The organism is Pseudomonas sp. Lz4W (assembly GCF_000346225.2).
In the GTDB taxonomy this organism is placed as follows: Bacteria; Pseudomonadota; Gammaproteobacteria; order Pseudomonadales; family Pseudomonadaceae; genus Aquipseudomonas; species Aquipseudomonas paraversuta.
The window spans coordinates 678,916-735,705 of sequence record NZ_CP017432.1; the positions used below are offsets into that span (position 1 = coordinate 678,916).

Here is a 56,790-nt window from a genome sequence, read left to right on the forward strand (position 1 = left end):
CTCACGAATCGGCGCCGACCAGGCGTAAATCAGGCTGCCTTCAATGCCGCTGGCGGTAATCACGCACTCACCCAGACGCGGGGTGCTGTTTTGCAGGGCAATCGCGATGTTCTTCAGGGGGGCTCCGGCAAACTTGCTGCGCAGCACTTCACTCCAGCCCGCCACATCAAACCCGCAGTTGCTCGGCTGCAGCGGCGCCAGTTCCACCCCGCGCCCGGCCAGAAGCGGCATCCACGCCCCGTCCGAGCCCAGGCGAGCCCAACTGCCGCCGCCCAGCGCCAGTAACACCGCATCAGGCTTGAGTTGCTGCTCTCCTGTCGGGCTGTCGATCCTTAACTGGCCATCGGCATGCCAGCCCAGCCAGCGATGGCGGGTGTGGATAACTACCCCGGACTCGCGCAGACGCTTGAGCCAGGCGCGCAGCAATGGCGCGGCTTTCATATCGGTGGGAAAGACCCGGCCTGAACTGCCGACAAAGGTTTCGATGCCCAGGTCGTGAATCCACTGGCACAAGGCCGTAGCATCGAAGGCCCGCAGCAGCGGAGCCATTTGCGGGGCGCGCTCGGCGTAACGTGACAGGAATGCCGGGTAGGCTTCGGAATGGGTGATGTTCATGCCGCCGACACCGGCCAGCAGGAATTTGCGTCCGACCGAGGGCATGGCGTCATACAGATCGACCCGCACCCCGGCCTGGCTCAGCACTTCAGCGGCCATCAGGCCTGCGGGCCCACCGCCGATAATGGCGACGTGGCGGGAAGGGGAGGTGGTGGGCTCTGTCATGGCGGGGCTGCAAATCGGCGAAATAAGTCGCGCATTCTACCTGACTAATGTCCATATGCCCTGCAAGACCGCTGCCCCTGCAGGGGTTGGGTTGGCCTTGTGGGCGCTGGCTTGCCAGCGATGCCATCGATGCCAGGATAGAGCCAATTGTGTCGCCTGCATGGCTGGCAAGCCGGCGCCCACAGAAGATGGATGTTGTCTGTATGAAAAACATACAGCTCTCTGCAGCCCATAGACTACGTGGCCTGCAAGAGCTTTCACTCAGGTTATCCACAGGCAGTTCCACAGGCATTGTGGGTAATTAGTAGCAGCCGGAAGACAGCCAGACCTTTTGTGCACTGTGGTGCAGGATCCCGTGGCGTCGGGCCAGGGCTTTGCGATCTTTGCTGTAACCGCCGCCTATAACACCGACGACTGGAATATCCCGTCCCAGGCAGTGGCGCATCACGCTCTCATCGCGGGCGGCGACGCCGGCATCGGTCAGCTTCAAATAGCCCAGGGCATCGTCCTTGTGCACATCGACACCGGCGTCGTACAGCACCAGATCGGGCTGATACAGCGCCAGCAGGTAATTGAGCGCGTCATCCACCACTTGCAGATATTCGGCATCCCCCATGCCCATGGGCAGGCCAATGTCCCAGTCGCTTTGTGCCTTGCGTGCCGGAAAATTCTTTTCGCAGTGCAGGGAAACGGTAATTGCATCCGGCGTATGTTCAAGAATCCGGGCCGTGCCATCGCCCTGGTGTACATCGCAATCGAAGATCAATACCCGGTTTACCCGGCCGCTTTCCAGTAGATAGCGGCTGATGACTGCCAGATCATTGAAGATGCAGAAGCCCGCAGGGTGGTCGTAGTGGGCGTGATGAGTGCCACCTGCCAGATGACAGGCCAGCCCGTGCTCAAGGGCCTGTTCGGCCGCCAGCAACGAGCCGCCGACCGCGCGGATGGTGCGGCGTGCCAGCGCTTCACTCCAGGGCAGGCCCAGGCGTCGCTGGTCCTCGCGGGCCAGTTCACCGGCCATGTAACGCTCGATGTAGGCGCGGTCATGGGCGAGGGCGAGGATATCCACAGGGCACAGTTCGGGGCGCAGCAAATCGGCGTCGCGGGTCAGCCCGGACTGGACCAGGTGATCGCGCAGCAGGCGGAACTTGTCCATCGGGAAGCGATGTTCCGCCGGGAACTCAGGGCTGTAGTCATCGTGGTAAATCAGAGGTAAAGGCATGGGATTTCGCACCGAACGAGCGTTTGATATTAACAGCGCTGTACACTGCGAGGTATTCGAAAAGCCCGGTAACAAATCGGAGATAACAGATGGAGCAGATTAAAGAGCTCGAAAGTGCCCGTTTGCGGTTACGCCCGTGGCGCGACACAGATTTGCCCGAGTTCGCTGCGATGTCTGCCGACCCTCAGGTGATGCGCTATTTTCCTGCGCCCTTGAGCCGTCTGGAAAGTGCCGCGCTGATAGGCCGGATTCGTGGTCACTTTGCCGAATACGGCTACGGATTGTGGGCGCTGGAGCGCAAGGATACCGGGGCCTTCATCGGTTTCACCGGGTTGTCCAATGTCAATTTTGCCGCACCTTTCACGCCGGCCGTGGAAATTGGCTGGCGCCTGGCCCCGGAACACTGGGGCCTGGGCTATGCCAGCGAGGCGGCCTGGGCGGCGCTGCGCTGCGCCTTTGACCGATTGGCACTGGATCAGGTGGTGTCATTTACCAGCCAGTTGAACCTGCCGTCGCAAAAGGTCATGCAGGCGATCGGCATGCAGCACGATCCGGACGGTGACTTTGAACATCCCCGGCTGCCTGAAGGGCATCCGCTAAGGTCACATGTGCTGTATCGCATTACGCGGGCACAGTGGCTGGAAACCCTGCACGGCTAGGCAGGCCGAGAGCGGCGAAAGCCAGAATTTTGTTGTCCGGCGTAGCCAAGGCTACCCCGGTATTGCTCTGTGTGAGGAGAATCCGAATGAGCCAAGTGTTGGAAGATCTGGTCAATTTACTGACCCTGGAACCGATCGAAGAGAACCTCTTTCGCGGTAGCAGTCAGGACTTGGGCTTTCGCCAGTTGTTCGGCGGTCAAGTGCTCGGACAATCGTTGTCGGCCATGAGCCAGACAGTCGAAGACGCGCGGCACGTGCACTCGATGCACGGCTACTTTTTGCGCCCGGGGGATGCCGGGTTGCCGGTGGTCTATCAGGTGGACCGGGTGCGCGATGGCGGCAGTTTCAGCACGCGCCGGGTGACCGCGATCCAGAAGGGTCAGCCGATTTTCACCTGTAGCGCTTCATTCCAGTACGACGAAGGCGGCTTTGAGCACCAGACTCCGATGCCCGATGTGGTGGGCCCGGAAAACCTGCCTTCGGAACTCGAAATGATTCGTCAGCGTGCGCATCTGATCCCCGAATCGATGCGTGAAAAGTTGCTGTGCGCCAAACCCATCGAATTTCGTCCGGTGGTGGGCGAAGACCCGTTCAACCCCAAGATCACCGACCCGATCAAGTACGTCTGGTTTCGTGCCGATGGCGCACTGGCTGACTCGCCGGCGCTGCACAAATACCTGCTGGCCTATGCCTCGGACTTCGGTTTGCTGACCACTTCGCTGCTGCCCCATGGCAAAGGCGTGTGGCAAAAGGACATGCAGGTAGCCAGCCTTGATCACGCGCTGTGGTTCCACCAGGACCTGCGTGCCGACGACTGGTTGCTGTACGCCATGGACAGCCCGTGGGCGGGAAATTCACGCGGGTTTTCCCGGGGTAGCGTCTTTAACCGCGCCGGCCAGCTGGTTGCGTCTGTCACACAAGAAGGTTTGATTCGTCATCGTAAGGACTGGGCATGACACTCAAGGAAGTAAAACACTGGGTTTTTGATATGGACGGTACTTTGACCGTCGCGGTGCATGACTTTGACGCGATTCGTCGGGCGCTGGACATCCCTGTGCAAGTGGATATTTTGACCCACCTCAACGGCTTGCCTGCCCACGAGGCGCAAGCCAAGCACGCATGGTTGCTGGAGCACGAGCGTGAACTGGCACTGGCCTCAACCCCGGCACCCGGGGCGGTAGAGTTGGTGCGCGAGCTGGCGGCCCGCGGTTGTCGCCTGGGAGTGCTGACCCGCAATGCCCGGGAGCTGGCGCATATCACCTTGGAGGCCATTGGTCTGGCCCCGCTTTTTGCGCCAGAGGATGTTCTGGGGCGCGACAATGCTGCGCACAAACCCGACCCCGACGGCCTGTTGCAACTGGCCCGGGCATGGGAGGTCGATCCGTCACAGATGGTGATGGTGGGGGATTATCGTTTTGACCTGGATTGTGGTCGTGCGGCGGGCAGTAAAACGGTACTGGTCAACGTGCCCGAAAATCCTTGGCCGGAACTGACCGACTGGCATGCCCGGGACTGTTTCGAACTGCGCAAGCTTATCGCCTGACCCTGTAGAAGCGAGCTCTTCGCGGTTTGGTTGAAAAGCTCGCGAGCAAGCTCGCTCCTACAGGTGCAATTGCAGCCTCCTGAATGGGGTGCTTTCCGGTCTGGACAGTGAGGGCTGCGATCTGCCGCATGTTTGCGCTGCACAACCCTTGTCTCGCGAGCTCTTCGTGGTTTGGTTGAAAAGCTCGCGAGCAAGCTCTTTGCTGCTTGAAAAGCTCGCGAGACAAGCTCGCTCCTACAGATGCAATTGCAGCCACTTGCATGTGGTGCTTTCCGGTCTGGACGGTGAGGGCTGGGATCTGCCGCATGTTTGCACTGCACAACCCCTGTAGGAGCGAGCTTGTCTCGCGAGCTCTTCGCGGCCGCGTTGAAAAGCTCGCGAGCAAGCTCGCTCCTACAGGTGCAATTGCAGCCTCCTGCATGGGGTGCCTTCCGGTCTGGAGGGTGAGGGCTGGGATCTGCCGCATGTTTGCACTGCACACCCCCTGTAGGAGCGAGCTTGTCTCGCGAGCTCTTTGCAGTTACAGGTTCATGGGGGGGAAGGTTGCTCGCCGAACAACACCTTTTGCCCCTCGGGGGAGGTGAACATCCGGTCGCCGTTGTGCCCGACCCCGGGCACTTCTATCAGTCGCTGATTGAGCCCCTGCGGATGGCGCTGGGTCAGATACTCGAAGTAATTCTTGCCCCGCACCAGCCTGAACGCGCCCTGGGCCTCGGCCTCGCAACCCTTGTCGAGGGCCGGGTGGTTGGGGTCGATGTCTTTGGCTCCGAGCAAGTAGGTAATGTCACGTCCGACATAGGCCTGTTCCAGTTGCTCGGGGCTTTCTCCCCGGGCGTAGGCTGGCAGGTGCTGGAGCCCGTATTTCCAGCTATTGAAACCCGGGCAACTGGCCGGATCGAAGGTGGGGATCGGTCGCTGCGCATTGAAATAGGCGTAGGACGAAGGGTTGGCAATCACATAGCGCAGCTTGATCCCCTGCTCCTGCAGCGCTTTGCCAGCCCGGGTTGTCAGTGCGTAGCGCTGCACCACTTGCGCGCCTCCCGAGTGTCCGGCGACCACTATCTCGCGCAGGGCCGGATAGCGTTTACCATCAGCAAGACGCTCCAGGATCTGATCCAGCGCCGCATAAGAACTGAGGGGCGCAGGACTTGTGGCGGGTGCGCCGGCCATCCAGTCATTGGCGTGCCAGCGCAATATATCGGCGGGCAGGCTATGGCGGGCAGTGTCGCTTTCATTCAAAAACTGTGGGGCGATGATCAGGGTTGTGGATAACTGTCCGGCCCGGGTCGCCGCCTGTTCAACGCTGTGCAGGTAGGTCTGGGCATTGCGCAAACGGCCATGGATCACAATCAGGGCCCGCTGCACCTGGGGGAGCGGCTGTTGCCAGTCCTGGCTCAAGCCCAGCGCCAGTTGTGCGGTGCCGATTTGCAGATGCTCGGGGCTCAGTTCCCTGACCCCCTGTTCTGCAGCCCGTGCCGCCGTGCAGACCAGCAGCAGCCCGAGCATCGAAACCATCAGGCGTGTGCCCATTTACAGCCTTGCTGCCGAAAAGGTGTCGCACTGGTTGATATCACCTTGGGCGAAACCGGTCTTGAACCACTTCACCCGTTGCGCCGACGTGCCGTGGGTAAAGGAGTCCGGCACTACACGGCCCTGGCTTTGTTGCTGCAGGCGATCGTCGCCGATGGCATTGGCGGCGTTCAGGGCTTGCTCGACATCCCCCGGCTCAAGCCAGTTCAGGCGCTTTTGCGCATGGTTGGCCCAAACCCCCGCCAGGCAGTCGGCTTGCAGTTCCTGGCGCACCAGCAATCCACCTGCACCCTCCATGCGCTGGCCTTGTTGACGGGCCATTTGCATTTTTGACGAGATACCCAGCAGGGTCTGCACGTGATGGCCTACCTCGTGGGCGATCACATAGGCCTGGGCGAAGTCGCCACCGGCCTTGAAGCGCTGGGACATTTCCTGGAAGAAACTCATGTCCAGGTAAACCTTTTGGTCCGCCGGGCAGTAAAACGGCCCGGTGGCTGCCGAAGCAAAACCGCAGGCTGAATTCACCTGGCCGCGAAACAGCACGAGGGTCGGGTCTTTATAGGTACGGCCGGCCTGTTGAAAAATCTGACGCCAGGTGTCCTCGGTATCGCCCAGCACCGCGCGCACGAAGTCGGCCTGTTGATCATTGGCCGGCGGCGCATGCCCGGCTTGCTGGGTGACCTGGGGCGAGGATTGCTCGCTGAGCTGGCCACTGAGTTGCCCAAGGATTTGCATCGGGTCCTGGCCGGTCAACAAGCCGAACCCGACAATCACCACCACCGCCATCAGGCTCAGGCCTTTGCCACCGCCAATGCGCATCCCGCCGCCCCCGGTGCTTTGATCGCGCACGTCTTCCACGTTGTCGCTGCGTCGGCCTTTTTTCCAAAGCATGGGGCAATCCTCTGATAAATCCTGTTGATAGTGTTGTTGCTGAGCCGGGGCTTCGCCAGACCGGTTGTCAGACGCCTTTCAAGAGCGCAAGGAGTATGGCAGTTACCGCGCCAGGCAAGGTAAAAGCAGGTGTCGGCACGGGTGACAGATTAGCCCGGCCCGGCAAAAAGACCGCCAGTGCCTGAATAGAGTTCCGGGCCCCGCGCTGAAGTGGTTGAATACCGCCTGTCCTCGCCCCGGAGTTGTCAGCCCTGTGAACATTGATACCCGCATCAAATACCGGCACCTGGTGTGCTTTCTGGAGATGGCACGTCAGGGCAGTCTGGCGCGGGCGGCGGATGTGCTGGCGGTGAGTCAGCCGGCCATGTCAAAAACCCTCAAGGAGCTGGAACAGCTACTGACGGTCAGCCTGTTTGTGCGCAGCAAAACCGGGGTCAGCCTGACCGAAGCCGGTGTGGCCTTCCTGCGCTATGCGACGCCCTCGGTGCAGGCCCTGCGCGAAGGGGTGAATGCCTTGCGCGGGGGCGAATATGCGGGCGGGACGGTACGCCTTGGCGTGTTGTCGACCGTTGAAAGCCTGCTGATACCCGAACTGGTGAGCCGCCTGCATGCGCGGCACTCGTCACTGGTGGTGAGTGTGGTGACGGGGCCGAGTGCCTACCTGTTATCGCAATTGCGGGTGGGAGATGTCGATCTGGTGGTGGGGCGGATGACAGATAGTCCGGAAATTCAGGGGATGAATTTTGAACATCTTTACAGCGAATCCATGACCCTGGTGGTGCGCGCCGGCCATCCGCTGACGCAATTGCCGCTGGATCGCAGTCGGCTGGAACACTATCCGCTGGTACTGCCGCTGGCCAATACCACCATCCGCGCCTTTGCCGACAGCCTGTTCGTACAGTGCGGTATCAGCCAGTCCCGTCAGCGTCTGGAAACCCTGTCGATTACCTTGAGCCGGCGTTATGTGCTGCATAACGATGCGGTCTGGATAGCGCCGCTGGACGCTGTGCGCCTGGATCTGGCGAGTGGTGAACTGCAAGAAGTCGACCTCGGCCAGCGCGAACCCGGGGGCTCGATCGGTATTTGCAGCAACGCCCATGTACCAATGTCGGTGGCGGCACAGGGCTGTGTCGAGGTGCTGCGGGAGCTGGGGCAGGCCTACTGCGAGGGTATTTATCCATAACCGTATGGTTATGGGTTGAGTCTGGCTTTTCAGTAGTCCTTGCCTGCCTGTTGTTTGAAAATGACCACTATCTGCCTGCCCCCCGCCCTGGCTTTTGTCGGAGCGAGGGAGGGGCCTGGCCTTTATAAAAACAACAGGAGATCGACATGTCTGATGCAGACAGCCGGCGTTTTGTCATCCGTGACCGCAACTGGCACCCCAAAGCCCTGACCCCCGATTACAAAACCTCCATTGCCCGTTCGCCGCGGCAGGCGCTGGTGAGCATCCCGCAATCGGTCAGTGAAACCAGTGGCCCTGACTTTTCCCACCTGCAACTGGGCAAGTTCGACAATGACCTGCTGTTGAACTTCAACAACGGCGGTTTGCCGGTGGGCGAGCGGATTCTGCTGGCGGGTCGGGTATGCGACCAGTATGGCAAGCCGATTCCCCACACGCTGGTCGAGCTCTGGCAAGCCAACGCCGGTGGCCGTTATCGCCACAAGAATGACCGTTATCTGGCACCCCTTGACCCCAATTTTGGTGGCGTGGGTCGTACCCTCACCGACAGTCAGGGCTACTACAGTTTCCGCACCGTAAAACCGGGGCCCTATCCTTGGCGTAACGGCCCCAATGACTGGCGCCCGGCGCATATCCACGTTTCCATCAGTGGCCCTTCCATAGCGACGCGCCTGATTACCCAGCTGTATTTCGAGGGTGATCCGTTGATCCCGATGTGCCCGATCGTCAAGTCGATTGCCAATCCTGACGCCGTGCAAAGCCTGATTGCGCGGCTGGACATGGGCGCGGCCAATCCAATGGATTGCCTGGCGTATCGCTTTGATATCGTGCTGCGCGGTCAGCGCAAGACTCACTTCGAAAACTGCTGAGGAGCCCGTCATGCCTATCGAACTGCTGCAGGAAACCCCATCGCAAACGGCTGGCCCTTATGTGCATATCGGTCTGGCACTGGCCGCGGCCGGCAACCCGGCACGGCCCGTGGAAATCTGGAGCGAAATGGCCAAGCCCGGCGCCCCGGGCGAGCACATCTTGCTGCTGGGCAACGTGCACGATGGTAATGGCCATCTGGTGCGCGACTCCTTTCTGGAGCTGTGGCAAGCCAACCATGAAGGGGTCTACGACGAAGACTTTGACTCGGAAAAGGCCTTCAACAGTTTCGGTCGTACCGCCACCACCTTTGATGCCGGTGAGTGGACGCTGAACACCATCAAACCGGGGGTGGTGAACAACGCAGCCGGCGTGCCCATGGCGCCGCACATCAACGTGTCGTTGTTTGCCCGGGGCATCAACATCCACCTGCAAACCCGCCTGTACTTCAGCGACGAGCCTGAAGCCAATGGCAAATGCCCGGTGCTCAACCTGATTGAGCAACCGCAACGTCGCGAAACCCTGATCGCCCGGCGCTGCGAAGTGGACGGCAAACCGGCCTACCGGTTTGATATCTACTTGCAGGGGCCAAACGAAACGGTGTTTTTCGACTTCTAAGGCCCGGTAAACAACACATTCCCTGCAGGAGCGAGCTCTTTAAAGCCCGCTCCTGCACAAGAGTGTTCAGGCCCGTGTGCGACGTTGCTGCAAGGCAGCTGCCAGACCGCTGATGCAGATAATAGCGATGCCGATACGGGTGGTGAAGTCTGGCGTGTGATCAAAAAGCAACCAGCCCAATATTCCGGAAAACACGATCTGGCAATAGCTGAATGGCGCCAGCAGTGCCGGGGCGGCGACTCGAAAAGACTGGGTCAACAGCAAGTGCGCGGTCATGCCGAACGCGCCCAGGGCAAGCATTTGCAGGCCGTGGGCCAGAGTCGGGGTATGCCAGAAGAACGGCACCAGCGCACTCATCACCAGCACATTGAATAACCCGGCAAAGAAATTACTGGTGGTGGGGCTGTCGTACAGGCTGAGTTTGCGGGTGAGAATCTGATAGCAGCTGAAGCACAGCGCTGCCGCCATCGGTAATAACACCGCGGGGGTGAACAGCTCACCGCCCGGATGAATAATGATCACCACCCCGATAAATCCGCAAACCACGGCCAGCCATTGGCCGAGTGAAACTTTCTCCCCCAGCAGGGGCCCGGACAATGCTGCCACCAGCAGCGGCGCCAGAAAGTTGACCGCGGTGTTTTCGGCCAGTGGGATATACAGCAGGCCGTAGGTGAAAAACAGCCCTGAACCCAGCAGGCATATCGCCCTTAGAACCTGAAGCAAAGGGCGCTTGCTGCGTAAGACCCGCAGCCCCGACTGCGGCAGGAAAATCCCCGCCATCAGCAGGGTGTGCACCAGATAACGGGCCCACACCACCATCACTACCGGGTAAAAGCCACTGAGGTATTTGGACAGTGCATCGTGACTGGAGAACAGGGCCGTGGCCGCCACGATCAGCAAGATGCCTTTCAAAGGCTGGTTAACCCCTGAAAGGGGGGTGGGCATTGTCATCGAATACCTCAAGGTGGTGCTGGGTGTGGAGGTCTGGCCCGCTCTTTATACTTGTGGGATTTTTCGCGGAGCCATGAAGTACATCCACACTAACGCAATGAAGTACATCGCCGGAATCATAGTGAACAACAATGTGTAATTGTTGTTGGTGACGGTCAGTACATAGCCGACGAACTGGGTCATGAACATGCCGCCGATGGCGGCACACATCCCGCCAAAGCCGAACACTGTGCCCATCATGTGTTTCGGCGTGTAGTCCATCACCATGCTCCACACGTTGGCCGTCCAGGCCTGGTGTGCGCCGAGTGCCAGGGCAATCGCGCCGACAGCCACCCACAGCTGGCTGGAGCCTGCGGCCATCACCACGCCAATGATGGCGATCGCACATAACAGCATCGACACCAGGCGCGCCTTGACCGCCGCCATGCCGCGCTTGATCAGCACCGAAGACAGAATCCCGCCACCGACGCTGCCGAAGTCAGCAGTGATGTAAATGATGATCAGCGGGATACCCATCTGCGTGACACTGATCCCCAGGTTGTATTGCTGGTTCAGGAAGGGCGGCAGCCAGTACAGGTAGAACCAGAACACCGGGGCCGTCATGGCGTAGGACAGGGCGAATGCCCAGGTGCCACGCATCTTGAGGATGGTTGCAAAAGAAACGGTGGTCTGTTCAGGCTCTTTTTCTTGCTGGATGTAGTTCAGTTCCTCTTTGGACACAGTCGGATGATCTTCAGGGTTGTAGTACTTCAACCCCCAGAAAATCAGCCAGATGCCACCCAGTGCGGCCATGCACAAAAAGGCGGCTTGCCAGCCCCATACATGCAATACCAGTGGCAGCATCATCGGGGTGAACATGGCGCCGACGTTGGTCCCGGCATTGAAAATGCCGCTGGCCACCGCCCGCTCGCTGGCCGGAAACCACAGGCGCGTGGTCTTGACGCAGGCCGGATAGTTGGCCGCTTCGGTCAAGCCGAGAATAAAGCGGCAGATCATGAAGCCGGCAGCCGAGGTGGCAAGGCCATGGGCGCCAGTGGCCAGGCTCCAGAGCAGCACTGCGCAGAAGAACACCCGCTTTACGCCCACCCGGTCAATCAGCCGGCCTTGCAGGACGAAGCCGATGGCGTAGCCCACCTGAAACCAGAAGTTGATGTTGGCGTAGTCCATCGCCGTCCAGCTCATTTCTTTGGCCAGAATCGGTTGCATCACACCCAGGGCGGCGCGGTCGATGAAGTTCAGGGTGGTGGCGAAAAACACCAGCGCGAGCATGCCCCAGCGGGTCTTGCCGATCGCCATGGTGCCGCGGATCTTGTCGCCGATACCCGCGTGTGGACCTTGGGCAGGCTTGGTACGTGCAGTCTGAGAAGGGACCATGGTTGTTTATCCGTTTCTTGGAATTGTTATGTGGTGAAGCTGGAGCAGCAGATTGATGGTGGCGACTGGACAAAAAGTCGTCAATTCGAGATAGGCCATAGTGTTCGATAATCGCCCGCAAAACTAACCGTTTAGTACACAGTGATTGCTCAATAATAGGGCGCCCTTAATAATCAGGCTATTAAGAAGTGCTGTCGTTTGCAGGCTGTGCCAATTCAGGGAGTAAAAAATGAAGCGTTCGATTGCCACCGTTTCTTTGAGCGGCACCTTGCCGGAGAAACTGGACGCTATTGCGGCGGCAGGTTTTGACGGGGTCGAGATCTTTGAAAACGACCTGCTTTATTATGACGGCAGTCCGCGCGAGGTGCGCCAAATATGTGCCGACCTGGGCCTGGCCATCAGCCTGTTTCAACCCTTTCGTGACTTTGAAGGCTGCCGCCGCGATCGTCTGGCCCGCAACCTTGACCGCGCCGAACGCAAATTCGATTTGATGCAGGAACTGGGCACGGACCTGGTGCTGGTGTGCAGCAATGCCGCTGCTGACGCCCTGGGTGAGCGGCAGATTCTGCTGGATGACCTGAGCCTGCTCGCCGAGCGTGCCGGCGCGCGCAATTTACGCATCGGCTACGAGGCCCTGGCCTGGGGCCGTCACGTCAATACCTGGCAACAGGTCTGGGACCTGGTACGGCAGATTGATCATCCGAACCTGGGGGTGCTGCTCGACAGCTTCCACACCCTGTCGCTCAAGGGCGATCCGAGTGCCATCGCGCAGATCCCGGGAGACAAGATCTTCTTCGTGCAGATGGCCGATGCGCCGGTGCTGGCGATGGACGTGCTGGAGTGGAGCCGGCATTTCCGCTGCTTCCCGGGGCAGGGCGAATTCGACCTGCCAGGCTTTTTGGCGCCGATCATTGAGAGTGGCTACACAGGTCCCTTGTCGCTGGAAATCTTCAACGACGGTTTTCGTGCCGCGCCTACCCGGGCCAATGCCGCCGACGGCTTTCGCTCGCTGCTGTATCTCGAAGAAAAAACCCGTGAGCGTCTGGCTCGCCAGGCCGAACCGGCAACTCTGCTGGAGCCGTTATTCGCGCCGCCAAAGGCGAGCGACTACGACGGCATCGAGTTTCTCGAATTTGCCGTGGATGACAGTCAGGGCGCCCAGTTGACGCAATGGCTTGAGCGTCTGGGGTTCTCCAGGGCCGGTCAGCACCGTTCGAAAAATGTGAGCTTGTTGCGCCAGGGCGATATCAATCTGATTCTCAACGCTGAGCCTTACTCCTTTGCCCACAACTTCTTCGAGGCCCACGGGCCGTCGTTGTGCGCCACGGCAATACGGGTACAGGACAGCACCAGCGCGCTGGCCCGGGCCGTGGCCTACAAAGGTCAGCCCTATCGCGGCCTGGTCGGCCCCAATGAGCTGGAGCTGGCGGCCGTACGGGCGCCGGATGGAAGCCTGATTTATCTGGTGGACCAGGACGCCGCCGGCAACCCCTTGTACCAGTCGGACTTCAACCTCACGCCTGCCCGGGCCGCGTCGGGCGGACTTAAACGCATTGACCACATGGCAATGGCGTTGCCTGCAGACAGCCTCGACAGCTGGGTGCTGTTCTATAAAAGCCTGCTGGACTTCGAAGCCGATGACGAAGTGGTACTGCCTGACCCCTATGGCCTGGTAAAAAGCCGGGCCTTGCGCAGCCGCTGCAGCTCCATTCGCTTGCCGCTGAATATTTCCGAGAACAGAAACACCGCTATCTCACATGCCTTGTCGAGCTATCGCGGTTCCGGCGTACATCACATTGCATTCGAGTGTGACGATCTGTTTGCCGAAGTCAGTCGTGCGAAAGACGCAGGGGTACCGCTGCTGGATATCCCGCTCAACTACTATGACGACCTGGCGGCGCGCTTTGATTTTGATGATGAGTTCTTGAGCGAACTGGCCTACTTCAACGTGCTGTACGACCGTGACGCCCAGGGCGGTGAGTTGTTCCACGTGTACACCGAGCCTTTTGCCGGGCGCTTTTTCTTTGAGCTGTTGCAGCGTAAAAACGGCTATGCCGGTTATGGCGCAGCCAACGTTGCAGTTCGCCTGGCAGCAATGGCCAAATCCCGCAGTGGCGCGGCACGTCAGGCCAAGTTATAGGCCGGGCGACTTCCTTCGACGAACGGGGCAGCCCATAATCGCGGGCATTCCCTGATGGCCGTGAGCCTTTAATGACCCAGATTCCAGAAGTCGACAGCGGTGCCACGGCCCCGGCTGTCGAGCCGCGTAAAAGCCGTAAAAACAACCCGGAGAAGACCCGCGAGAATATTCTGCACGAAGCCCTTGCCGAGTTCGTGGAGCAGGGGTTGGCGGGGGCCCGGGTGGACGCGATCGCGGAGCGTACCAACACCTCCAAGCGCATGATCTATTACTACTTCAGCAGCAAGGAGCAGCTCTACGTCGAAGTGCTGGAGAAGCTCTACGGTGAGATCCGGCACATTGAGGGCCAGTTGCATCTCGAAGAGCTGGCGCCGGTGCCGGCGATTCGCAAACTGGTGGAATTTACCTTCGATCACCATGACCTTAACGCGGACTTTGTACGCATGGTCAGCGTCGAAAATATTCACAAGGGCGAGTACATCAAGCGCTCGTCAGGTATCAAGGCCTTGAACGACACAATCGTGCATGCGCTGGAGGATATCTTGCAGCGCGGGGTTGAGCAGAAAGTGTTCCGTGCGGGGCTCAATGCGCTCGACGTGCATTTGCTGGTGAGTTCTTTCTGTTTTTATCGGGTGTCGAATCGCTACACGCTGGGTGAGATTTTTCAGATCGATTTGTCTGACAGCCAGATAAAACAGCGCCAACGCGAAATGATTACTGACTCGATTTTGCGCTATCTGCAGGCGTGATCGCCGGGCATGCCCGGCAGACTATTGGTAGCCGCTGCCGGGGGGCAGGGGCTACCAATGAGTGATGCAGGCGGTTACCGGCGAACCAGCAATACGCCCGATTCCATGTGGTGGGTCCAGGGGAACTGGTCGAACACGGCGCAACGTTCGATACGGTGGGTATCATGCAGCTGGGCGATGTTTTCCGCCAGGGTGGCCGGGTTGCAGGAGATGTACAGGATGTTGTCGAAGCGTCGGGTCAGCTCGCAGGTGTCCGGGTCCATGCCCGCACGTGGCGGGTCGACGAAGACGCTGCCGAACTCGTAGCTTTTCAGGTCGATGCCCTGCAAGCGGCGGAACGGACGTACTTCGTTCAGGGCCTCGGTCAGCTCTTCGGCCGACAGTCGCACCAGCGTCACGTTATCCACAGCGTTGTCGCGCAGATTGTTCAGCGCGGCATAGACCGAGGTCTTGCTGATTTCGGTAGCCAGCACCTTGCGCACGCGGGTGGCCAGCGGCAGGGTGAAGTTGCCGTTGCCGCAATACAGCTCCAGCAGATCATCCTGACGTTCACCCAACGCGTCGTATGCCCAGTTGAGCATCTTCTGGTTGACCGTGCCGTTTGGCTGGGTGAACGCACCTTCGGGCTGTTGATAAGTGAAGGTACGGCCTGCCACTTCCAGCTGCTCGACCACGTGATCACGGCCGATCACCGCGCGTTTACCTTTGGAGCGGCCAATCACGCTGATATCCAGGTCTTTGGCCAACTGCTCGGCAGCGGTTTGCCAGTGCTCGTCCAGCGGGCGGTGATAGCACAATGTGACCATCGCATCGCCGGACAGAGTGGTCTGGAACTCTACCTGGAACAGCTTGTGGCTCAAGGCCGAGCTGGCTTTCCAGGCGGCCTTGAGCTGCGGCATCAGTTGATTGATGCGCAGGCTGGCAATCGGGAAGTCTTCGATCAGGATCGGCGTGCGCTTGTCATCCGGCGCAAACATGGCGTAGTGACGTTCGCCCCCTTCGCGCCACAGGCGGAATTCGGCCCTCAGGCGAAAGTGCTTGAGGGGCGAGTCGAACACCTGGGGTTCAGGTGCATCGAAGGGCGCCAGCAGCTCGCGCAGGCGATTGGCCTTGGCTTCGAGCTCAATGGCGTAGGTAGCAGAATCGAACGGCAAAGCACTCATGCGTTAAACCAACCCAGCTTGATCACAAACAGAATCGACAGAATGATCAGCGGTGCATTGAGCTCGCGCGCGCGGCCCGACAGCAGCTTGATCACGGTCCAGGAAATAAAGCCGAAGGCGATGCCGTTGGCGATGGAATAGGTGAACGGCATCGCCAGCGCGGTGATCACCACCGGAGCGGCAACGGTGATGTCGTCCCAATCGATTTCGGCCAGGCCGCTCATCATCAATACGGCGACGAACATCAGCGCAGGGGCGGTAGCGAATGCCGGAACGCTGGCGGCCAGTGGCGAGAAGAACAGCGCCAGCAGGAACATGATGCCGACCACGATGGCGGTCAGACCGGTACGGCCGCCGGCGCTCACGCCTGCTGCCGATTCGATGTAGCTGGTGGTGGTCGAGGTACCCAGCAACGAACCGGCCATGGCCGCGGTGCTGTCGGCGATCAGGGCGCGGCCCATTTTCGGCATGTGCCCGTCTTTGCCCATCAGGCCGGCGCGCTTGGCAACGCCGATCAGGGTGCCGGAGTTGTCGAACAGATCAACGAACAGGAAGGCGAAGATCACGCTGATCAGACCGATGTCCAGTGCGCCTTTGATGTCCAGTTGCAGGAAGGTCGGGGCCAGGGATGGCGGCATCGACACCACGCCACCAAATTCGGTGACACCCAGTGCAATCGAAGCAATGGTCACGGCCAGAATGCCGATCAGTACCGCACCGCGCATTTTCAGGGCTTCAAGGCCTACGATCAGGGCAAAGCCCAGAGAGGCGAGAATCACTTTGGGCTGGCTCAGGTCGCCCATGCCCACCAGGGTGGCTTTGTTGGCGACGACGATACCGGCGTTACCCAGCGCAATCAGCGCCAGGAACAGGCCGATGCCGGCGGCAATGGCCGAGCGCAGCGGCAGCGGGATGCTGTTGATGATCCATTCGCGGATACGGAAGATCGACAACAGGAAGAACAGCACCGCCGAAATGAATACCGCCCCCAGCGCCACTTGCCAGGTGTGGCCCATGTGCAGGACCACGGTATAGGTGAAGAAGGCGTTCAGGCCCATGCCCGGTGCCAGGGCAATCGGGTAGTTGGCGATGATGCCCATGGTTGCCGAGCCGATGGCGGCTGCCAGACAGGTGGCGACAAATAACGCGCCTTTGTCCATTCCCGTTTCGCCGAGGATGCTCGGGTTCACGAAGAGAATGTAGGCCATCGCCAGGAAGGTGGTGATACCCGCAAGAATCTCGGTACGCACATTGGTGTCGTGTGCTTTGAGTTGAAACAGCCTTTCCAGCATGCCAGTCCCCGTGGCGCCAAATGCGCCGTGATTAAATCGTTTTCAACAGCAAAGCACAGATTAGGGATCTGTTGATCCTTGGCTGTCGTCCCCTCGGGGCGCGTGTCATGACCAAGCGTCAATAGACCCTGATAGCCTGAGAATTTCTGTCTGTCGGAAAAAGCCGCGCATCATACCAGCAGCTCGGACGTCTGGCTGCTTTGGATGCCCTGCGGCGTCATGTTTTGTTACCTCAAGGGCACAGGCATACTGCGTGCCAGTTATCGGGGGCAAGCCATGAAGTGCACGATCAAACCTGTTTTTGTCTGTTTTAGCCTGTTGCTCAGTGCTGCGTTGAACGCCGCACCGGCGATGCCCTTGAGCCGCGTCGAAATACTCAAGGTGGTATCCGCTTCCTGCGCGGTAGAGGATGTGTCCGATGGTCGCGAACAGACCAAATGCGACCATCAGGCTCCCGGCATCAAGGTGTACGTGCTTGAACGCGGCTATGGCGGCCAGCCCAATGTGAGCCTGGACGGCCAGGAAGTGGATGGCGTTCGCACCCCGGTGTGCAATCAGGGTGAAGGGCTGGTGACCTGTAATGGTGCCGGTACTACGGTGGGCTACCTGTACAGCTTCGATCTGGGTAACCGGCAGGGCGGCTGGTTCCAGTTCAGCAACACCTCCCTGACGCCCCCGCACAATCGGCTTGGCGCCAGGCTGTATATAAAGTAGCCAGACCCATGGCGGCGAAGCTGACCTAAGCTGATAGCTCCTCTGTGCGAGAAAGCCTATGACCTATAGAGCCCTGATTCCTGTCGCTGAAGGTGTCGACGACCTGCAAACCGTGACTTTGATCGATGTTCTGCGCCGTGCCGAGGTCGAGGTGGTGGTGGCCAGTGTCGAGGGCCGGCGCATGTTGACCTGTGCCCGAGGCACGCGCCTGACAGCCGACGGCATGCTGGTTGACCTGCTGGCCCAGGCTTTCGACCTGATTGTGTTGCCCGGTGGTGCGGTGGGCTGCGAGCACCTGGCGGCTCACCAGCCTTTAATGCAAATGCTGGCCGATCAGGCCCGGGCCGGCGGTTTTTACGCCGCCATTGCCGAGGCGCCTGCCCTGGTGCTGCAGCCTGCCGGGGTACTCAAGCAGCGGCGCATGACATGTCTGCCATCGGTCAGTGACCGGCTTTCGGGGTGCAACTTTATTGACCAGCCGGTGGTGGTGGATGGCAACTGCATAACCGCCCAGGGTTGCGGGGCGGCTTTGGCATTTGCTCTCGCGCTGGTCGAGCAGCTCTGCGGCAAGGCGCGATGCAATGCGCTGGCGGCCCGGATATAGGGGTGGCGCCCCAGGTATCAGGGCTGAGCAGGTGGTTTGTCTTCCACCATCCGGTCGCGGTTGGCCAGGCCGGGGAACAGTTTTATCCACAGCCCCGTGACGACCAGGGTGCCGACTCCGCCCAGCACCACCGCCGGCACGGTGCCCAGCCAGTGCGCTGTAGCCCCTGATTCAAATTCGCCCAACTGGTTGGACGCGCCAATAAACAAGCCATTGACGGCACTGACGCGCCCGCGCATTTCATCCGGGGTTTCCAGCTGCACGAACGAGGCACGGATCACCATGCTGATCATGTCGGCCGCGCCCAGCACCACCAGCACCAGCATCGAAAACCAGAACGAGGTCGACAGCCCGAACGCGATGGTGGCGACACCGAATACCCCCACGGCAGTAAACATGATGCGCCCCACCTTGCGCTCGACCGGGAACCTGGCCAGCCACAGTGACATCAGCAAGGCCCCAACCGCAGGCGCCGAACGCAACATGCCCAGGCCCCATGGGCCGGTGAGCAGGATGTCTTTGGCAAACACCGGCAGCAAGGCGGTGGCGCCGCCCAGCAACACCGCGAACAGGTCGAGGGAGATGGCGCCGAGGATGTCCGGGCGGCTGCGAATAAAACGAATGCCGGCCAACAGTGAGTCCAGGGTGGCCTTGCCTTTGTTCAGTGCAGTCTGGCGCGCGGGCAGGTTGCTCATCAACAGCGCGGCTATGAGGTACAGCACCACCGTGGGACCGTAGACCCAGACGCTGCCAAACGCATAGAGCAATCCGCCCAGCGCCGGTGCGACGATGGTGGCCGACTGCTGGGCTGCTTGAGCGGCCGCCACGGCCCTGGGGAACAGGGCGATAGGCACGATTGAGGGCAGCAATGCCTGGGTGGTGGGCATTTCAAATGAGCGGGCCCCCCCCAGTAGAAAGGCCAGGACAAAGATCAGCTCGCGGCTGATATGGTCGGTTGCACTGCTGATGGCCAGGGTCAGGGCAATCATGGCTTGCAGCGTCTGGCACAGGGCTGCCACCCGGCGCCGATCATAGCGATCGGCCACATGCCCGGTGTGCAGCATGAACATCACCCGCGGTGCGAACTCGATCAGCCCGACCCAGCCCAGATCCATCACATTGCCGGTGAGTTGGTAGACATTCCAGCCAATGGCCACGGTCAGCATTTGAAAGGCGCTGGCGGTGAAGATGCGGGCGAACCAGAAGGCCACGAATGGCCGGTGATGACGTAGCAGGAGCGTTTGACTGGTCATTGAAAGGGTCGGGGCAGAGGGCTGGGGAGATTGAGATTATCATCATTGTGTAACAAATAATGACTCGAATTGGCCAGGCGAAGGGGGCTTGAAACTCTGTTGTCCGCGGCTTTTTCGAGAAAACATTCAATTCCTGCAAGGGTGTATTACTGGCCCTGGGACATCATGTCACGCGGCAACAAACCACATTAGCGCCCTGATGGGAATGGACTACTCTTTCAGCAATGTTTGATCCAGGTCAAAACCCGTTGCGGTTTATCTGGATGGCCAGCCGGCCAGACCCCTTGCGTGGTGGATGAAAAAGCGGACACCGATTCGCTGAGGCCATTATCGGCAGGGAAGTTGGATACAGGCGCCGCTTCTGTGTCCTGAACCACCTGATACCTGATAGAGGAAGACTTATGTTCGGTTTGGAGGCTCTGGATCTCGCCCGAATTCAGTTCGCGTTTACCGTGTCGTTTCACATCATCTTTCCCGCCATTACCATCGGTCTTGCCAGTTATCTCATGGTGCTCGAAGGCATGTGGCTGAAAACCCGTGAGGACACCTACCGCGACCTGTACCATTTTTGGTCGAAGATATTTGCCGTCAACTTCGGGATGGGCGTGGTGTCCGGGCTGGTCATGGCCTATCAGTTCGGCACGAACTGGTCGAGGTTCTCTGACTTCGCCGGAGCCGTTACCGGCCCCTTGCTGACTTATGAAGTACTCACCGCATTCTTCCTTGAGGCCGGTTTTCTGGGGGTCATGCTTTTCGGCTGGAACCGGGTCGGTCGCGGCATGCATATGTTCTCCACGGTGATGGTGGCCCTGGGTACATTGGTTTCGACCTTCTGGATTCTGGCGTCCAACAGCTGGATGCAGACGCCGCAAGGCTTCGAAATCATTGATGGCCGGGTTATTCCGGTGGACTGGCTGGCAGTTATTTTCAACCCTTCCTTTCCTTACCGTCTGGCGCACATGGCCACGGCTGCCTTTTTGGCCACGGCGTTCTTTGTCGGCGCTTCGGCAGCCTGGCACCTGCTGCGCGGCCGAAACACCCCCGCCATTCGCCGCATGCTCTCGATGGCGATGTGGATGGCACTGGTGGTGGCACCGGTGCAAGCCTTTATCGGCGACGCCCACGGCCTGAATACTCTTGAGTATCAACCGGTAAAAATCGCTGCGATCGAAGGTCACTGGGAGAACAAACCCGGTGAAGCGTCGCCGCTGATCCTGTTTGGCATCCCGAACATGAAAACCGAGACTACGGACTACAAGATCGAAGTGCCGTACCTGGGCAGCCTGATCCTGACCCACAGTCTGGACAAACAGATCCCGGCAATGAAGGACTTCCCGGCCGCGGACCGTCCGAACTCGACCATTGTGTTCTTCACATTCCGGATCATGGTTGCGCTGGGCATGCTGATGATCTTTATCGGCTTGTGGAGCCTGTGGCTGCGCAAGACCGGGACACTGTACGAGAACCGCTGGTTCCTGCGTCTGGTGTTGTGGATGGGGCCGTCGGGTCTGGTGGCGATTCTGATGGGCTGGTTTACCACTGAGATCGGTCGCCAACCGTGGGTGGTGTACGGGCTCATGCGCACCGCCGACGCGTCGTCCAATCACAGCGTTACGCAAATGAGCATCACGCTGGTCCTGTTTGTGCTGGTGTACTTCGCGCTGTTCGGTGTGGGTCTGGGCTACATGATGCGTCTGGTACGCAAAGGCCCGATTACCCATGAAGGCGATACACACAACGAAGGTGGTCCAGGCCAGCCACGCACGCCTGCCCGTCCTCTGTCTGCTGCCCACGAGGGTACGGATGAAGGCCACAGCGACAGCCTGACTAAGGGGAATTGAGTCATGGGTATTGATCTGCCACTTATCTGGGCAATCATCATCATCTTCGGGATCATGATGTACGTGATCATGGATGGCTTCGATCTCGGGATCGGCATCCTCTTCCCCTTTATCAAGGGCGAAAGTGACCGCGATGTGATGATGAACACTGTTGCTCCCGTCTGGGACGGCAACGAAACCTGGCTGGTGCTGGGCGGCGCGGCATTGTTTGGCGCCTTCCCGCTGGCCTATGCGGTCGTATTGTCAGCCTTGTACCTGCCTTTGATCCTGATGCTGCTGGGCCTGATCTTTCGCGGTGTGGCCTTTGAGTTTCGTTTCAAGGCCAGGCCCGAGAAACGTCATATCTGGGACAAGTCGTTCATTGGCGGTTCTCTGGTGGCTACGTTTTTCCAGGGGGTGGCACTGGGGGCCTTCATTGACGGCATACCGGTAGTCAACCGGGAGTACGCCGGGGGCGGCATGGACTGGCTCTCTCCTTTTACCGTGTTCTGCGGCCTTGCACTGATCGTGGCCTATGCCCTGCTGGGGTGTACCTGGCTAATCATGAAAACCCAGGGCGATCTGCAACAGCAGATGCACAAACTGGGGCGCCCGCTGGCCCTGGCAGTACTGGTGTTGATGGGCATCGTCAGCCTGTGGACACCCTTGGCACATTCTGAAATTGCTGCGCGCTGGTTCACCCTGCCAAATCTGTTCTGGTTCCTGCCGGTACCGATTCTGGTGTTGCTCACGATGTTCGGTTTGTTCAAAGCGATTGCCCGCAACGCCAACTACACGCCGTTTCTGTTGACCCTGGTGTTGATTTTCCTGGGCTACAGCGGTTTGGGCATCAGCCTGTGGCCGTACATCATCCCGCCATCAATCACGATCTGGGAAGCTGCCGCACCGCCGCAGAGCCAGGGCTTTATGCTGGTGGGCACCTTGTTCATCATCCCGTTCATTCTGGGTTACACCTTCTGGAGCTACTACGTGTTCCGCGGCAAGGTCACCCACGAAGACGGTTATCACTAGTTAGAAGTGCCGCTGCGGCCTGATGGTCGCAGCCTTTTTCCGAGAGGAGGCCGCAACATGGCTGGCAAGGACTATCTACATGAGGTGCAAGAGGCCGAGAAAAAGCCGTTATGGCAACGGGTCGGCTGGCTGCTGGTGATCTGGACCGCCAGTGTGGCGTCATTAGGCGTATTCGCCTGGCTGATCCGACTGTTCATGACCGCTGCGGGCATGAAAAGCCACTGATGGTCGCCACTCATAAAAAAACCCTCTACGGAGGGTTTTTTTGTTTGTGGGTAATTCTCTGGCTCGGCCCGGAGTAGGGGCGAGCTCTTTACCAGGCCCATATTGATCAAAGAGTGAGCACTGCCTTCTTGAAAAGCGCGCGAGCAATGGAGCGTGGCCCGGCTGCTCCCGCTGGGGGCTGTGCTTACTTGCGCGCCTTGAGAATGACGAACTTGGGCGTAGCCGCCACTTGTTCAACACCGCGAAACAGTTTGGCCAGCTTGCTGTGATAACCCAGATGGCGATTGCCGACGATATACAGCGCGCCGCCGACGACCAGGGCTTCCCGGGCTTGTTGAAACATGCGCCAGGCCAGAAAGTCGCCCACCACTTGCTGCTGGTGAAAAGGCGGGTTGCACAGCACGACGTCCAGCGAATCAGGTTCTTGCCCTGCAAGGCCGTCTGCGGCACGTACTATTACCTCACGCTCCCCCAGCGCTGCCTGCCAGTTTTCGCGAGCGGACTGCACGGCCATAAACGACTCATCGACCAGCGTGTACTGCGCATCCGGGTTATTCAGGGCACTGGCGATGGCCAGCACGCCATTGCCGCAACCCAGATCTGCTACCCGGGCCGAGCCCAGGTTTTTGGGAAGGTGGGGCAGGAATGCACGGGTGCCGATGTCCAGCCCTTCACGGCAGAAGACGTTGGCATGGTTGAGCAGCTCGATGGCCGGTTCGTCCAGTAAGTAGCGCGAAGGGTAGGGCGAGGTAAACGGCTCTTTGGCTTCAGGGGTGGCCATCAGCAAGCGGGCTTTTTTCACGGCCAGCGAAGCCTGGACCGGGCCGATATAACGCTCCAGCAAATCACCTGCCGCGCGGGGCAAATGCTTGATCATCGCGCCGGCAATCACCTGTGCGCCCGGGGCCAGCTGGCCTTGCAACCGAATGAGTTGCTCTTCGAGCAGGGCCAGGGTTTTGGGTACGCGCACCAGCACACAATCGAAAGGGCCAACCAGAGGCTGGCTGGCGGGGATGACCGTGACGGCATCGAACGCCTGGCCATTGCGCACCAGATTTTTTTCCAGGGCCTGGATGGCGAGGAACGAGTCGCTGCTGCTGGTGACCTGCATATTGGCCACCAGACTGATCGCCAGGGCCCCGAAACTGTCATTGAGCACCAGAACCCGGCTGTTGGCGGGCAGACCCTGTTCGGCCAGATGGTTAAGCAAATACTCGTCCGCAGCGTCGAAAGCCTGTAGCGGCTCGTTTTGCTGTTCTGGTTGGCGGATCAAGCGGAGTTGGGCGAAAGGGCTTTCGAGCACAGGCATTTTTACAAACTCTGGGGAATCAACAGTGGCAACCGGGCCGCAGGGCCACTTCGCAGCACTGGCGTCCGTGGGTTTTACAGATGCAGGCGATTTTACTTTTTTTTGCCGGGGATTACCTGATGCGTTTACCCGGCGGGCAACATCCGCCTGGCAGTGGGTGCAAAGCCAGCACAAACCGTCGGTGTTCCTGTGTCTGTCTTTGCGCGACACTACTGCACTAGCCAATGGAGTGCGACATGACTGCCAGTGCAGAAAAATTTACCCGCCAGACGCTGCTTGAGGTTACCCCGCTGACCCCCGGTCTTTTCACGTTGCGTACCACCCGCGACCCGGGTTTTCGTTTCACTGCGGGTCAATTCGCCCGTCTGGGCGTGACCAAGGCCGATGGCAGCACGGTGTGGCGGGCCTATTCAATGGCGTCCTCACCCCATGATGAGTTCCTGGAGTTCTTCTCCATTGTCGTGCCGGGAGGCGAGTTCACCAGTGAGCTCAGTCGTCTGGAAGTTGGCGATACCCTGCTGGTCGAGCGCCAGGCCTATGGTTTTTTGACCCTGGACCGCTTCGTTGACGGGCAGAATCTGTGGATGCTGGCGACCGGGACCGGCATCGCGCCATTTCTGTCGATCCTGCAAGACTTTGAAGTATGGGAAAAGTTTGAGCATATCGTGCTGGTTTACAGTGCGCGGGAAACCAGAGAACTGGCCTATCAGGGCTTGATTGCCGGTCTGGTTGAGCGTGATTACTTGTCTGAATATGCACATAAATTTACCTATGTGCCGATTGTCACGCGCGAGCAGCATGAGGGGGCTTTAAGCGGGCGAGTTACCACATTGATTGAAAGTGGAGTACTTGAAGAGCGGGTAAAGATCAGCCTGACGCCCGAACATTCAAGGGTGATGTTGTGTGGCAATCCGCAAATGATCGATGACACCAGAAAGTTGCTCAAAGCGCGGGGGTTGCAACTAAGCCTGAGTCGCCGTCCCGGGCAAGTAGCGGTTGAAAACTACTGGTAACCGGCCGGCCATAAAAAACGGCGCCCGCAGGCGCCGTTTTTTTATCGGATCGTTAAGGTCGATCGTGTTGCGCCTTGAGCAGATCGCGAATTTCGCTCAGCAGCACTTCTTCGGCAGTCGGTACGGGCGGTGCGCTTGGAGCCACAGCCTCTTCACGCTTCAGGCGGTTGATCGCCTTGACGCCCATAAAGATGGCGAACGCGACGATGATGAAGTCGATCACGCTCTGGATGAACTTGCCATACGCCACAACCACGGCAGGTGCATCACCAACGGCGGCTTTGAGGGTAATGGCCAGGTCACTGAAGTCCACACCTCCGATCAACAGACCCAGAGGTGGCATGACTACATCGCCAACGAAGGATGAAACGATTTTGCCGAATGCCGCGCCGATAATGATACCGACGGCCATGTCGACCACATTCCCTTTGACCGCGAAGGCCTTGAACTCACTTATCACGCCCATAGGTTATTCCTTGTTACATATGAAGTTGGTGAGTGCAGTGTAAGTCAGCCTTGCCGATCTTGCCTGCTGTGATGCTTATTGGCTGTTTAATCGACCGGCTCAAGTGCCGATAGTTTTATAAAAAGCGCGGAAACTTGCGGTCGATACCCCCTCAGATGCCTTAATGCCAGACTTTTATTTCAATCAGGTAGTTGCGACCTTTCTATTTAGAATTTGCTCCCCGGCCCTCTAGCCTTTGGTCAGCGCCCCGATGCGCACCTAATAATCAGAGGACTTACCCATGACCATCCCCCTAGGCTCTGGAGCGTTTTCACAGCGTCGCCTGCTGTGTGTTTTGAGCGCCAGCCTGCTGTCGGTTTCAGTACAGGCCGCCACCTTGACTCGCGACAACGGTGCCGCAGTCGGCGATAACCAGAACTCGCAAACGGCAGGGGCAAACGGCCCGGTATTGCTGCAAGACGTGCAGTTGCTGCAAAAACTTCAGCGCTTTGACCGCGAACGCATCCCGGAGCGTGTGGTGCATGCCCGCGGCACCGGGGCTCACGGCACCTTTACCGTGACCAGTGACATGAGTGATCTGAGCAAAGCCAAAGTATTTGCCGCGGGTGAAACCACGCCGGTGTTTGTCCGTTTTTCGGCTGTGGTGCACGGCAACCATTCGCCGGAAACCCTGCGTGATCCACGGGGTTTCGCCACCAAGTTTTACACCGCCGACGGTAACTGGGACCTGGTAGGCAACAACTTCCCGACCTTCTTTATCCGCGATGCGATCAAGTTTCCGGACATGGTGCATGCCTTCAAGCCCGACCCGCGCACCAACCTTGACGACGACTCACGGCGCTTCGACTTCTTCTCCCATGTACCCGAAGCCACCCGCACCCTGACCGAGCTGTACTCCAACGCAGGTACGCCGGCCAGCTATCGCCAGATGGACGGTAATGGGGTACACGCCTACAAACTGGTGAACGCCAAAGGTGACGTGCGCTATGTGAAATTCCACTGGAAAAGCCTCCAGGGCCTCAACAATCTGGATCCCGCACAGGTCACCCGGGTTCAGGGCCGTGATTACAGCCACCTGACCAATGATCTGGTGGCCCATATCAACAAGGGCGATTTCCCCAAGTGGGATTTGTACGTGCAGGTACTCAAGCCGCAAGATCTGAAAACCTTCGATTTTGACCCGCTGGATGCAACCAAAATCTGGCCGGGGGTACCTGAGCGCAAAGTCGGGCAGATGGTGTTGAACCGCAACCCGGCCAATGTGTTTCAAGAAACCGAACAGGTCGCTATGGCCCCGGCCAATCTGGTGCCGGGTATCGAGCCTTCCGAAGACCGCCTGCTGCAAGGCCGGGTGTTCTCCTATGCCGATACGCAGATGTACCGCCTTGGTGCCAACGCCATGCAGTTGCCGATAAATGCCCCGCGCAATGGTGTCAACAATGGCAACCAGGACGGTGCGATGAATATCGGTCATACCGTCACCGGGGTGAATTATCAGCCGAGCCGCCTGATGCCGCGCGAAGAGCCGCAAGCTGCGCGTTACAGCGAAATGCCAGTGTCGGGCACCACCCAGCAAGCGAAGATTCAGCGTGAGCAAAACTTCAAACAGGCGGGGGATCTTTACCGTTCCTTCAGCAAAAAAGAGCGTCAGGATCTGATTGAAAGTTTCGGTGAGTCTTTGGCGACAACAGACGATGAGAGCAAACACATCATGCTGTCGTTTCTGTACAAGGCCGACCCTGAATACGGCACCGGCGTGACCAAAGTGGCCAAGGGTGACCTGGGCCGGGTCAAGGCACTGGCCGCCAGACTGGTCGACTGACTTAGTTACCAATCCTGCAGGAGCGAGCACGCTCGCTCCCACAGGGCGGTTAAGGTATGAACCTATGAGAACGCTTTTATCCCTGACTCTGCTTATTGTCAGCGGGCTTGCCCTGGCCGCCGAACCTGATGTACAGGCCGAACTCCGGAACTATTACTTCGATGCGGCGCGCCGTGGTGACGTGGCCATGCTCGACACCTTTATCGAGTCCGGCTACAGCCTCAATGTGCAAGACAGCAAGGGTTATACCGCGCTCATCCTTGCGGCCTACAACGGTCAGGGCGAGGCGGTTGAGCACTTGCTGAAGGCTGGCGCAAACCCCTGTGCCCAAGACTTGCGCGGTAATACAGCCCTGATGGGCGCGATTTTCAAGGGCGAAGTCCGGATTGCCCGCCGTTTACTGGGCACTGATTGCAACCCTGATCAGCGCAACGGCGCGGGGCAGACCGCTGCCATGTATGCAGGCCTGTTTCAGCGGGCCGAATTGCTCAGGGATTTGTCGCGCAAGGGGGCCGACCTGAATGCCGAAGATGCACAGGGCAATAGTGCCGCCCGGCTGGCCGATGGCGAAATCCGTATGCCGCGATCGCACTAATACGGGTGTGCTGGGCTATCATCGCGGTTTTTCCGTGGAGTTCAGATGGCCAAGCCCAAGCGCATATACGGCTGCACCGAGTGCGGCGCAACTTTCCCCAAGTGGGCCGGGCAGTGCGGTGAGTGCGGCGTCTGGAACACCCTGGTCGAAACCATTGTTGAAAGTGGTGCTGCCGCGCCACCCAGCGGACGCACCGGCTGGACCGGGCAACAAGCCCAGATCAAAACCCTGGCCGAGGTCAGCATTGCTGAAATCCCGCGCTTCTCCACCGCCTCGGGCGAGCTGGACCGGGTGCTCGGTGGCGGTCTGGTGGACGGCTCGGTGGTGCTGATCGGCGGCGATCCCGGAATCGGTAAATCGACCATTCTCCTGCAAACTTTGTGTCATATGGCCTCGCGCATGCCTGCGCTGTATGTCACCGGCGAGGAATCGCAGCAGCAAGTAGCCATGCGCGCCCGCCGTCTGGGCTTGCCCCAGGATCAGCTCAAGGTCATGACCGAGACCTGCATCGAAAGCATCATCGCCACCGCCAAGCTGGAAAAACCCAAGGTCATGGTGATCGACTCGATCCAGACCATCTTCACCGAGCAACTGCAATCGGCCCCGGGTGGCGTGTCGCAAGTGCGTGAAAGTGCGGCATTGCTGGTGCGCTATGCCAAGTCCAGCGGCACCGCGATCTTCCTTGTGGGCCACGTCACCAAAGAGGGCGCGCTGGCCGGGCCCCGGGTGCTGGAGCACATGGTCGACACCGTGCTGTATTTCGAGGGCGAGTCCGACGGTCGTTTGCGTTTGTTGCGGGCGGTAAAAAACCGTTTCGGCGCAGTTAACGAACTGGGCGTGTTCGGCATGACCGACAAGGGCCTGAAAGAGGTCTCCAACCCGTCTGCGATTTTCCTCACCCGGGCCCAGGAAGAAGTGCCCGGCAGTGTGGTCATGGCCACTTGGGAAGGCACACGCCCGATGCTGGTAGAGGTGCAGGCACTGGTGGATGACAGCCACATGTCCAATCCGCGCCGGGTCACCCTGGGCCTGGATCAAAACCGCCTGGCCATGTTGCTGGCCGTCCTGCATCGCCACGGTGGAATTCCGACCCACGATCAGGATGTATTCCTCAACGTGGTGGGCGGGGTCAAGGTGCTGGAGACCGCGTCCGACCTCGCACTGATGGCCGCCGTGATGTCCAGTCTGCGCAATAAACCGCTGCCCCACGATCTGCTGGTATTTGGCGAGGTGGGGTTGTCGGGTGAAGTACGACCGGTGCCCAGCGGTCAGGAACGCTTGAAAGAGGCGGCCAAGCACGGTTTCAAACGGGCCATCGTGCCTATGGGCAACGCCCCCAAAGAGTCGCCGCCGGGTCTGAAGGTAATTGGCGTGACCCGTCTGGAACAGGCGCTGGATGCATTGTTTGAGTAGCGCTTCAAACAGCGGCAAGCACCGCGCAGGCCTGACTGCGCAAACGGATCAATAGCCAAGCATAAAACCGTAAAAGAAGGCTCTAGACCAAGGTAAGGGGGTGGTCTTTAGAGCTGGGGGCGCTAAACTCCGGTGGCAGTCTTTCTTGTCCAACTGGCCGGAATATAAAAATGAATAATAAAAATAGCCTGCTACGCCACATCCCGTGGCTGGTGCTGGCAATTGTAGGAGCCTGCGCCCTTGGCGTAGTGGCCTTGCGCCGAGGCGAGGCGGTCAACGCCTTGTGGATCGTAGTGGCAGCCGTTGCCATCTACCTGGTCGCTTACCGTTATTACAGTTTGTTTATCGCCACCAAGGTGATGCAACTGGACCCACTGCGGGCGACACCGGCGGTGGTCAATAACGACGGTCTGGACTATGTCCCGACCAACAAACACATTCTTTTCGGTCACCACTTTGCAGCCATCGCCGGCGCCGGGCCTCTGGTCGGGCCGGTACTGGCCGCGCAAATGGGCTATCTGCCGGGCACGCTCTGGCTGATTGCCGGGGTAGTGCTGGCCGGTGCAGTACAGGACTTCATGGTCCTGTTCATGTCCGTTCGTCGCAACGGTCGCTCCCTGGGCGACATGGTGCGCGAAGAGATGGGCAAGGTGCCTGGCACCATCGCGCTGTTTGGCTGCTTCCTGATCATGATCATCATCCTCGCGGTGCTGGCGCTGATCGTGGTCAAAGCCCTGGCCGAGAGCCCGTGGGGCATGTTCACAGTGATGGCCACCATCCCGATCGCGATGTTCATGGGCATTTACATGCGCTACATCCGCCCGGGCCGTATCGGTGAAATCTCGATTGTCGGCGTGTTGCTGTTGCTGGGTTCCATCTGGCTGGGGGGCCAGATTGCGGCCAGCCCGGAGTGGGCGCCGATATTTACCTTCACCGGCACGCAAATCACCTGGATGCTGATCGGCTACGGCTTTGTGGCGGCGGTGCTGCCGGTGTGGCTGGTACTTGCGCCCCGTGACTACCTGTCCACCTTCCTTAAAATCGGCACCATCGTGGCCCTGGCGATCGGCATTCTGGTCACCATGCCCGAGCTGAAAATGCCGGCCCTGACCCAATTCGTCGACGGCACCGGTCCGGTGTGGAAAGGCGGTCTGTTCCCGTTCCTGTTCATCACCATTGCCTGCGGGGCGGTGTCGGGTTTCCACGCACTGATTGCCTCGGGTACCACGCCCAAACTGCTGGATAACGAATGCAACTCCCGTTATATCGGCTACGGCGCGATGCTGATGGAGTCATTCGTGGCCATCATGGCAATGGTTGCCGCGTCGGTCATCGAGCCTGGTGTGTACTTCGCCATGAACAGCCCGGCAGCCATTGTCGGCGGTGACGTGGTGACTGTGGCGCAAACGGTGAGCAGCTGGGGCTTTGCAATTACCCCGGACGCACTGACGGCACTGGCCCATGACATCGGTGAAACCACGGTTCTGGCCCGTGCCGGCGGCGCACCGACCCTGGCAGTGGGTATCGCGCAGATCCTGCACAACGTGCTGCCGGGCGAAAACACCATGGCGTTCTGGTATCACTTCGCCATTTTGTTTGAGGCGCTGTTCATTCTGACCGCGGTCGACGCGGGCACCCGTGCCGGTCGCTTCATGTTGCAGGACTTGCTTGGCAGCTTCGTGCCAGCCCTCAAGCGCACCGAGTCGTGGCCAGCCAACGTGCTGGCAACCGGTCTGTGTGTGGCGATGTGGGGTTACCTGCTGTACCAGGGCGTAATCGACCCGCTGGGCGGCATCAACACCCTGTGGCCGTTGTTCGGTATTTCCAACCAGATGCTGGCGGGGATTGCGCTGATGCTGGCCACCGTCGTGCTGATCAAAATGAAGCGCCAGCGCTACATTTGGGTAACCATGCTGCCAGCGGTCTGGCTGCTGATTTGCACCACCTACGCCGGTTTCATCAAGCTGTTCGACGCTAACCCGGCGGTCGGTTTCCTGGCCCTGGCGAAAAAATACAGCACCGCACTGGATGCCGGCCAAGTGATTGCCCCGGCGAAAAACATCGATCAGATGCAGCACGTGATCATCAATGCCTACACCAACGCCGGTCTGACCGTGCTGTTCCTGTTCGTGGTGTTCAGCATTCTGTTCTATGCCGTTAAAGTCGGTGCCGCGGCCTGGGGGCGTAAAGAACGTACGGATAAAGAAGCGCCGTACCACTCCCTACCGGATGCATGACAGAGGATTGCAAACATGTTCAATGACCTGAGTCGCCTCGGTAAATACCTCGGTCAGGCCGCGCGCCTGATGGTCGGCATGCCCGACTACGACAATTACGTCGAGCATATGCAAACCAAACACCCGGACAAGCCGGTAATGACCTACGAAGCGTTCTTTCGGGAGCGCCAGGAGGCGCGTTACGGCGGCAAGGGCGGGCCCAAGTGCTGTTAATCCGCTAAGGGCGGGTTGTATCTGACTGTGGGAGCGGGTTTGTCCGCGATGGCATCGACTGTCGATACCTTCGCGGGCAAGCCCGCTCCCACATTTTTTTGTGTTCAACAGGAGACCCGACATGACCTCTCCAATCCCCGTCACCATCCTCAGCGGATTTCTCGGTGCCGGTAAAACCACCTTGTTGCGTCATCTGCTCAAGGCCGAGCACGGGCTGAAAATCGCCGTGATTGAAAACGAATTCAGCGATGCCGGAATCGACACCCAGTTGTTGGGCGATGAGCCGGTGCAAGTCATGACCCTGTCCAATGGCTGTGTGTGCTGCACCATTTACACTGATCTGACCAAGGCGCTGTACCTGTTGCTTGAGCGTCTGGACAGCGGTGAAATCACCTTCGACCGGCTGGTCATCGAATGCACCGGCCTGGCTGATCCGGCGCCGGTGGCACAAACCTTCTTTATTGACGAAGAACTGCGTGAGCGTTATCTGCTGGACGGCATCATCACGCTGGTGGATGCCGCCCACGCCGAGGTTCACCTGAGCCAGACCATCGCCCAGGCGCAAATCGGCTTTGCCGACCGGCTGTTGGTGAGCAAGCGTGATCTGGTGGATGACGCCACGTTTGATGCGCTGTGCCAGCGCCTGACCCGGATCAATCGCCGGGCGCCGATCCGGGTGGTGGAGCACGGCAAGATTGATCTGGCCGAGCTGCTGGATGTGCGCGGGTTCAACCTGAATGCAGATCCAGGTGGCGGTCTGAATTTGCGTCCGGTACAGCCTGCGGCTTCTGCGGACCGTATTTCCAGCATGGTGCTGCGCACCGAAAAACCGCTGGATATCGACAGCCTCAGCACCTTTATGAACGAGCTGCTGGAAGAGCACGGCAAACAGCTGCTGCGTTACAAGGGTGTATTGAATATTGCCGGTGAAGACCGGCGCCTGGTGTTTCAGGGTGTGCTCAAGCTCTACGGTTTTGATTGGGACACCGAATGGGCCGAGGGCGAGCTGCGCGAAAGCGTGATGGTGTTTATTGCCGATGAATTGCCGGAGGCCACCATTCGCGAAGGGTTTGCACGGCTCTGATCCATCACCGCCTTATATCTGTAGGCGCGGGCTGTTTATGGTTTGAAGAAGCTCGCGAGCAAGCTCGCTCCTACAGGGCGTATCCGCAGAGCGCCCAGAAAAAAGCCCGGCTAGAAAGCCGGGCTTTTTTTCAGCTGTTTGCTATCAGTTGCCGTAAACAGGCAGCTTGGCGCAAATGGCTTTGACCTTCTCGCGAACGGCATCAATAACGGCTTCGTTGTTGATGTCGTCAAGGATGTCGCAGATCCAGCCTGCCAGTTCACGGCATTCTTCAACCTTGAAGCCGCGGGTGGTGACAGCCGGAGTACCGAAACGCAGACCCGAGGTAACGAACGGGGAGCGTGGATCGTTCGGTACGGAGTTTTTGTTCACGGTGATGAAGGCTTTGCCCAGAGCGGCGTCAGCATCTTTACCGGAGATGTCCTGCTTGATCAGCGACAGCAGGAACAGGTGGTTTTCAGTACCGCCCGAGACCACGTCAAAACCGCGCTCGATGAACACCGAAGCCATGGCCTGAGCGTTCTTGACCACTTGTTGCTGGTAAGCCTTGAACTCAGGCTGCAGCGCTTCCTTGAAGCACACGGCCTTGGCCGCGATAACGTGCTCCAGCGGACCGCCCTGGGAACCCGGGAAAACAGCCGAATTCAGCTTCTTCTCGATGTCGGCGTTGGCTTTGGCCAGGATCAGGCCGCCACGTGGACCGCGCAGGGTTTTGTGGGTAGTGGTGGTCACTACGTCAGCATAAGGAACCGGGTTCGGGTAAACGCCCGCTGCAACCAGACCGGCCACGTGTGCCATGTCGACGAACAGGTAGGCGCCGACTTTGTCTGCGATAGCGCGGAAACGCGGGAAGTCGAGGATCTGCGAGTAGGCAGAGAAACCGGCCACGATCATTTTTGGCTTGTTCTCAACGGCCAGACGTTCAACTTCGTCGTAGTCGATCAGGCCATTGGCGTCGATACCGTACTGGATGGCGTTGTACAGCTTGCCCGAGGACGAAACGCTGGCGCCGTGGGTCAAGTGACCGCCGTGGGCCAGGCTCATGCCCAGAATGGTGTCGCCGGCCGACAGCAGGGCCAGGTATACAGCGCTGTTGGCCTGGGAGCCGGCGTGCGGCTGAACGTTGGCGTAATCGGCGCCGAACAGTTCTTTTGCACGGTCGATGGCCAGTTGCTCGACGACGTCGACGTATTCGCAGCCACCGTAGTAACGCTTGCCCGGATAACCTTCGGCGTACTTGTTGGTCAGAACCGAGCCTTGAGCTTCCATGACCGCTGGGCTGGTGTAGTTTTCCGAAGCGATCAGCTCAATATGTTCTTCCTGGCGCTGAGCTTCTTGCTCCATGGCGGCAAAAAGGTCGGCGTCGAACTTGGCAAGTGTCAAATCACGGCTGAACATGGCGGTCCTCAAGGATCGGGGGCAGAAAAGGAGGGCATTCTAACCCAATGGGTTTTATCTGGCATATGAAAGCGATTCACGGCGTTCCTGATCAAACTGCAAGCAGGTAACGGCCACTTCAAATGGGTAATTCATCACTGGCAGTGTGCCGCTGCTTGGCCAGTAACTGTTTCTCTAACTGGTGTGCCGGCAGCGGTCGTCCCAGCAGGTAGCCCTGGACTTCGTCGCAGCCGTGCTCGCGCAGGAAAACCAGCTGTTCGTGGGTCTCGACGCCTTCGGCGATGACCGCCAGATTCAGGCTGTGGGCCATTGCAATAATGGCCCGGGCAATCTGGGCGTCCTGCTCGCCACAGGGCAAACCGTCGACAAAGGTACGGTCGATTTTCAGTACGTCGATCGGGAATTGCTTGAGGTAGTTGAGCGATGAATAGCCGGTGCCGAAGTCGTCGACGGCAATGCTCAGGCCGAGATTTTTTAGGCTGGCCAGAATTTGCAGCGCCTCGCTGACTTCGCGCATCAGGATGCTTTCGGTCAGCTCGAGCTCAAGACACGCCGGGGGCAGGCCCGTTTCCTTGAGGATGTTGGCAATCCGGTTGCCCAACTGGCCGTCCGAAAACTGGCGCGCCGAGATATTGACCGAGACTTTGGGCACCCGCACCTTGGCCTGATGCCAGTGTTTGAGTTGGCGACAGGCTGCGGCCAGCACCCAGTCACCGACGTCGACCACCAGGCCCAGCTCTTCGAGCACCGGGATAAAATCCCCGGGCGGCACCAGTCCGCGGCGCGGGTGATTCCAGCGCAACAGTGCTTCAACCCCGGTCAGGCGTTTGCCGTCGCCACTGAATTGCGGCTGGTAATAGAGTACGAATTCTTCCTGCTCCAGGGCATGGCGCAAATCGCTTTCCAGTTCCAGGCGTTCCAGGGCGCTGGCGTTCATGTCGGCCTGATAGAACTGGAAGTTGTTCTTGCCGCGCTCTTTGGCGTGGTACATCGCCGTATCGGCGTTTTTCATCAACTGGCTGAGTTCGTTTCCGTCTTGCGGGCTCAGGGCTATGCCGATACTGGCCGTGACGAAGAATTCACGGCTTTCGAGGACAAAGGGTTGTACCAGGCTGGCGAGGATCTGTTCGGCCACGCTGATGGCCCGGTTCAGGGCCATTTGACGGGTTGCCCGTGGTTGCAGGAGCAGGGTGAACTCGTCCCCGCCCATGCGCGCCACGGTATCGTCGTCGTCAACACAGGCCAGCAGGCGGGTCGCCATGTCTTTGAGCATGCGGTCGCCGGCGGCGTGCCCCAGGGAGTCATTGATCGGTTTGAAACGGTCGAGGTCGAGGAACATCAGGACCACCCACGACTTGTTCCGGTCGCCCTGTTGCAGTGCTGTGTGCAGGCGATCCTGAAACAGTGTCCGGTTGGGCAGGTGGGTCAGGGCATCGTAATAGGCCAGGCGGTGGATTCGCTGCTCACTGGCCTTGCGTTCGCTGATGTCACTGAAAAAACACACGTAGCTGGCCAGGTCACCTTCATCGTCCAGCACCGCGGTGATCCCGACCCATGCCGGGTAGTGTTCGCCGCTGCGGCGTTTGAGCCACACCTCGCCCTCCCATGAGCGGTGCTGATTGAGTTGCTTGATCACGTAACGCAGATGCGCCTGTTGCTGTTCATCCACGGTCAGCATGCTTGGCAACTGGTCGAGCACTTGCGCTACGGCGTAACCGCTGACCCGGCTAAAGGCCTCATTGGCCTGGACGATATAGCCGGCCGGGTCGGTTATCAGGATCGCCGAGGTCGAGTGTTCGAATACCGTAGCCGCCATTCGCAGGTCTTTTTCTGCGTTGCGCTGCTGACTGATATCGCGGCCAACGCCGAGGATGCCCTCGAACGTATTGCTCTCATCCCACACCAGTACCAGACGCAGCTCGATGGGGATTTTGCGTCCGTCAGCCCGCAAGCAGTCGAGCAGGAACACCTGGGTTTGCACTTGAGTGCGCAGGGGCGCCAGTTGCTCGGGGGTGTCCAGCGCAGCGCTGACCCGCGCCAGCAGGCTGTAGATACCCGCCAGTTGTTGCGGATTGGCGATGGTCGATTGCCAACCATTGTTGAACACCCATTGCGCGTCGTAGCCCAGCACAGTCTGTACCGACGGACTGACGTAATTCAGGCATAACCTGCTGTCGGTGGAGAAAATCACATCACTGATGCTTTCCGCCAGCATCCGGTAGCGCTGCTCACTGTCGCGCAGCGATTCGCTGGCCTCGATCTGGTCGGTGATGTCTTTGGCAACCCCGACAATCCGCGTTACCTGCTCCCCGGTACCCAGGGCCAGAGCCTGTTCGCGAATCTCAAAACTGCGCCAGACGCCACTGCGATGACGAAAGCGCAACTGGCATTGCAACCGGCGCACATAGTTGCCGTGACGTTGCTGGTGGCGCAGTTCGTGATAGTGCCCGGCGTCGTCGGGGTGCAGCAGCAGCTCCCAGAAATAAGCGCCCATTTGCTTGAGCTCGGCGGCGTTGTAGCCCAGGGTGTGGCCCAGATGGTGATTGCTGAAAATCATCATCTGGCTGGTGACATCCTGCACATACAGGTGGTCCGGCACGGTGCGTACCACGTCGGACCAAAAGCTTTCGCGCTCCTGCAAGGACAGCTCGATCAGCTTGCGGTTGGTAATGTCGGTAATGCTCAGAATGACCGCGTGATAGTCCAGGCGGGTATCGGGCAGACGCAGCACCAGCCATAAATGCTGGTCACGCCCCCCGGCGTCGGCCAGTTTGATTTCCAGCTCCAGTTGTTGCAGCCGGTTGAGCACGGCCTCGACCAGTTGATAACCAATGGCCGAGCCGGCTTGAGGGGCGCCGCTGATCAGTTTTGACCAGGCGCCGTCCTCGGATTCGACCTCCAGCAACTGCATGGCGACCTGGTTCACTTCGGTGATGCGCAATTGTTCAAACAGCTGGCGCCGATGCTGCGGCTGGTTGTTCAGCCATTGTTTGAGGGCATGGCTGTCCTGGATTTTTTCGCGCTCAAGAAAGCCAGGCAGGCTGGACAGGTCGAGCACGCAGAGCGCGACGCCGGTGCCTTCAAAAATATCGTGATAACGACGCCGGCCTTCGTGCAGCTGGCGCTGGCGGCGGCGCATATTCAAAAGTGCGATCACCGGCAGCATCGAGAACAGCAGGCCGAGCAAGCATTTGCCAATCAGCCCGGGTAGCAGCTGTTGCGCCGCCATCTGGTCATTGAACAGCCCGCGCAACTGCCAGTCGCTGTTGCGCAAGGGGGTCAGCAGTACTGTGTCATCCATGTCCCGGGGATCGGAGCTTGATACCCGGGTGACAGGAGCGGTACTGGTGCTGAGCACCTGATCCGTCAGGGTGTTTTCGACCTGCCATTGGGGGCGGTTGCTGTTCAGGGTCTGGCGCGTGAGGTTTTGCAGCAGATCCGGGGTCATGCGCAGCAGCCAGTAACCGTTGGTCGTGTCACCGGTCTGGCGCAACAACAGATAAGCAACGCTGGCATCCCTGTTGTTGCCGTAAAAATACCCGGCTGTACGGCTGTACAACCGGATGTTTTTTATCCAGTCGGCCAGGTAGGCCGCATCGGGGCTGATGCCCGTGCTGTCGAGCAGCACTTCTCCGGCTGGACTCAATAAGGCCAGGCTTTGCAGGGGCGGCAAGGTTTGGCGCAGCCGTTCGAGCAGCTCCTGTAGCTGGAGCGAATCTTTGGGGGGGGCATAGGCAGGCAGCAGGTTGAGGGCGGTTTCGGCCCTGAGTTCCATACTCAGGTTGATGTGGTCGGCCAGGTCTGCGCTGTAATTGATGCTCGACAGGCGCTCCTGCTGGATCGCGTTCCGGAACTGTTCAATCAATAGCCAGAACAGCATTGCCAGCAGCAACAGGACCAGGGTTGCCAGTGCGCCTTTTAACGTGCCGCGCACAGGTGTGCCAAGGAGTTGGCCTGGTTTGCGGGGCAGTGTTGGCGGGGTGACATTGGGCAAGCTGTGATCCTGCGGTTTGGCAAACAAGGCGCGCGCGCACTATAAGCCGGACGCCCAGAGGGCGCCTAGCATGCCTTGGGTTGTGGCAAAGTGCCAGCCCTGTGCTTTGCTCTGGTTTGCCCTGATCAACGCATTCAGGTAGCTTTGCCGGTTATTCGAGCGCCTACACTCAGGCATATACGGTCAGCAGGTATTGATGCATATCAGTCCCTGACTTTTTCCTATTGCCTGATCCGGCAATGCTCGCGCCTTATTCATCAGTCACTGACGCTAGGTTCTCCATGGCTCAATACGTATTCACCATGCATCGGCTGAGCAAAGTTGTTCCGCCGAAGCGGGAAATCCTGAAAAACATCTCCCTGTCGTTTTACCCGGGCGCCAAGATTGGCGTGCTCGGTTTGAACGGTTCGGGTAAATCCACCCTGTTGAAAATCATGGCTGGCGTGGACACCGAGTTCGACGGCGAAGCACGCCCGATGCCGGAATTGAACATCGGCTACCTGCCCCAAGAGCCGCAGCTGGACCCGAACAAAACCGTACGTGAAGTGGTTGAAGAAGCCGTTAGCGTAATCAAGGATGCGCAAGCGCGTCTGGATCAGGTTTACGCTGAATACGCTGACCCGGATGCCGACTTCGACAAGCTGGCTGCAGAACAGGCCAAGCTCGAATCCATTCTGCAGGCAAGCGACGGTCACAACCTGGAGCGCCAGCTGGAAGTCGCTGCCGATGCACTGCGTCTGCCGGCCTGGGATGCCAAGGTTGAACACCTGTCCGGTGGTGAGAAGCGTCGTGTGGCCTTGTGCCGCCTGCTGCTGTCGGCCCCGGACATGCTGCTGCTCGACGAACCGACCAACCACCTGGACGCTGACTCCGTGGCCTGGCTGGAACACTTCCTGCACGATTTCCCGGGTACCGTGGTTGCGATTACGCACGACCGTTACTTCCTGGATAACGTGGCTGGCTGGATTCTGGAGCTTGACCGCGGTGCGGGCATTCCTTACGAGGGCAACTATTCGGGCTGGCTTGAAGCCAAGTCCGATCGTCTGGCTGCCGAATCCAAGCAGCAGTCGGCCCATGAAAAGGCCATGAAAGACGAGCTGGAATGGGTCCGTAAAGGCGCCAAGGCTCGTCAGTCGAAATCCAAGGCCCGTCTGCAACGTTTCGAAGAACTGCAATCGCAGGAATTCCAGAAGCGCAGCGAAACCAACGAAATCTACATCCCGGCCGGTCCGCGCCTGGGTGACAAGGTTATCGAATTCAAGAACGTGTCCAAGGGCTACGGCGATCGCGTGCTGATCGACAACCTGTCGTTCTCCATGCCTAAAGGCGCCATCGTTGGCGTGATCGGCGGTAACGGTGCCGGTAAGTCGACCCTGTTCCGCATGCTGATGGGCAAAGAGCAGCCGGACTCCGGCAGCATCGAAATCGGCGAAACCGTGCAGCTTGCCTGTGTGGATCAGAGCCGCGACGACCTGGATGGCAGCAAGACTGTGTTCCAGGCCATTTCTGATGGTTCTGATGTGATCCGCATTGGTAACTACGAAATCCCGTCGCGTACCTATGTAGGCCGTTTCAACTTCAAAGGTGGCGATCAGCAGAAGTTCGTCAAGGACCTGTCCGGCGGTGAGCGTGGTCGCTTGCACCTGGCCCTGACCTTGAAAGAGGGCGCCAACGTGCTGCTGCTCGACGAACCGTCCAACGACCTTGACGTTGAGACCCTGCGTTCGCTCGAAGAAGCGCTGCTGGACTTCCCGGGCGCTGCCATTGTGATCTCTCACGATCGGTGGTTCCTTGACCGCGTCGCGACTCACATCCTGGCGTACGAAGACGACTCGCAAGCGGTCTTCTTTGAAGGCAACTACACCGAGTACGAAGCTGATCGTAAAAAGCGTCTCGGCGAAGCGGCCAACCAGCCGCACCGTGTACGTCACAAGAAGCTGGCCCAGTAAGGCCGGTTTGCAAGAAACAACGGAGCCCCTCGGGGCTCCGTTTTTTTTTGTGCAGACAGGCATGATTTCCGTAGTTGCCTACGAGGAACGAAGGTTGCGCCTGGGGGCGGGTTTCAGTTGGTGCAAAACTGGGTACAAGAATCACTTTTATGGTGCGCAATGACTGCTTTAACTGGACTAATTTATATAAAAGCACCATTTAAATTCATAACTGCGACATTTTGCGCTGTCGCGGTGCTTCATGAGTTGATAAGGTTCTGGGCAATCAGCTTCTAACGACAACAAATTTGCCGAGACTTTTCCATGATCGAATCCGTCGACCACTTCCTTGCCCGCCTGAAAAAACGCGACCCTGACCAGCCTGAGTTCCATCAGGCCGTAGAAGAAGTTCTGCGCAGTCTGTGGCCGTTTCTTGAAGCCAATCCGCACTATCTGACTTCAGGCATTCTCGAGCGCATTTGTGAACCCGAGCGGGCGATTGTGTTCCGCGTGTCGTGGGTCGATGACGAAGGCAAAGTGCGGGTCAACCGCGGCTTCCGGATCCAGATGAACAGCGCCATTGGCCCTTACAAGGGCGGGTTGCGTTTCCACCCGTCGGTGAACCTGGGGGTTCTGAAATTCCTGGCCTTTGAGCAAACCTTCAAGAATTCCCTGACCTCGTTGCCAATGGGCGGCGGTAAAGGGGGCTCGGATTTCAATCCGAAAGGTAAAAGCGATGCTGAAGTGATGCGCTTCTGTCAGGCCTTCATGAGTGAGCTGTACCGCCACATCGGTTCCGATGTTGACGTTCCGGCAGGCGACATCGGTGTGGGGGCACGTGAAATCGGCTTTATGTTTGGTCAGTACAAACGCCTGAGCAACCAGTTTACTTCGGTGTTGACCGGCAAGGGCATGAGCTACGGCGGCAGCCTGATCCGTCCGGAAGCCACCGGCTTCGGTTGCGTGTACTTCGCCCAGGAAATGCTCAAGCGCAGTGGCCAGCGCATTGATGGTAAGCGTGTAGCGATTTCCGGATCCGGCAACGTGGCCCAGTATGCGGCCCGTAAAGTCATGGACCTGGGTGGCAAGGTGATCTCGCTGTCGGACTCCGAAGGCACGCTATTTTGCGAAGCCGGCTTGAGCGAGGAGCAATGGGAGGCGTTGATGGAGTTGAAAAACGTCAAGCGCGGGCGTATCAGCGAACTTGCCGGCCAGTTTGGTCTTGAGTTTCTGAGCGGCCAGCATCCGTGGAACCTGGCCTGTGACATCGCGCTGCCATGCGCCACCCAGAACGAACTGGACGCCGATGCGGCCCGCACTTTGCTCGGCAATGGCTGCGTCTGCGTGGCTGAAGGCGCGAACATGCCCACCACCCTCGAAGCGGTCGACATGTTTATCGAAGCGGGTATTTTGTTTGCCCCGGGCAAGGCTTCCAACGCCGGCGGCGTGGCAGTGAGCGGTCTGGAAATGTCACAGAACGCCATGCGCCTGCTATGGACGGCGGGTGAGGTGGACAGCAAGCTGCACAACATCATGCAGTCGATTCACCACGCCTGTGTGCACTACGGTGAAGAGAACGGCCGGATCAACTACGTGAAAGGCGCCAACATTGCGGGCTTCGTCAAAGTTGCCGACGCGATGCTGGCCCAGGGCGTGGTTTAAGCCGGATCAATCCTGATGATTTCGACCTGCAGATCCCCTGCGGGCCGAAACCACAGCACTTCATCTCCGAGTTGCGCGCCCAGCAGCGCGCGACCCAGGGGCGAGCCCCAATTGATCAGCCCCTGGCCTGCATCGGCCTGATCCTCGCCCACCAATTGCACCCGTTGTTCATTGCCCGATTCTTCGGCAAAGGTTACCCAACTGCCAATCTGCACCTTTTGCGTTGATGTCGCGGGGGCGACTACGTGGGCGCTTTGCAGCCGCTGGCTGTAGTAGCGCAGGTCGCGCTCAATCTCGGCTAACCGCTGTTTGTCGGCGTCATCGCGGCGGGCGGACTCGGCACTGTGCTGGCGCTGCAATTCGCTGACTTTGGCTTGCAACTGGTCAAGGCCGGCAGCGGTGACATAGTTGGGCTGGTCGCTGATCTGGCGCTCAATCGGCGTATTGGCCTGCTCGGCGGCGGTGTCTTCGTTGACAAATGCGCGGCTCATGGCGGTGTCCCTCCGGGGCTGTAGGCTTTAGAGCCTGCGCCGGAATCAGGGTTCAGACTGGTTTGGCAGATAACCCGTAGGAGCGAGCTTGCTCGCGAGCTTTTTCAATCCAGCAGCGAACAGCTCGCGCCTACAGTTTTATTTAGTCAGCCAGCTGCAACGCTGCATGCTCTGCCAGCTCCTGCTGGATAAAAGCAGCAATCATGGCGCGGTAGACGCTTTCGGTGACATCGGGGTTGGCTCCCAGCTCCTCTGCCAGGGCGCGGGCCTTGGCGATAACCTGTTCAACCCGCTGTGGCGCTTTCACCGCTGCACTGTCTTTCTTGAAGCCTGCGGCCTGGGAGACATAGGCTCCGCGTTCGGCGATCAGGCTGACGATCTGGCGATCGAGGCGGTCGATCTGCCCGCGCACTTGTTCAAGGGAATCACAGGTGACTGCCATGTTTTTAAACTCCATTCAGTAGTGATACCACTTCAGTTCCAGCATGACTTCGTTCACCGGGGAGCTGAGGTGGCTGAACTCACGTTGTGCAGTCAATCGCAGCCCGAGGTTGCGTGACACTTCCCATTGCTGGTTCAGGCTCAGGCTGCGGCGGATTTCGCCGTTGGTGAAGTAGTCGCCTTTGGCTTCCAGGCTCAGGTTGCCCAGCGGATTGCGCCACAACACGCCGGTGTTGAAGCCCGCCGCTGGCGACACAAAGGCCGCGAAGTCGTTGTTGTGCTCTACGCGCAGGGTGCCCAGGGCGAATCCCAGCATATTTTCGCCCAATTGCCAGGTGCCGCCTGCGCCGCCATTGACGTGGCTGACCAGGTTTTCGTCGCCGTGCTTGCCGAGGACGCGCTCGAGCCCGCCACCTACTTGCCAGGACCAGGGCTGCAGCAAGTCGTTGCGTGGGGTCAATGAACGGATATTGGCCAGGTCCAGCTGCTGGACCTGCCAGTGATTACCCTCGTACTGACGCAGCTTGAGTTGCAGAATTTCAATCTGGGCACCCAGAGGAAATCCCGGAGCGTTGTCGTTCAGGTCGTGATAGGCCATGCGCAGGCCGTATTCGGCAAACGCCTTGTCGTCCCGGCTACCGGCGCCCAGCTGCCAGGTGCGCGACTCGTGGCCGTTTTCGGGCAGTTCGGGTTTTTCGACCTCAAGCCCGGGCGCGGGATTCTGGTTAATGGCCCGCAGCAGTTCGAAGCTGCGCTGTGAGCGCTCGGTGTCCCGCTCAAGGCCATTGGCCCGGTAGCGTTCAAGGCGATAAGCCGCGTCGATAATCAGCGCCTGACGCTCTTTGGGCAGCGCCTTGAATTGCGGGTTTTGCAGCTGGGCCTGATCGGCGCTGACCTGCAGTACCCATTGCTGTTCTTCAGGATCCAGCACCTTGGCGCGATCCAGCAGTTCACGCTCGCGGGACGGGCGATATTCGATGCTTTCCACCAGCCCGGCTTCCTTTACCGCTTTCACGGTGTCGGTGGGGATCGCGGTCAGCGGGAACTGGCTGGTCAGTTGCAAGCCGGGGCGCGCTACTTGCAGCAGTTCAAGCAAGCGGTATGAACAGTTTTCGTCGAAGAAGAAATAGTCGAACTGGATTTGTTTGAGTTCCCACACATGTTCGACCATGCGCTGGGTTTCTTCGGGTGTCAGATTCAGGCGGTATTCCCACAGGTCGCGGTTCTCGAGACTGCGGTATTCCGAGAGCTTTTCCTGGTAGGGCACCAGGGCAAACAGGCCGGGATAGCCGCCGGCCAAACCTTTCCAGGCATACAGAATACTGTTGTCGGAACCTTCAATGTAGGCGCCGAAGTTGATCGCATAGCTGAGCAGCGCGGTCTTGTTGCTCTGCACGTCGGCCTGGTCGATACGCAACAGGGTGTGGCCGAACATCGACGACGGGCTGTTGAGGTAGGCCGCCGGGAAAATCATCACCGTGCTGTCAGGAGCCACATCTTTAAACCACTGGCTGAACTCTGCGCACTCGGCCTTGGGCAGGTCGGTCAGGTTCAGCTGGGCCTTGAGCCAGCGGGTGCGTGCCGGGTATACGCATTGCGGGTGCTTGTCTCCCAGGTTCAGGGGGGCATACAACGCCGTGAGGGTCGCGCGCAGTTCGGAATCCGGATGCTCGGCGCCGTCTTTGGCGAGAAAGAATTTGTCATCGCTGACATAGCTGCGCCAGCCGCCCAGTTTGCGGGCTTCATAATGGCCCAGGGAGATCCAGAACGGATCGTTGGCCAGTTGCTGCACTCGTTGATCGTCAATATGTGGTGCGGCATACAGCGGGGCGCAGGCACAGAGCGCCAGGTAGGCAAGGCGTTTGAGCATGGTGGGCAACTGTTGTCAGACAAATAGAAGTGAAGCTGGAGAATACCCGCTCCGGGAGGAGCGGGCGGTGCTCATTTGTTACGCAGCAGTTGCGTATTTCGCCAGGCGTGCGTCGCCTTTGAGGATGGCCAGAGTGTTGGTGTGTACATCGTCAGCGGTTACGTCGGCTTTGCTGAAGATTTGCTGGAAGTGCTCGTGGGTGACAGCTGCGAAATGATCGCGGTCTTCAGGGGCCACACCCAGTACCACCGCATAGGTGGTCAGTGCTTCGCCATTGCCTTTGGCCATGTCTTCGGACAGTTCGTTCATCATGCCGTTCATGGCAATCCACGATTTGCCGCCGTAAGTCAGGGCATCCTTGGTCGTACAGCCGTTGGTCCCGGAAGTCATACCGAAGGTAGCGTTACCGGAGGTGCCGTTGGTGGTTGATGCGAGGAAGTGAGCCGGTGTGCCGCGCTGACCTTCAAACAACATGTTGCCCCAACCGCAGTTCGGGCCACCCGGTGCTTGCGCCATGGCATTGAGGGAAACAACAGTAAAGAGAGTACCAAGAAGAATCCGTTTCATAAGCTTTGTTCTCTATGAGTGTGCAACCAATGGACAAGGGTGTCTGGCCCAGAAGCGCCAGAACGGGCCGGTTATTAATCCAGCCGCGTAACAAGTAGGAGTCTAGGCACGATCGGACGGTTCCGTGAAATTTTGTAAAACAATCTTCGATCGGGCACATTTTCAGCCTGTAAATACCGGGCCCTGATTTTTCAAGTGCTATGCGCCTTGCCAGTGGGATACAGCCAGCGCCAGAATGCGTTCATCTGCCCCGCCCGATGTAAGGAAGCCCGATGCCTGATCCTGTAGCTGCCAGCTTGCGTCTAGCGCCTGACGCGCTAACCCGTCCGTTCTCCGCTGAACAGTTCAGCTTCTCCAACACCAATGATCTGGAGCCTTTTCGCGGCATTCTCGGCCAGGAGCGAGCGGTCGAAGCCCTGCAATTTGGCGTGGCCATGCCACGTCCGGGTTACAACGTATTTGTCATGGGCGAGCCGGGTACCGGACGCTTTTCGTTCGTCAAACGCTACCTCAAGGCCGAGGGCAAACGCCTGAAGTCACCCAGCGACTGGGTCTATGTCAATAATTTCGACGAGCCGCGCGAGCCGCGCGCACTGGAGCTGCCTGCGAGCACCGCCGGTGCGTTCATCAGCGACATCAATGGTTTGATCGACAACCTGCTGGCGACCTTTCCGGCGGTGTTTGAACACCCGACTTACCAGCAACGCAAGAGCGCCATCGATCGCGGTTTCAATCAACGTTACGACCGTGCCCTGGATGTGATCGAGCGTCTGGCGCTGGAAAAAGGCGTGGCGCTGTATCGCGACAGCAGCAACGTGGCCTTTACCCCGATGAGCGAGGGCAAGGCGCTGGACGAGGCCGAGTTTTCGCAATTGCCCGACGAAGAGCGTGAGCGGTTCCACGAGGATATTTCCGGGCTTGAGGAGCGGCTGAACGAAGAGCTTGCGAGTCTGCCGCAGTGGAAGCGTGAATCGAACAATCAGCTACGCCACCTGAACGAAGAAACCATCACCCTGGCGCTGCAACCTTTGCTGGCGCCGTTGTCGCAAAAGTACGCCGAAAATGGTGCGGTCTGCGGTTATATGCAGGCCATGCAGGTGTACCTGCTGAAGACTGTGGTCGAGCAACTGGTCGACGACAGCAAAACCGATGCCCAGGCCCGCAAGTTGCTCGAAGAGCAGTACCTGCCGAGCCTGGTGGTGGGCCAGCCCATGAGCGGCGGCGCACCGGTGGTGTTTGAGCCGCACCCGACCTACGACAACCTGTTTGGCCGCATCGAATACAGCACTGACCAGGGGGCGCTGTACACCACGTATCGGCAGCTGCGTCCCGGGGCACTGCACCGGGCCAATGGCGGCTTTCTGATTCTTGAAGCCGAGAAAATGCTCAGCGAACCCTTTGTCTGGGATGCTCTCAAGCGTGCCCTGCAGTCGCGCAAGCTGAAGATGGAGTCGCCGCTGGGCGAGATGGGCCGCCTGGCCACCATCACCCTCAACCCGCAAGTGATTCCGTTGCAGGTCAAGGTCATCATCATCGGTGCCCGCCAGTTGTACTACACGCTGCAGGATCTGGATCCGGACTTCCAGGAGATGTTCCGGGTGCTGGTGGACTTCGATGAAGACATCCCGATGGTCGACGAGAGCCTGGAGCAGTTCGCCCAGTTGCTCACCACTCGCACCTCGGAAGAGGGCATGGCGCCGTTGACCGCTGATGCCGTTGCGCGTCTGGCGACCTACAGCGCACGTCTTGCCGAGCATCAGGGGCGTTTGTCGGCGCGTATCGGTGATCTGTTCCAGCTGGTCAGCGAGGCAGACTTCATTCGCCATCTGGCCAACGACGAGATGACGGATGCCGGACACATCGAGCGGGCGCTCAAAGCCAAGGCCACCCGTACCGGCCGGGTTTCGGCGCGGATTCTTGACGACATGCTGGCCGGGATCATTCTGATCGACACCGATGGTGCGGCGGTCGGCAAGTGCAACGGCCTGACGGTACTTGAAGTGGGGGACTCGGCCTTCGGTGTGCCTGCGCGGATTTCCGCCACGGTGTACCCGGGGGGCAGCGGCATTGTCGACATCGAGCGCGAGGTTAACCTCGGGCAGCCGATTCACTCCAAGGGTGTGATGATTCTGACCGGTTATCTGGGCAGCCGTTATGCCCAGGAGTTCCCGCTGGCGATCTCGGCCAGTATCGCGCTGGAGCAGTCCTACGGTTACGTCGATGGTGACAGTGCCTCGCTGGGTGAGGCCTGTACGTTGATTTCGGCGCTGTCCAAAACAGCCCTCAAGCAGTGCTTTGCGATCACCGGTTCGATCAACCAGTTTGGCGAAGTGCAGGCGGTGGGCGGGGTCAACGAGAAGATCGAAGGCTTCTTCCGTCTGTGCGAGGCGCGTGGTCTGACGGGCGAGCAGGGCGCTATCATCCCGCAAGCCAACGTGGCGACCTTGATGCTGGATGAAAAGGTGTTGCAGGCGGTACGTGATGGCAAGTTCCACGTTTACGCGGTACGCCAGGCGGATGAGGCGTTGAGCCTGTTGGTCGGCGAGCCGGCCGGTGAACCGGATGCCGAAGGTCAGTTTCCGGAAGGCAGCGTAAATGCCCGGGTGGTTGAAAGATTGCGGGCGATTGCCGAGATGATCAACGACGAGGACCTCAAGGAAGCCGAAAAGGAACTACTTGCCGAGGCGCTGGCGGCTAAAAAGCCGGCCTGACGCTGGGTCAACTGTAGACGCGAGCTTGCTCGCGAGCCTTTCACGGCTTGCACAAGCTCGTTCCTGCAGCGGCCAGGGCATCCGTTTGTCATGGCAGCCTCTGCTGTCAGATTCTTCCTCTATTCTCAATGCAGGACTTCCACTGTCGTCAATGGAATGATGCAGCCCGTAGTGCGTGGCTGATGACAGAATTTACCGAGGGTCGCCGCCATGTCGCGCAACCTTTGTCTTACCCGCCAATGCCTGGGTCTGGTCACCCGTATTGAATGCAGCATTCGTCCGCTGGCAGGCAATACCGGGATGTGGACGCTGTTGTTTGCTGCCGGTCTGGCAGGCGAGCAGCCGACTACGATCAAAGCCCAGGGTCCGTTCCCCGGTCCTTTCGTGGCCGAAACCATTCTGGAATCAATCGTTGAAAGCCTGACGCTGCATGGCTATCGGCTTGCCGATGACCCGCAGATCTGGTGCCTGCACGTGCAGGCCCAGTTGCGCCAGATCAACGGTGGACGCTGTCACGCCTCCCGCTAGGCCGCTGAATCAGCGGGGCGGGGTGACTTCGGGGACTTTGTCGAGCTTGACTTCAAATCCGTACTCGACAGGCAGCAGGTCTTTGCGGGCATAGCTTTCGAGCTGGGTGGGCTGTCCATAGAAATAATGCACGTCAAACAGTGCCGGGCCATTGGGTTCGGCGCTATGGCTTACGGCGAGCACTTCCTTGAGGTAGTTGCCGGTGTCGTCTTTGGCGTAAAAGCGCCAGGCCTCGGACGGGAACAGTTTCTGATCAACAACCAGTGCGTTGCCTTTGAGTTCGAGGCCTTTGGGCAGTTGAGCCGTGTTCAGGGGCTGTTTGTCGATGGCGGCGATAAACATGGGCATCGAGCCAATCGCGTAAGCCGGAGTTTCGGGGAACAGATTGAGGTCATAGGTGATGACCCCGGTATGCGGGTCAACATCGAAGGCTTCGATGGGCAGCTCCAGAGGCTCGCTGCGCTTGCCGTTGTCGTCTTCGGCGAAGAAGGTGACAGGTGCGTCAGCCGTGTCGGGCAACGCGCCCAGCAGCTCGTCATTGAAGGTTTGCGGGTGACTGAACTCAAGGGTGGCGGCGCTGGCGTCATCTACGGTCTGGCTGATGACGACGCTTTTTATCAGTTGCTCAGGCTCAAGGCTCGCGTCCTTGAGGTAGTTGACGGCCTGATCGTCATACACCACCACCGACAGCGGCAGGGGTTGAATGTCTTTGCCCACTACCGTCTTGTCGAGCCGGCGCACAGGCAGGTCGAGGTTTTTGCGGGTGATATTGGCCGTGGAGAAGTCGAGCACGCTGATGTCGAGGTTTTCGATATTTCCGTTGAAATACACCTTGCTGTAGTGATGGGTGTGTTTCTGGTCAAAGTCCTGCTGTTCGTTATCCAGCTGTTGTCCGAATGCTTCGCTCCACGCGGTTTGCTTGAGCATCTGCGCCAGTTGCTGCTGATAGAACGCCAGTTGCTCGGCGTTCTCATTGATCGAGCCTGAGCGCGACAGGAACTGCCCGCTGTGGTCGCGGGCCTGGATGATCAGCGGATTGAGCGGTGTATCGCGTACCTCTTCGGCCAGCTCGGCGCTGTTGTTGATATCGACTTCGGCGAAGTTTTTGCCCAATGCCAGCAGGGTCACACTGATCGTGCCCTCGGTGCTGGTTTTGCCCACATCATTGCTGCTCAGGTTGAAGTGGACCACTTTGCCGGGCGCGATCACCTCGACCTTGCCGTGCAGCATCAGGGGCTGAGGTTGCTGAATGTTTTCAGTTTCAATCCCGTCGATATAGGGGTAGGTGACCGTGAGATCGTCCGGGTTGCTCAGATTGGCGCTGGAAGGGCTGAGCTGGATGCCGGGATCGATTTCAGACCACTCGGTCTGGAAGGGCACCTCTTGCTTGTTGCTCAGGGTTACGGATTGCCATTCAAGTGCATGGGGGAACGGAAACTCGGAATCGCTGTTTGCCGGGAACGGGAACACGGGCTCAAGGTCGGTCAGATAATCGGAGCTGGAGTTTTTACGCACCACAAACAGACCATTGATGTAGGTGTCGCTCAGGGCCTGGCTGCTGGGGTAGTGCTTGAGCAGCGCCAGGTCGTCATCGCCATATTCGGTTTCAATCGGTTTCTCCTCGAGCTTGACCCGGGCCCGTTCGAGCAACAGCAACGAGCCACCCAGATCGGCTACCGCATCCTTGAGTTGTTGGTCCTGAATGGTATCGAGGCTCTTTTCGAATGCGGCGCTGCGCTCTTCCAGGCTGGCCTGCTGGTGTTTGTCGTCAGGCGAGCAGCCACCCGTGATGAGCAAAGCAATTGAAAGCCCGAGACAACCCAAGGGAAATCGCAGATCCATTGTTCAGTTTTCCTGTCCGAAAGCGGTGCTGAGGAGGTCGACACTAGCAGATAATTTATTTAACAGGCTGTTTCAAGGGCTTTATCTCTGACGATTTGTCACTGATATACTCGCGCCCATTTTTTTACTTCCTGTGAGTTTCAATGGAACGCTTTATCGAAAACGCAATGTACGCCTCGCGCTGGATTCTGGCGCCGATTTACTTCGGGCTCTCGCTGGGCTTGCTGGCCCTGGCGTTGAAATTCTTCCAGGAAGTGTTTCATGTAATTCCCAACGTGTTCGCGCTATCTGAGTCGGACTTGATCCTGGTCATCCTGTCGTTGATCGACATGGCCCTGGTGGGAGGGTTGCTGGTAATGGTGATGATTTCGGGCTACGAGAACTTCGTCTCCCAGCTGGACATCGATGACCACAAGGAGAAGCTTAGCTGGCTGGGTACCATGGACTCGACTTCGCTGAAGATGAAAGTCGCAGCGTCGATCGTGGCCATCTCCTCGATCCACCTGCTGCGGGTGTTTATGGATGCACGCAACATCGAGCCGCAGTATCTGATGTGGTACGTGATCATTCATATGACTTTCGTGGTGTCGGCGTTTGCCATGGGCTATCTCGACAAGCTGACCAAGCATTGATTGGTGTCGTGGCGCGCGTTACATGAAGGCGGGCTGCGAAGGCTTTGGGGGCTGTGGTAGTCTGCTCGCCCTTTTTTGGTTCTGGGCGGTTGAGGAACGGCTGTTTTTGCAGCTGGTTTTTTCTGAATCGCCCTACAGCGGAGCAGTGTTATGTCCGAAGTAAATCTGTCGACCGACGAAACCCGCGTTAGCTACGGCATTGGCCGTCAGCTGGGTGACCAACTGCGCGACAACCCGCCACCGGGCGTTAGCCTGGACGCAATCCTGGCTGGCCTGACCGATGCTTTCGCCGGTAAAGAAAGCCGTGTAGGTCAGGAAGAACTGAGCGCCAGCTTTAAAGTTATCCGCGAGCTGATGCAAGCTGAAGCGGCTGCCAAGGCAGAAGCTGCAGCGGGCGAAGGCAAGGCTTTCCTGGCTGAAAACGCCAAGAAGGACGGGATCACCACCCTGGCTTCGGGTCTGCAATTTGAAGTTGTGACTGCAGGTGAAGGCGCCAAGCCATCCCGTGAAGACACTGTACGTGTTCACTACCACGGCACCCTGATTGACGGCACTGTGTTCGACAGCTCCTACGATCGTGGTCAGCCAGCCGAATTCCCGGTCGGCGGCGTAATTGCTGGCTGGACCGAAGCCCTGCAACTGATGAACGCCGGCAGCAAATGGCGCATCTACGTGCCGAGCGAATTGGCCTACGGCGCCCAGGGCGTTGGCAGCATCGCTCCGCACAGCGTGCTGGTATTCGACGTTGAGCTGCTGGAAGTTCTGTAAGACTTCGGTGCTTTAACGGTGACCGCGGGTTTGCACGCAAGCCTGCGGTCACACAAGGCGCTTCATATTTCCAGTTTGGCGTGATGCTCGTGAGCATCGGTCGTGCCGATCGGGCGCAATGCCCGGGCATAGCAAAACAGAAACAGATTTCGCACCAGTTCTTTGAGCACCACCGGTTCACTTGAGTTGAGTCCGTTGAAATCCAGGTCGCCCTGATCCTGTAGCTCGTTGAGCGCTTCTTCTTCCAGCACCGCACAGACTTCCCCGGTTTCCCGATGCAGGATTCGCAGATAGGGATGTGGACGGTCCAGCCAGGCATCAATTAAATAAGTCATGGTCGTCATCTCCTTGATGAATACCAATGAGAATAATTCTTATTCAATTAATAGCAAGTGCCTATTGGCGGATTTGTTTTCTTTGTGGGTAAAAGCTGCTGCGGGTCAAAGTTGATGGCTTTTTGATGTTGCGCGGAAGTTTTGCGAGGGGAGTGGCACCTTCCTGCGCGGAACGCAGGAAGGAATACAGCAGGATCAGACCTTGCGCACGAACTCTGACTTGAGTTTCATTGGGCCGATACCGTCGATTTTGCAGTCGATATCATGGTCGCCATCGCACAGGCGGATGTTTTTGACCTTGGTGCCGACCTTGACCACCAGGGAAGTACCCTTGATTTTCAGGTCCTTGATCACGGTGATGGTGTCGCCGTCGGTCAGGACAGTGCCTGCGGAGTCTTTGTAGACTTTTACATCGCTGGCTTCTTCGGCGTCGCCGCTGGCGGACCACTCATGGGCGCATTCCGGGCAGATCAGCTGGACGCCGTCTTCGTAGGTGTATTCGGAATTGCATTTTGGGCAGGGTGGCAACGTGCTCACTAAAGCTCCTTAAGAGTCCGGATGGCTAAAAGGCACGCATTATATAGGGTTTTGTTGGTGCGCGGTGGTTAGGGATGTGACGAACCTGTGGGAGCGGGCTTGCCAGCGATTGCATCACCTTGCCATCACTGATGGATCGAGGTGTATGCATCGCTGGCAAACCAGCTCCCACAAGGTTTAGTGCGTGCGGGCGACCGCGAACTCGCTCAGCTCAACCAGTGCGTCGCGGTATTCGCTGGGCGGCAGGCTTTCAAGGCAGGCAATTGCACGGGCTACATAATCACGCGCCAGTTGTGCGGTGTATTCCAGTGAACCGGACTCCTCCACGGCAACGCGAATGCTCTCCAGGTCTTCAATGCCACCTTTTTGAATCGCTTTACGAACCAGAGCGGCCTGTTCGGCCGTGCCTTCGCGCATGGTGTAGATCAGCGGCAAGGTCGGTTTGCCCTCTGCCAGATCGTCGCCCACGTTTTTGCCCAGGGTTTCGGCATCGCCACGGTAGTCGAGCAAGTCGTCTACCAGCTGGAACGCCACACCCAGGTGATCGCCAAAGGTACGCAATGCTTCGCTCTGTTCAGGTGTGGCACCGGCCAGGGCCGCAGCGCTGTGGGTCGAGGCCTCGAACAGCATCGCGGTTTTGCCGCGAATCACTTCCATGTAGGTTTCTTCGGTGGTGCTGGCGTCGCGCACTTTGGACAGTTGCAGTACTTCGCCTTCGGCAATGATGCGGGTGGCTTGCGACAGGATTTTCATCACTGGCATCGAGCCCAGCTCGACCATCATTTCGAAGGAGCGCGAGTACAGGAAGTCGCCGACCAGTACGCTTGGGGCATTGCCCCAGGTTGCATTGGCGGTCTTGCGGCCGCGGCGCATGCCGGACATGTCCACAACATCGTCGTGGAGCAGGGTCGCGGTGTGCAGGAACTCAATGGTCGCGGCCAGCAAGCGCAAGTCGTCGCCTTCGCGGCCCAGGGCCTTGCCGCACAACAACACTAATAAAGGACGAAGGCGTTTGCCGCCGGCCGAAGTGATGTAGTCGCCGATTTTTGAGACCAGCGGGACGCGTGAAGTCAGCTGCTTCTTGATGATGTCGTCGACGGCGCTAAAATCGTCCGCCACCGCGCGGTAGAAAGCTTGGGGTTGCATCAGCGACAGTTGCTCCAGAAGGGTTGCGCGGCATGCTAGGTCGGGGGGCTGGGCCTGTCAAGGCGTGATGGGCGGCCCCTTGCAACCCTGACGTGGCTTGCGTACAATCGCGCACCCTGAACTTCCTGGGCAGCACCTGCCTTACGCAATTGCACTTGGGCCGTTCCAGCCCCATGCAGCCATGCCAGCCAATACCTTTACCTATAAAGAGCTGGGTGAGCAGGATTATCGGAGAAATACCATGTCGTACGCAGTAATCGTTACTGGTGGCAAGCAATACAAAGTAGCACCAGGTGAATACCTGAAGATCGAGAAACTGGAAATCGCCACTGGCGAATCCGTAACTTTTGATCGCGTTCTGTTGGTCGCCAATGGCGACGACGTTAACATCGGCGCTCCAGTTGTTCCTGGCGCCACTGTTGTTGCTGAAGTGATTTCCCAAGGTCGTCACGACAAGATCCGCATCATCAAGTTCCGTCGTCGTAAGCACCACATGAAGCGTATGGGCCACCGCCAGTGGTACACCGAGATCAAAATCACCGGTATTCAGGCTTAATTTCAGCCTAATTCCTCACTAGGAGAATTGACTCATGGCACACAAAAAAGCTGGTGGTAGTACCCGTAACGGTCGCGACTCAGAAGCCAAACGCCTTGGCGTGAAGATGTATGGCGGCCAGGCTATCATCCCGGGCAACATCATCGTGCGTCAGCGCGGCACTCAATTCCACGCTGGCTACGGCGTTGGTATGGGTAAAGATCACACCCTGTTCGCGAAAGTGGAAGGCGTGATCAAGTTCCAGGTTAAGGGCGCCTTCGGTCGTCGCTATGTAAGCATCGTTCCGAAGACTGCAGTCGTCGCGGCGTAAAAGCTTGGTAGCTGGAAGAGCCCTGTCTTGCGACGGGGCTTTTTCGTTTGTGGGGTGAGTCTCTTGCAAAACTGTTTGTATGGGCTGCCGGCGCTGGATTTAACGGTCGTTGATTGAGGTCGCTGCGCTCATTTTTGCAAGAGTCTTATGTCTTGGTTTTTATCGGCTCGTCCTGATGACGAGAGGCGCGTTTTGTTATGAAGTTTGTTGATGAAGTATCGATCAAAGTAAAAGCTGGCGACGGTGGTAACGGTTGCATGAGTTTCCGTCGCGAAAAATTCATCGAGAACGGTGGTCCGAACGGTGGTGATGGTGGTGACGGCGGCTCGATCTATATGGTCGCTGACGAAAACCTCAACACTCTGGTTGACTACCGTTACACGCGTCACTTTGACGCTCAGCGCGGTTCGAATGGCGGCAGCGCCGATTGCACCGGCCGTAAAGGCGAAGACATGATTCTGCGGGTTCCGGTCGGTACGACCGTGATTGACGCAGGCACCCAGGAAATCATCGGCGACCTGACCAAGGCCGGCCAGCGTTTGCTGGTTGTGCATGGCGGCTGGCACGGTCTGGGTAACACCCGTTTCAAATCCAGTACCAACCGGGCTCCGCGCCAGACCACTCCGGGCAAGCCGGGTGAGCAGCGCGACCTGAAACTGGAATTGAAAGTACTGGCTGATGTCGGTTTGCTGGGCTTGCCGAATGCGGGCAAAAGTACCTTTATCCGTTCGGTATCTGCAGCCAAGCCTAAAGTGGCGGATTATCCGTTCACCACCCTGGTGCCAAACCTGGGCGTAGTCAGTGTCGATCGCTGGAAGAGCTTCGTGATCGCGGATATTCCCGGTCTGATCGAAGGTGCTTCCGACGGTGCCGGCCTGGGGATTCGCTTCCTCAAGCACTTGGCCCGTACGCGTTTGTTGCTGCACCTTGTGGACATGGCGCCAGTTGAAGGCACCGACAGCGCTGCAGATACTGCTGAAGTCATCGTCAACGAGCTGACCAAATTCAGCCCGTCGCTGGCTGAGCGTGATCGCTGGCTGGTGCTGAACAAGTGCGATTCGTTGCCTGAAGAAGAGCACGATGCGCGGGTCAAGGAAGTTGTGGATCGCCTTGAGTGGACCGGTCCGGTGTATGTGATCTCGGCCATTGCCAAGATTGGCACCGAGAAGCTTTGCCACGACATCATGCGTTATCTCGAAGATCGTGCCGATCGTCTGGCCAATGACCCTGCCTACAAGGCTGAGTTGAGTGAGCTTGATCAGCGCATCGAAGATGAAGCGCGTGCCCAGTTGCAGGCGCTGGATGATCAGCGTGCCCTGCGCCGCAGCGGCGTGAAGAGCGTCCACGACATCGGTGAAGATGACTGGGACGAAGAAGATGTTGATGATGAAGATGGTCCGGAAATCATTTACGTCCGCGACTGATTCCTTGCAGTAAACTGAAGCGCCGCTCAATCGAGCGGCGTTTTGGCATCTACGAAACGGTAATCAAAATAATTCCATGGGCAGCGCTCGGTCGTGCTGCTCTCAGGCATAGGTTGGATGATGATGCGGAGCAAGGTGACGGGTGCGCGGCGTTGGGTCGTAAAGATCGGCAGCGCATTGCTGACAGCGGATGGCAAGGGTCTGGATCGCGCGGCGATGGGCGTCTGGGTCGAGCAAATGGTGGCCCTGCACGAGGCAGGCGTGGAGCTGGTGCTGGTATCTTCCGGTGCGGTAGCGGCCGGGATGAGTCGTCTCGGCTGGACAGTCCGACCCAGTGCGATGCATGAGCTGCAGGCGGCTGCGGCCATTGGTCAGATGGGGTTGGTGCAGGCCTGGGAGTCGAGCTTCGCCGAGCATTCCCGGCACACCGCGCAAATTCTCCTGACCCATGATGACCTGTCTGACCGCAAGCGTTACCTGAATGCCCGCAGTACGTTGCGCGCGTTGGTCGAGCTGGGTGTGATCCCGGTCATCAATGAAAACGACACCGTGGTTACCGATGAAATCCGCTTTGGTGATAACGATACGCTGGCGGCGCTGGTGGCCAATCTGGTCGAGGCTGATCTGCTGGTCATTCTGACGGATCGTGATGGCATGTTTGATGCGGATCCACGCAACAACCCGGATGCCAAAATGATCTACGAGGCGCGTGCCGATGATCCGGCGCTGGATGCCGTGGCGGGCGGTACGGGCGGTGCGCTGGGGCGTGGCGGCATGCAGACCAAGTTGCGGGCGGCGCGTCTGGCGGCCCGTTCCGGGGCGCACACCATTATCGTCGGCGGTCGTCTGGAGCGGGTGCTGGATCGCCTGAAGGCTGGGGAGCGCCTGGGT

Annotated in this window: 50 protein-coding genes and 1 pseudogene (2 of these 51 cut by a window edge); 30 read left to right on the plus strand and 21 right to left on the minus strand. The window is 58.8% G+C overall.

The window, feature by feature from the left end:
• On the minus strand, positions 1–780 hold the 5' portion of the coding sequence (locus tag B195_RS03285; protein WP_003444027.1) for a TIGR03862 family flavoprotein. The gene continues 456 nt to the left of window position 1, outside the view; the window shows 780 of its 1,236 coding nt (coding positions 1–780); the start codon lies at positions 778–780; its stop codon lies beyond the left edge, outside the window.
• Positions 781–1,081: 301 nt separating this feature from the next.
• Positions 1,082–2,002, minus strand: a complete 921-nt coding sequence (locus B195_RS03290; RefSeq protein WP_003444025.1) for a histone deacetylase — start codon at positions 2,000–2,002, stop codon at positions 1,082–1,084.
• An 89-nt stretch (positions 2,003–2,091) separates the two neighbouring features.
• On the opposite strand from B195_RS03290, the gene B195_RS03295 reads away from it, so the two are divergent.
• The 3 genes from B195_RS03295 (at position 2,092) to B195_RS03305 (ending at position 4,204) form a co-directional block, all read left to right on the plus strand.
• Positions 2,092–2,661 (plus strand): GNAT family N-acetyltransferase, encoded by a 570-nt coding sequence (locus B195_RS03295; RefSeq protein ID WP_003444023.1) that lies wholly within the window; start codon positions 2,092–2,094, stop codon positions 2,659–2,661.
• A gap of 86 nt (positions 2,662–2,747) precedes the next feature.
• On the plus strand, positions 2,748–3,617 hold the full coding sequence (gene tesB / locus B195_RS03300) for an acyl-CoA thioesterase II (RefSeq protein ID WP_003444021.1): 870 nt from the start codon (positions 2,748–2,750) through the stop codon (positions 3,615–3,617).
• Positions 3,614–4,204, plus strand: coding sequence for an HAD family hydrolase (locus B195_RS03305; protein WP_003444020.1), 591 nt, complete (start codon positions 3,614–3,616; stop codon positions 4,202–4,204). The genes tesB and B195_RS03305 overlap by 4 nt, the downstream gene beginning before the upstream one ends.
• A 528-nt stretch (positions 4,205–4,732) precedes the next feature.
• On the opposite strand, the gene B195_RS03315 is transcribed toward B195_RS03305, so the two are convergent.
• Positions 4,733–5,734 carry an alpha/beta fold hydrolase gene (locus tag B195_RS03315; protein WP_003444014.1) on the minus strand — a complete coding sequence of 334 codons (1,002 nt, stop codon included), beginning with the start codon at positions 5,732–5,734 and terminating at the stop codon, positions 4,733–4,735.
• A complete protein-coding gene (locus B195_RS03320) occupies positions 5,735–6,625 on the minus strand; it encodes a neutral zinc metallopeptidase (RefSeq protein WP_003444013.1) in 891 nt (296 codons plus the stop codon).
• 253 nt (positions 6,626–6,878) lie between these two features.
• Here B195_RS03320 and pcaQ point away from each other — a divergent pair, with 253 nt between their 5' ends.
• The 3 genes from pcaQ to pcaG all read left to right on the plus strand — a co-directional run bounded on the left by pcaQ (position 6,879) and on the right by pcaG (position 9,290).
• Complete coding sequence (pcaQ, locus tag B195_RS03325; protein ID WP_003444011.1) at positions 6,879–7,808, plus strand: pca operon transcription factor PcaQ; 930 nt, start codon at positions 6,879–6,881, stop codon at positions 7,806–7,808.
• A 146-nt stretch (positions 7,809–7,954) separates the two neighbouring features.
• Entirely contained in the window at positions 7,955–8,674 is a 720-nt protein-coding gene (gene pcaH / locus B195_RS03330; protein WP_003444009.1) for a protocatechuate 3,4-dioxygenase subunit beta, read from the plus strand.
• Positions 8,675–8,684: 10 nt separating this feature from the next.
• Positions 8,685–9,290, plus strand: coding sequence for a protocatechuate 3,4-dioxygenase subunit alpha (gene pcaG, locus B195_RS03335; RefSeq protein ID WP_003444007.1), 606 nt, complete (start codon positions 8,685–8,687; stop codon positions 9,288–9,290).
• 66 nt (positions 9,291–9,356) lie between these two features.
• On the opposite strand, the gene B195_RS03340 is transcribed toward pcaG, so the two are convergent.
• Both B195_RS03340 and B195_RS03345 read right to left on the minus strand, forming a co-directional pair.
• Entirely contained in the window at positions 9,357–10,241 is an 885-nt protein-coding gene (locus tag B195_RS03340) for a DMT family transporter (RefSeq protein ID WP_029612181.1), read from the minus strand.
• Between the two features lie 45 nt (positions 10,242–10,286).
• Positions 10,287–11,615: an MFS transporter gene (locus B195_RS03345; protein ID WP_003444003.1), complete on the minus strand. Its 1,329-nt coding sequence runs from the start codon at positions 11,613–11,615 to the stop codon at positions 10,287–10,289.
• Between the two features lie 229 nt (positions 11,616–11,844).
• On the opposite strand from B195_RS03345, the gene quiC reads away from it, so the two are divergent.
• Together quiC and B195_RS03355 are read left to right on the plus strand one after the other, a co-directional pair.
• A complete protein-coding gene (gene quiC, locus B195_RS03350; protein WP_003444001.1) occupies positions 11,845–13,755 on the plus strand; it encodes a 3-dehydroshikimate dehydratase QuiC in 1,911 nt (636 codons plus the stop codon).
• A 71-nt stretch (positions 13,756–13,826) separates the two neighbouring features.
• Entirely contained in the window at positions 13,827–14,504 is a 678-nt protein-coding gene (locus B195_RS03355; protein WP_003443999.1) for a TetR/AcrR family transcriptional regulator, read from the plus strand.
• 74 nt (positions 14,505–14,578) lie between these two features.
• On the opposite strand, the gene trmA is transcribed toward B195_RS03355, so the two are convergent.
• Positions 14,579–15,667 (minus strand): tRNA (uridine(54)-C5)-methyltransferase TrmA, encoded by a 1,089-nt coding sequence (trmA, locus tag B195_RS03360; RefSeq protein ID WP_003443997.1) that lies wholly within the window; start codon positions 15,665–15,667, stop codon positions 14,579–14,581.
• Positions 15,664–16,959: an NCS2 family permease gene (locus tag B195_RS03365; RefSeq protein WP_003443995.1), complete on the minus strand. Its 1,296-nt coding sequence runs from the start codon at positions 16,957–16,959 to the stop codon at positions 15,664–15,666. Before B195_RS03365 ends, trmA begins: the two co-directional genes overlap by 4 nt.
• Before the next feature lie 276 nt (positions 16,960–17,235).
• Here B195_RS03365 and B195_RS03370 point away from each other — a divergent pair, with 276 nt between their 5' ends.
• Both B195_RS03370 and B195_RS03375 read left to right on the plus strand, forming a co-directional pair.
• Complete coding sequence (locus B195_RS03370; protein ID WP_037001613.1) at positions 17,236–17,673, plus strand: DUF4879 domain-containing protein; 438 nt, start codon at positions 17,236–17,238, stop codon at positions 17,671–17,673.
• 58 nt (positions 17,674–17,731) lie between these two features.
• On the plus strand, positions 17,732–18,277 hold the full coding sequence (locus B195_RS03375; protein ID WP_003443991.1) for a DJ-1 family glyoxalase III: 546 nt from the start codon (positions 17,732–17,734) through the stop codon (positions 18,275–18,277).
• Positions 18,278–18,294: 17 nt separating this feature from the next.
• Here B195_RS03375 and B195_RS03380 read toward each other — a convergent pair whose 3' ends face one another.
• Entirely contained in the window at positions 18,295–19,530 is a 1,236-nt protein-coding gene (locus B195_RS03380) for an MFS transporter (protein ID WP_003443989.1), read from the minus strand.
• Positions 19,531–19,931: 401 nt separating this feature from the next.
• On the opposite strand from B195_RS03380, the gene B195_RS03385 reads away from it, so the two are divergent.
• From B195_RS03385 to B195_RS03395, 3 genes are read left to right on the plus strand one after another with little or no spacing between them, the layout of a single operon-like run.
• Positions 19,932–21,371, plus strand: coding sequence for a cytochrome ubiquinol oxidase subunit I (locus B195_RS03385; protein WP_003443987.1), 1,440 nt, complete (start codon positions 19,932–19,934; stop codon positions 21,369–21,371).
• A gap of 3 nt (positions 21,372–21,374) precedes the next feature.
• On the plus strand, positions 21,375–22,382 hold the full coding sequence (cydB, locus tag B195_RS03390) for a cytochrome d ubiquinol oxidase subunit II (protein WP_003443985.1): 1,008 nt from the start codon (positions 21,375–21,377) through the stop codon (positions 22,380–22,382).
• 57 nt (positions 22,383–22,439) lie between these two features.
• Positions 22,440–22,607, plus strand: a complete 168-nt coding sequence (locus tag B195_RS03395) for a DUF2474 domain-containing protein (RefSeq protein ID WP_003443983.1) — start codon at positions 22,440–22,442, stop codon at positions 22,605–22,607.
• Positions 22,608–22,791: 184 nt separating this feature from the next.
• Here B195_RS03395 and B195_RS03400 read toward each other — a convergent pair whose 3' ends face one another.
• Entirely contained in the window at positions 22,792–23,916 is a 1,125-nt protein-coding gene (locus B195_RS03400; RefSeq protein ID WP_003443981.1) for a class I SAM-dependent methyltransferase, read from the minus strand.
• A gap of 236 nt (positions 23,917–24,152) precedes the next feature.
• Here B195_RS03400 and B195_RS03405 point away from each other — a divergent pair, with 236 nt between their 5' ends.
• Entirely contained in the window at positions 24,153–24,929 is a 777-nt protein-coding gene (locus tag B195_RS03405; RefSeq protein WP_003443979.1) for a ferredoxin--NADP reductase, read from the plus strand.
• Positions 24,930–24,981: 52 nt separating this feature from the next.
• On the opposite strand, the gene mscL is transcribed toward B195_RS03405, so the two are convergent.
• Positions 24,982–25,395: a large-conductance mechanosensitive channel protein MscL gene (mscL, locus tag B195_RS03410; protein ID WP_003443977.1), complete on the minus strand. Its 414-nt coding sequence runs from the start codon at positions 25,393–25,395 to the stop codon at positions 24,982–24,984.
• Between the two features lie 280 nt (positions 25,396–25,675).
• Between mscL and katB the strand changes: the two genes are divergently transcribed.
• From katB to yjiA, 6 genes are all read left to right on the plus strand, one after another.
• Positions 25,676–27,217, plus strand: coding sequence for a catalase KatB (gene katB, locus B195_RS03415; protein ID WP_003443975.1), 1,542 nt, complete (start codon positions 25,676–25,678; stop codon positions 27,215–27,217).
• 64 nt (positions 27,218–27,281) lie between these two features.
• A complete protein-coding gene (locus B195_RS03420; RefSeq protein ID WP_003443973.1) occupies positions 27,282–27,812 on the plus strand; it encodes an ankyrin repeat domain-containing protein in 531 nt (176 codons plus the stop codon).
• A gap of 45 nt (positions 27,813–27,857) precedes the next feature.
• On the plus strand, positions 27,858–29,225 hold the full coding sequence (gene radA / locus B195_RS03425) for a DNA repair protein RadA (protein WP_003443972.1): 1,368 nt from the start codon (positions 27,858–27,860) through the stop codon (positions 29,223–29,225).
• A gap of 170 nt (positions 29,226–29,395) precedes the next feature.
• Positions 29,396–31,462, plus strand: coding sequence for a carbon starvation CstA family protein (locus B195_RS03430; protein ID WP_003443970.1), 2,067 nt, complete (start codon positions 29,396–29,398; stop codon positions 31,460–31,462).
• A 15-nt stretch (positions 31,463–31,477) separates the two neighbouring features.
• Positions 31,478–31,675: a YbdD/YjiX family protein gene (locus B195_RS03435; protein WP_003443968.1), complete on the plus strand. Its 198-nt coding sequence runs from the start codon at positions 31,478–31,480 to the stop codon at positions 31,673–31,675.
• Between the two features lie 121 nt (positions 31,676–31,796).
• Positions 31,797–32,759 carry a GTPase gene (gene yjiA, locus B195_RS03440; protein ID WP_003443966.1) on the plus strand — a complete coding sequence of 321 codons (963 nt, stop codon included), beginning with the start codon at positions 31,797–31,799 and terminating at the stop codon, positions 32,757–32,759.
• Positions 32,760–32,903: 144 nt separating this feature from the next.
• Here yjiA and glyA read toward each other — a convergent pair whose 3' ends face one another.
• Together glyA and B195_RS03450 are read right to left on the minus strand one after the other, a co-directional pair.
• Complete coding sequence (glyA, locus tag B195_RS03445; protein ID WP_003443962.1) at positions 32,904–34,157, minus strand: serine hydroxymethyltransferase; 1,254 nt, start codon at positions 34,155–34,157, stop codon at positions 32,904–32,906.
• Positions 34,158–34,275: 118 nt separating this feature from the next.
• A pseudogene (locus tag B195_RS03450) lies at positions 34,276–37,446 on the minus strand (EAL domain-containing protein); the annotation flags it as partial.
• Positions 37,447–38,432: 986 nt separating this feature from the next.
• Between B195_RS03450 and ettA the strand changes: the two are divergent.
• Positions 38,433–40,100, plus strand: a complete 1,668-nt coding sequence (ettA, locus tag B195_RS03455; protein WP_003443957.1) for an energy-dependent translational throttle protein EttA — start codon at positions 38,433–38,435, stop codon at positions 40,098–40,100.
• A 303-nt stretch (positions 40,101–40,403) separates the two neighbouring features.
• Positions 40,404–41,741 (plus strand): NADP-specific glutamate dehydrogenase, encoded by a 1,338-nt coding sequence (gene gdhA, locus B195_RS03460; protein ID WP_003443954.1) that lies wholly within the window; start codon positions 40,404–40,406, stop codon positions 41,739–41,741.
• Here the strand turns inward: gdhA and B195_RS03465 are convergent.
• From B195_RS03465 to B195_RS03480, 4 genes are all read right to left on the minus strand, one after another.
• A complete protein-coding gene (locus B195_RS03465) occupies positions 41,738–42,232 on the minus strand; it encodes a GreA/GreB family elongation factor (RefSeq protein ID WP_003443952.1) in 495 nt (164 codons plus the stop codon). The genes gdhA and B195_RS03465 overlap by 4 nt on opposite strands.
• Positions 42,233–42,374: 142 nt before the next feature.
• The gene (locus B195_RS03470; protein ID WP_029612191.1) at positions 42,375–42,674 is read right to left on the minus strand and encodes a chorismate mutase; all 300 of its coding nucleotides are present in this window, start codon (positions 42,672–42,674) and stop codon (positions 42,375–42,377) included.
• Positions 42,675–42,689: 15 nt separating this feature from the next.
• Positions 42,690–44,543 carry a DUF4105 domain-containing protein gene (locus B195_RS03475; RefSeq protein WP_003443946.1) on the minus strand — a complete coding sequence of 618 codons (1,854 nt, stop codon included), beginning with the start codon at positions 44,541–44,543 and terminating at the stop codon, positions 42,690–42,692.
• Positions 44,544–44,621: 78 nt separating this feature from the next.
• On the minus strand, positions 44,622–45,110 hold the full coding sequence (locus B195_RS03480) for a DUF3015 domain-containing protein (RefSeq protein ID WP_003443943.1): 489 nt from the start codon (positions 45,108–45,110) through the stop codon (positions 44,622–44,624).
• A 272-nt stretch (positions 45,111–45,382) separates the two neighbouring features.
• Here B195_RS03480 and B195_RS03485 point away from each other — a divergent pair, with 272 nt between their 5' ends.
• Positions 45,383–47,821, plus strand: coding sequence for a Lon protease family protein (locus tag B195_RS03485; protein WP_003443940.1), 2,439 nt, complete (start codon positions 45,383–45,385; stop codon positions 47,819–47,821).
• Between the two features lie 210 nt (positions 47,822–48,031).
• Positions 48,032–48,349, plus strand: coding sequence for a hypothetical protein (locus tag B195_RS03490; RefSeq protein WP_003443937.1), 318 nt, complete (start codon positions 48,032–48,034; stop codon positions 48,347–48,349).
• Between the two features lie 9 nt (positions 48,350–48,358).
• Here B195_RS03490 and B195_RS03495 read toward each other — a convergent pair whose 3' ends face one another.
• Positions 48,359–50,191, minus strand: a complete 1,833-nt coding sequence (locus B195_RS03495) for a hypothetical protein (protein ID WP_003443933.1) — start codon at positions 50,189–50,191, stop codon at positions 48,359–48,361.
• A gap of 143 nt (positions 50,192–50,334) precedes the next feature.
• On the opposite strand from B195_RS03495, the gene B195_RS03500 reads away from it, so the two are divergent.
• Both B195_RS03500 and B195_RS03505 read left to right on the plus strand, forming a co-directional pair.
• A complete protein-coding gene (locus B195_RS03500) occupies positions 50,335–50,823 on the plus strand; it encodes a TIGR00645 family protein (RefSeq protein WP_003443930.1) in 489 nt (162 codons plus the stop codon).
• A 150-nt stretch (positions 50,824–50,973) separates the two neighbouring features.
• A complete protein-coding gene (locus tag B195_RS03505) occupies positions 50,974–51,591 on the plus strand; it encodes an FKBP-type peptidyl-prolyl cis-trans isomerase (protein WP_003443927.1) in 618 nt (205 codons plus the stop codon).
• Positions 51,592–51,653: 62 nt separating this feature from the next.
• Here B195_RS03505 and B195_RS03510 read toward each other — a convergent pair whose 3' ends face one another.
• From B195_RS03510 to B195_RS03520, 3 genes are all read right to left on the minus strand, one after another.
• The gene (locus B195_RS03510) at positions 51,654–51,926 is read right to left on the minus strand and encodes a hypothetical protein (RefSeq protein WP_003443924.1); all 273 of its coding nucleotides are present in this window, start codon (positions 51,924–51,926) and stop codon (positions 51,654–51,656) included.
• Between the two features lie 195 nt (positions 51,927–52,121).
• Positions 52,122–52,463: a zinc ribbon domain-containing protein YjdM gene (locus B195_RS03515; protein WP_003443921.1), complete on the minus strand. Its 342-nt coding sequence runs from the start codon at positions 52,461–52,463 to the stop codon at positions 52,122–52,124.
• A gap of 177 nt (positions 52,464–52,640) precedes the next feature.
• Entirely contained in the window at positions 52,641–53,609 is a 969-nt protein-coding gene (locus B195_RS03520; protein ID WP_003443918.1) for a polyprenyl synthetase family protein, read from the minus strand.
• A 241-nt stretch (positions 53,610–53,850) separates the two neighbouring features.
• On the opposite strand from B195_RS03520, the gene rplU reads away from it, so the two are divergent.
• From rplU to proB, 4 genes are all read left to right on the plus strand, one after another.
• Positions 53,851–54,165, plus strand: coding sequence for a 50S ribosomal protein L21 (rplU, locus tag B195_RS03525; RefSeq protein WP_003443915.1), 315 nt, complete (start codon positions 53,851–53,853; stop codon positions 54,163–54,165).
• A 34-nt stretch (positions 54,166–54,199) separates the two neighbouring features.
• Entirely contained in the window at positions 54,200–54,475 is a 276-nt protein-coding gene (gene rpmA, locus B195_RS03530) for a 50S ribosomal protein L27 (protein WP_003443913.1), read from the plus strand.
• A gap of 197 nt (positions 54,476–54,672) precedes the next feature.
• On the plus strand, positions 54,673–55,899 hold the full coding sequence (gene cgtA / locus B195_RS03535; RefSeq protein ID WP_003443910.1) for an Obg family GTPase CgtA: 1,227 nt from the start codon (positions 54,673–54,675) through the stop codon (positions 55,897–55,899).
• 123 nt (positions 55,900–56,022) lie between these two features.
• On the plus strand, positions 56,023–56,790 hold the 5' portion of the coding sequence (gene proB, locus B195_RS03540; protein WP_003443907.1) for a glutamate 5-kinase. The gene runs 351 nt beyond the window's last position; 768 of the gene's 1,119 nt are visible here — the first part of the coding sequence; it begins with the start codon at positions 56,023–56,025; its stop codon lies off the right edge, out of view.

Excerpts from the sequence above, each read along its gene's own strand:
- B195_RS03290 (WP_003444025.1), bottom strand. The coding sequence starts at position 2,002 with ATGCCTTTACCTCTGATTTACCACGATGACTACAGCCCTGAGTTCCCG.
- B195_RS03520 (WP_003443918.1), bottom strand. The coding sequence starts at position 53,609 with ATGCAACCCCAAGCTTTCTACCGCGCGGTGGCGGACGATTTTAGCGCC.
- B195_RS03435 (WP_003443968.1), top strand. The coding sequence starts at position 31,478 with ATGTTCAATGACCTGAGTCGCCTCGGTAAATACCTCGGTCAGGCCGCG.
- ettA (WP_003443957.1), top strand. The coding sequence starts at position 38,433 with ATGGCTCAATACGTATTCACCATGCATCGGCTGAGCAAAGTTGTTCCG.
- B195_RS03470 (WP_029612191.1), bottom strand. The coding sequence starts at position 42,674 with ATGGCAGTCACCTGTGATTCCCTTGAACAAGTGCGCGGGCAGATCGAC.
- gdhA (WP_003443954.1), top strand. The coding sequence starts at position 40,404 with ATGATCGAATCCGTCGACCACTTCCTTGCCCGCCTGAAAAAACGCGAC.
- katB (WP_003443975.1), top strand. The coding sequence starts at position 25,676 with ATGACCATCCCCCTAGGCTCTGGAGCGTTTTCACAGCGTCGCCTGCTG.
- rpmA (WP_003443913.1), top strand. The coding sequence starts at position 54,200 with ATGGCACACAAAAAAGCTGGTGGTAGTACCCGTAACGGTCGCGACTCA.
- B195_RS03295 (WP_003444023.1), top strand. The coding sequence starts at position 2,092 with ATGGAGCAGATTAAAGAGCTCGAAAGTGCCCGTTTGCGGTTACGCCCG.
- B195_RS03320 (WP_003444013.1), bottom strand. The coding sequence starts at position 6,625 with ATGCTTTGGAAAAAAGGCCGACGCAGCGACAACGTGGAAGACGTGCGC.
- yjiA (WP_003443966.1), top strand. The coding sequence starts at position 31,797 with ATGACCTCTCCAATCCCCGTCACCATCCTCAGCGGATTTCTCGGTGCC.
- cgtA (WP_003443910.1), top strand. The coding sequence starts at position 54,673 with ATGAAGTTTGTTGATGAAGTATCGATCAAAGTAAAAGCTGGCGACGGT.
- B195_RS03485 (WP_003443940.1), top strand. The coding sequence starts at position 45,383 with ATGCCTGATCCTGTAGCTGCCAGCTTGCGTCTAGCGCCTGACGCGCTA.
- B195_RS03405 (WP_003443979.1), top strand. The coding sequence starts at position 24,153 with ATGACTGCCAGTGCAGAAAAATTTACCCGCCAGACGCTGCTTGAGGTT.
- B195_RS03380 (WP_003443989.1), bottom strand. The coding sequence starts at position 19,530 with ATGACCAGTCAAACGCTCCTGCTACGTCATCACCGGCCATTCGTGGCC.
- B195_RS03345 (WP_003444003.1), bottom strand. The coding sequence starts at position 11,615 with ATGGTCCCTTCTCAGACTGCACGTACCAAGCCTGCCCAAGGTCCACAC.
- B195_RS03430 (WP_003443970.1), top strand. The coding sequence starts at position 29,396 with ATGAATAATAAAAATAGCCTGCTACGCCACATCCCGTGGCTGGTGCTG.
- quiC (WP_003444001.1), top strand. The coding sequence starts at position 11,845 with ATGAAGCGTTCGATTGCCACCGTTTCTTTGAGCGGCACCTTGCCGGAG.
- B195_RS03510 (WP_003443924.1), bottom strand. The coding sequence starts at position 51,926 with ATGACTTATTTAATTGATGCCTGGCTGGACCGTCCACATCCCTATCTG.
- B195_RS03315 (WP_003444014.1), bottom strand. The coding sequence starts at position 5,734 with ATGGGCACACGCCTGATGGTTTCGATGCTCGGGCTGCTGCTGGTCTGC.
- B195_RS03420 (WP_003443973.1), top strand. The coding sequence starts at position 27,282 with ATGAGAACGCTTTTATCCCTGACTCTGCTTATTGTCAGCGGGCTTGCC.
- B195_RS03490 (WP_003443937.1), top strand. The coding sequence starts at position 48,032 with ATGTCGCGCAACCTTTGTCTTACCCGCCAATGCCTGGGTCTGGTCACC.
- B195_RS03400 (WP_003443981.1), bottom strand. The coding sequence starts at position 23,916 with ATGCCTGTGCTCGAAAGCCCTTTCGCCCAACTCCGCTTGATCCGCCAA.
- radA (WP_003443972.1), top strand. The coding sequence starts at position 27,858 with ATGGCCAAGCCCAAGCGCATATACGGCTGCACCGAGTGCGGCGCAACT.
- B195_RS03375 (WP_003443991.1), top strand. The coding sequence starts at position 17,732 with ATGACCTATAGAGCCCTGATTCCTGTCGCTGAAGGTGTCGACGACCTG.
- pcaG (WP_003444007.1), top strand. The coding sequence starts at position 8,685 with ATGCCTATCGAACTGCTGCAGGAAACCCCATCGCAAACGGCTGGCCCT.
- B195_RS03305 (WP_003444020.1), top strand. The coding sequence starts at position 3,614 with ATGACACTCAAGGAAGTAAAACACTGGGTTTTTGATATGGACGGTACT.
- B195_RS03365 (WP_003443995.1), bottom strand. The coding sequence starts at position 16,959 with ATGCTGGAAAGGCTGTTTCAACTCAAAGCACACGACACCAATGTGCGT.
- B195_RS03495 (WP_003443933.1), bottom strand. The coding sequence starts at position 50,191 with ATGGATCTGCGATTTCCCTTGGGTTGTCTCGGGCTTTCAATTGCTTTG.
- B195_RS03385 (WP_003443987.1), top strand. The coding sequence starts at position 19,932 with ATGTTCGGTTTGGAGGCTCTGGATCTCGCCCGAATTCAGTTCGCGTTT.
- mscL (WP_003443977.1), bottom strand. The coding sequence starts at position 25,395 with ATGGGCGTGATAAGTGAGTTCAAGGCCTTCGCGGTCAAAGGGAATGTG.
- B195_RS03355 (WP_003443999.1), top strand. The coding sequence starts at position 13,827 with ATGACCCAGATTCCAGAAGTCGACAGCGGTGCCACGGCCCCGGCTGTC.
- tesB (WP_003444021.1), top strand. The coding sequence starts at position 2,748 with ATGAGCCAAGTGTTGGAAGATCTGGTCAATTTACTGACCCTGGAACCG.
- cydB (WP_003443985.1), top strand. The coding sequence starts at position 21,375 with ATGGGTATTGATCTGCCACTTATCTGGGCAATCATCATCATCTTCGGG.
- B195_RS03395 (WP_003443983.1), top strand. The coding sequence starts at position 22,440 with ATGGCTGGCAAGGACTATCTACATGAGGTGCAAGAGGCCGAGAAAAAG.
- trmA (WP_003443997.1), bottom strand. The coding sequence starts at position 15,667 with ATGAGTGCTTTGCCGTTCGATTCTGCTACCTACGCCATTGAGCTCGAA.
- B195_RS03500 (WP_003443930.1), top strand. The coding sequence starts at position 50,335 with ATGGAACGCTTTATCGAAAACGCAATGTACGCCTCGCGCTGGATTCTG.
- B195_RS03475 (WP_003443946.1), bottom strand. The coding sequence starts at position 44,543 with ATGCTCAAACGCCTTGCCTACCTGGCGCTCTGTGCCTGCGCCCCGCTG.
- B195_RS03505 (WP_003443927.1), top strand. The coding sequence starts at position 50,974 with ATGTCCGAAGTAAATCTGTCGACCGACGAAACCCGCGTTAGCTACGGC.
- rplU (WP_003443915.1), top strand. The coding sequence starts at position 53,851 with ATGTCGTACGCAGTAATCGTTACTGGTGGCAAGCAATACAAAGTAGCA.
- glyA (WP_003443962.1), bottom strand. The coding sequence starts at position 34,157 with ATGTTCAGCCGTGATTTGACACTTGCCAAGTTCGACGCCGACCTTTTT.
- B195_RS03480 (WP_003443943.1), bottom strand. The coding sequence starts at position 45,110 with ATGAAACGGATTCTTCTTGGTACTCTCTTTACTGTTGTTTCCCTCAAT.
- B195_RS03465 (WP_003443952.1), bottom strand. The coding sequence starts at position 42,232 with ATGAGCCGCGCATTTGTCAACGAAGACACCGCCGCCGAGCAGGCCAAT.
- B195_RS03340 (WP_029612181.1), bottom strand. The coding sequence starts at position 10,241 with ATGACAATGCCCACCCCCCTTTCAGGGGTTAACCAGCCTTTGAAAGGC.
- pcaH (WP_003444009.1), top strand. The coding sequence starts at position 7,955 with ATGTCTGATGCAGACAGCCGGCGTTTTGTCATCCGTGACCGCAACTGG.
- B195_RS03370 (WP_037001613.1), top strand. The coding sequence starts at position 17,236 with ATGAAGTGCACGATCAAACCTGTTTTTGTCTGTTTTAGCCTGTTGCTC.